The organism is Bradyrhizobium cedriense, from assembly GCF_054602315.1.
On the sequence record NZ_JBTSWB010000001.1, the window covers coordinates 1 to 54,393 of the forward strand.

The 54,393-nt window shown below is 65.7% G+C and carries 56 protein-coding genes and 1 tRNA gene (1 of these 57 only partly in view); 33 read left to right on the forward strand and 24 right to left on the reverse strand.

All coding sequences use genetic code 11. The features are described 5' to 3' along the window. The 4 genes from ACYCVF_RS00005 to ACYCVF_RS00020 all read left to right on the forward strand — a co-directional run. Positions 1-266 (forward strand): chemotaxis protein CheW (locus tag ACYCVF_RS00005; protein ID WP_459604895.1); only part of this gene is annotated, 266 nt, incomplete at its 5' end. A 70-nt stretch (positions 267-336) separates the two neighbouring features. After that, positions 337-702 (forward strand): response regulator, encoded by a 366-nt coding sequence (locus ACYCVF_RS00010; RefSeq protein ID WP_007600538.1) that lies wholly within the window; start codon positions 337-339, stop codon positions 700-702. Between the two features lie 75 nt (positions 703-777). Beyond that, entirely contained in the window at positions 778-1,974 is a 1,197-nt protein-coding gene (locus ACYCVF_RS00015) for a protein-glutamate methylesterase/protein-glutamine glutaminase (protein WP_459604896.1), read from the forward strand. Then, positions 1,971-2,843 (forward strand): CheR family methyltransferase, encoded by an 873-nt coding sequence (locus ACYCVF_RS00020; protein ID WP_459604897.1) that lies wholly within the window; start codon positions 1,971-1,973, stop codon positions 2,841-2,843. Before ACYCVF_RS00015 ends, ACYCVF_RS00020 begins: the two co-directional genes overlap by 4 nt. Positions 2,844-2,884: 41 nt before the next feature. Here ACYCVF_RS00020 and ACYCVF_RS00025 read toward each other — a convergent pair whose 3' ends face one another. The 4 genes from ACYCVF_RS00025 to ctrA form a co-directional block, all read right to left on the reverse strand. Then, positions 2,885-4,045, reverse strand: coding sequence for a glutathionylspermidine synthase family protein (locus ACYCVF_RS00025; RefSeq protein WP_459604898.1), 1,161 nt, complete (start codon positions 4,043-4,045; stop codon positions 2,885-2,887). 3 nt (positions 4,046-4,048) lie between these two features. Further along, positions 4,049-4,441: a hypothetical protein gene (locus ACYCVF_RS00030; RefSeq protein WP_459604899.1), complete on the reverse strand. Its 393-nt coding sequence runs from the start codon at positions 4,439-4,441 to the stop codon at positions 4,049-4,051. Position 4,442: 1 nt separating this feature from the next. Then, on the reverse strand, positions 4,443-4,847 hold the full coding sequence (locus tag ACYCVF_RS00035; protein ID WP_459604900.1) for a DUF350 domain-containing protein: 405 nt from the start codon (positions 4,845-4,847) through the stop codon (positions 4,443-4,445). Positions 4,848-5,011: 164 nt separating this feature from the next. After that, entirely contained in the window at positions 5,012-5,713 is a 702-nt protein-coding gene (gene ctrA / locus ACYCVF_RS00040) for a response regulator transcription factor CtrA (RefSeq protein ID WP_008138878.1), read from the reverse strand. Positions 5,714-6,147: 434 nt separating this feature from the next. Here ctrA and fliI point away from each other — a divergent pair, with 434 nt between their 5' ends. The 6 genes from fliI (at position 6,148) to ACYCVF_RS00070 (ending at position 12,488) form a co-directional block, all read left to right on the forward strand. After that, positions 6,148-7,473: a flagellar protein export ATPase FliI gene (gene fliI, locus ACYCVF_RS00045; protein ID WP_459604901.1), complete on the forward strand. Its 1,326-nt coding sequence runs from the start codon at positions 6,148-6,150 to the stop codon at positions 7,471-7,473. Positions 7,474-7,594: 121 nt separating this feature from the next. Beyond that, the gene (fliJ, locus tag ACYCVF_RS00050; RefSeq protein ID WP_011084990.1) at positions 7,595-8,014 is read left to right on the forward strand and encodes a flagellar export protein FliJ; all 420 of its coding nucleotides are present in this window, start codon (positions 7,595-7,597) and stop codon (positions 8,012-8,014) included. Positions 8,015-8,328: 314 nt separating this feature from the next. Next, a complete protein-coding gene (locus tag ACYCVF_RS00055) occupies positions 8,329-8,874 on the forward strand; it encodes a sigma-70 family RNA polymerase sigma factor (RefSeq protein WP_459604902.1) in 546 nt (181 codons plus the stop codon). A 37-nt stretch (positions 8,875-8,911) separates the two neighbouring features. Then, a complete protein-coding gene (locus ACYCVF_RS00060) occupies positions 8,912-9,970 on the forward strand; it encodes an anti-sigma factor (RefSeq protein ID WP_459606495.1) in 1,059 nt (352 codons plus the stop codon). A gap of 200 nt (positions 9,971-10,170) precedes the next feature. Then, complete coding sequence (locus tag ACYCVF_RS00065) at positions 10,171-11,130, forward strand: helix-turn-helix transcriptional regulator (protein ID WP_459604904.1); 960 nt, start codon at positions 10,171-10,173, stop codon at positions 11,128-11,130. Between the two features lie 140 nt (positions 11,131-11,270). Further along, positions 11,271-12,488 (forward strand): NAD(P)/FAD-dependent oxidoreductase, encoded by a 1,218-nt coding sequence (locus ACYCVF_RS00070; RefSeq protein ID WP_459604905.1) that lies wholly within the window; start codon positions 11,271-11,273, stop codon positions 12,486-12,488. Positions 12,489-12,676: 188 nt separating this feature from the next. On the opposite strand, the gene ACYCVF_RS00075 is transcribed toward ACYCVF_RS00070, so the two are convergent. The 8 genes from ACYCVF_RS00075 to ACYCVF_RS00110 form a co-directional block, all read right to left on the reverse strand. Continuing rightward, positions 12,677-12,877 (reverse strand): hypothetical protein, encoded by a 201-nt coding sequence (locus ACYCVF_RS00075; RefSeq protein WP_459604906.1) that lies wholly within the window; start codon positions 12,875-12,877, stop codon positions 12,677-12,679. A gap of 295 nt (positions 12,878-13,172) precedes the next feature. Further along, complete coding sequence (flhA, locus tag ACYCVF_RS00080) at positions 13,173-15,314, reverse strand: flagellar biosynthesis protein FlhA (RefSeq protein WP_459604907.1); 2,142 nt, start codon at positions 15,312-15,314, stop codon at positions 13,173-13,175. A gap of 331 nt (positions 15,315-15,645) precedes the next feature. Further along, complete coding sequence (locus tag ACYCVF_RS00085) at positions 15,646-15,948, reverse strand: copper-binding protein (protein ID WP_459604909.1); 303 nt, start codon at positions 15,946-15,948, stop codon at positions 15,646-15,648. 15 nt (positions 15,949-15,963) lie between these two features. Continuing rightward, positions 15,964-16,419 carry a cupredoxin domain-containing protein gene (locus ACYCVF_RS00090; protein WP_459604927.1) on the reverse strand — a complete coding sequence of 152 codons (456 nt, stop codon included), beginning with the start codon at positions 16,417-16,419 and terminating at the stop codon, positions 15,964-15,966. A 32-nt stretch (positions 16,420-16,451) separates the two neighbouring features. Beyond that, the gene (locus ACYCVF_RS00095; protein ID WP_459604910.1) at positions 16,452-17,786 is read right to left on the reverse strand and encodes a copper oxidase; all 1,335 of its coding nucleotides are present in this window, start codon (positions 17,784-17,786) and stop codon (positions 16,452-16,454) included. A 13-nt stretch (positions 17,787-17,799) separates the two neighbouring features. Beyond that, a complete protein-coding gene (locus ACYCVF_RS00100; protein WP_459604912.1) occupies positions 17,800-19,224 on the reverse strand; it encodes a TolC family protein in 1,425 nt (474 codons plus the stop codon). A 9-nt stretch (positions 19,225-19,233) separates the two neighbouring features. Beyond that, positions 19,234-19,518, reverse strand: coding sequence for a hypothetical protein (locus ACYCVF_RS00105; protein ID WP_459604913.1), 285 nt, complete (start codon positions 19,516-19,518; stop codon positions 19,234-19,236). A 79-nt stretch (positions 19,519-19,597) separates the two neighbouring features. Next, positions 19,598-20,008 carry a hypothetical protein gene (locus ACYCVF_RS00110; protein WP_459604914.1) on the reverse strand — a complete coding sequence of 137 codons (411 nt, stop codon included), beginning with the start codon at positions 20,006-20,008 and terminating at the stop codon, positions 19,598-19,600. Between the two features lie 156 nt (positions 20,009-20,164). Here ACYCVF_RS00110 and ACYCVF_RS00115 point away from each other — a divergent pair, with 156 nt between their 5' ends. Continuing rightward, entirely contained in the window at positions 20,165-21,457 is a 1,293-nt protein-coding gene (locus ACYCVF_RS00115) for an MFS transporter (protein WP_459604928.1), read from the forward strand. Here ACYCVF_RS00115 and ACYCVF_RS00120 read toward each other — a convergent pair. From ACYCVF_RS00120 to ACYCVF_RS00130, 3 genes are all read right to left on the reverse strand, one after another. Then, positions 21,454-21,861 carry a DUF4864 domain-containing protein gene (locus ACYCVF_RS00120; RefSeq protein ID WP_459604916.1) on the reverse strand — a complete coding sequence of 136 codons (408 nt, stop codon included), beginning with the start codon at positions 21,859-21,861 and terminating at the stop codon, positions 21,454-21,456. The genes ACYCVF_RS00115 and ACYCVF_RS00120 overlap by 4 nt on opposite strands. Positions 21,862-22,059: 198 nt before the next feature. Continuing rightward, complete coding sequence (locus tag ACYCVF_RS00125) at positions 22,060-22,368, reverse strand: hypothetical protein (protein ID WP_459604918.1); 309 nt, start codon at positions 22,366-22,368, stop codon at positions 22,060-22,062. A gap of 175 nt (positions 22,369-22,543) precedes the next feature. Then, positions 22,544-23,182, reverse strand: coding sequence for a TetR/AcrR family transcriptional regulator (locus ACYCVF_RS00130; protein ID WP_459604929.1), 639 nt, complete (start codon positions 23,180-23,182; stop codon positions 22,544-22,546). Between the two features lie 250 nt (positions 23,183-23,432). Here ACYCVF_RS00130 and ACYCVF_RS00135 point away from each other — a divergent pair, with 250 nt between their 5' ends. The 3 genes from ACYCVF_RS00135 to ACYCVF_RS00145 are packed head-to-tail and all read left to right on the forward strand — an operon-like array spanning position 23,433 to position 27,236. Further along, positions 23,433-23,930 (forward strand): (2Fe-2S)-binding protein, encoded by a 498-nt coding sequence (locus ACYCVF_RS00135; RefSeq protein WP_459604919.1) that lies wholly within the window; start codon positions 23,433-23,435, stop codon positions 23,928-23,930. Then, complete coding sequence (locus ACYCVF_RS00140) at positions 23,927-24,982, forward strand: FAD binding domain-containing protein (RefSeq protein ID WP_459604920.1); 1,056 nt, start codon at positions 23,927-23,929, stop codon at positions 24,980-24,982. Before ACYCVF_RS00135 ends, ACYCVF_RS00140 begins: the two co-directional genes overlap by 4 nt. Further along, the gene (locus tag ACYCVF_RS00145) at positions 24,975-27,236 is read left to right on the forward strand and encodes a xanthine dehydrogenase family protein molybdopterin-binding subunit (RefSeq protein WP_459604921.1); all 2,262 of its coding nucleotides are present in this window, start codon (positions 24,975-24,977) and stop codon (positions 27,234-27,236) included. Before ACYCVF_RS00140 ends, ACYCVF_RS00145 begins: the two co-directional genes overlap by 8 nt. Positions 27,237-27,278: 42 nt before the next feature. Here the strand turns inward: ACYCVF_RS00145 and ACYCVF_RS00150 are convergent, their stop codons facing one another. Further along, positions 27,279-27,431 carry a hypothetical protein gene (locus tag ACYCVF_RS00150; RefSeq protein ID WP_459604922.1) on the reverse strand — a complete coding sequence of 51 codons (153 nt, stop codon included), beginning with the start codon at positions 27,429-27,431 and terminating at the stop codon, positions 27,279-27,281. 228 nt (positions 27,432-27,659) lie between these two features. Then, positions 27,660-28,208, reverse strand: a complete 549-nt coding sequence (locus ACYCVF_RS00155) for a cupin domain-containing protein (protein ID WP_459604923.1) — start codon at positions 28,206-28,208, stop codon at positions 27,660-27,662. Between the two features lie 149 nt (positions 28,209-28,357). On the opposite strand from ACYCVF_RS00155, the gene aptA reads away from it, so the two are divergent. After that, the gene (gene aptA, locus ACYCVF_RS00160) at positions 28,358-29,686 is read left to right on the forward strand and encodes an omega-aminotransferase AptA (protein WP_459604924.1); all 1,329 of its coding nucleotides are present in this window, start codon (positions 28,358-28,360) and stop codon (positions 29,684-29,686) included. A gap of 70 nt (positions 29,687-29,756) precedes the next feature. Continuing rightward, the gene (locus tag ACYCVF_RS00165; protein WP_459604926.1) at positions 29,757-31,022 is read left to right on the forward strand and encodes a D-amino acid dehydrogenase; all 1,266 of its coding nucleotides are present in this window, start codon (positions 29,757-29,759) and stop codon (positions 31,020-31,022) included. 151 nt (positions 31,023-31,173) lie between these two features. Here the strand turns inward: ACYCVF_RS00165 and ACYCVF_RS00170 are convergent, their stop codons facing one another. After that, on the reverse strand, positions 31,174-31,830 hold the full coding sequence (locus tag ACYCVF_RS00170) for a helix-turn-helix domain-containing protein (protein WP_459596500.1): 657 nt from the start codon (positions 31,828-31,830) through the stop codon (positions 31,174-31,176). Positions 31,831-32,005: 175 nt separating this feature from the next. Here ACYCVF_RS00170 and ACYCVF_RS00175 point away from each other — a divergent pair, with 175 nt between their 5' ends. Genes ACYCVF_RS00175 through ACYCVF_RS00190 form a run of 4 tightly spaced genes read left to right on the forward strand, consistent with a single transcriptional unit; the run spans position 32,006 to position 35,466 of the window. After that, positions 32,006-32,764, forward strand: coding sequence for an ABC transporter substrate-binding protein (locus ACYCVF_RS00175; RefSeq protein WP_459596501.1), 759 nt, complete (start codon positions 32,006-32,008; stop codon positions 32,762-32,764). Positions 32,765-32,788: 24 nt separating this feature from the next. Continuing rightward, positions 32,789-33,442: an amino acid ABC transporter permease gene (locus ACYCVF_RS00180; RefSeq protein WP_128923829.1), complete on the forward strand. Its 654-nt coding sequence runs from the start codon at positions 32,789-32,791 to the stop codon at positions 33,440-33,442. After that, complete coding sequence (locus tag ACYCVF_RS00185; RefSeq protein WP_459596502.1) at positions 33,439-34,170, forward strand: amino acid ABC transporter ATP-binding protein; 732 nt, start codon at positions 33,439-33,441, stop codon at positions 34,168-34,170. Before ACYCVF_RS00180 ends, ACYCVF_RS00185 begins: the two co-directional genes overlap by 4 nt. A gap of 12 nt (positions 34,171-34,182) precedes the next feature. Further along, positions 34,183-35,466 (forward strand): NAD(P)/FAD-dependent oxidoreductase, encoded by a 1,284-nt coding sequence (locus ACYCVF_RS00190; protein WP_459596503.1) that lies wholly within the window; start codon positions 34,183-34,185, stop codon positions 35,464-35,466. Between the two features lie 52 nt (positions 35,467-35,518). On the opposite strand, the gene ACYCVF_RS00195 is transcribed toward ACYCVF_RS00190, so the two are convergent. Beyond that, a complete protein-coding gene (locus tag ACYCVF_RS00195) occupies positions 35,519-35,746 on the reverse strand; it encodes a hypothetical protein (protein ID WP_459596504.1) in 228 nt (75 codons plus the stop codon). Positions 35,747-35,896: 150 nt separating this feature from the next. Then, positions 35,897-37,486: a gamma-glutamyltransferase family protein gene (locus ACYCVF_RS00200; protein ID WP_459596505.1), complete on the reverse strand. Its 1,590-nt coding sequence runs from the start codon at positions 37,484-37,486 to the stop codon at positions 35,897-35,899. A gap of 104 nt (positions 37,487-37,590) precedes the next feature. Between ACYCVF_RS00200 and ACYCVF_RS00205 the strand changes: the two genes are divergently transcribed. Further along, the gene (locus tag ACYCVF_RS00205; protein ID WP_459596506.1) at positions 37,591-38,364 is read left to right on the forward strand and encodes an enoyl-CoA hydratase-related protein; all 774 of its coding nucleotides are present in this window, start codon (positions 37,591-37,593) and stop codon (positions 38,362-38,364) included. Between the two features lie 146 nt (positions 38,365-38,510). Here ACYCVF_RS00205 and ACYCVF_RS00210 read toward each other — a convergent pair whose 3' ends face one another. Together ACYCVF_RS00210 and ACYCVF_RS00215 are read right to left on the reverse strand one after the other, a co-directional pair. Beyond that, complete coding sequence (locus tag ACYCVF_RS00210; RefSeq protein WP_459596507.1) at positions 38,511-38,687, reverse strand: hypothetical protein; 177 nt, start codon at positions 38,685-38,687, stop codon at positions 38,511-38,513. A gap of 9 nt (positions 38,688-38,696) precedes the next feature. Continuing rightward, entirely contained in the window at positions 38,697-38,930 is a 234-nt protein-coding gene (locus ACYCVF_RS00215; RefSeq protein ID WP_459596508.1) for a DUF6894 family protein, read from the reverse strand. Between the two features lie 246 nt (positions 38,931-39,176). Here ACYCVF_RS00215 and ACYCVF_RS00220 point away from each other — a divergent pair, with 246 nt between their 5' ends. From ACYCVF_RS00220 to ACYCVF_RS00235, 4 genes are all read left to right on the forward strand, one after another. Continuing rightward, the gene (locus tag ACYCVF_RS00220) at positions 39,177-41,207 is read left to right on the forward strand and encodes a PQQ-dependent sugar dehydrogenase (protein ID WP_459596509.1); all 2,031 of its coding nucleotides are present in this window, start codon (positions 39,177-39,179) and stop codon (positions 41,205-41,207) included. Further along, complete coding sequence (locus ACYCVF_RS00225; RefSeq protein ID WP_459596510.1) at positions 41,164-42,105, forward strand: SMP-30/gluconolactonase/LRE family protein; 942 nt, start codon at positions 41,164-41,166, stop codon at positions 42,103-42,105. Before ACYCVF_RS00220 ends, ACYCVF_RS00225 begins: the two co-directional genes overlap by 44 nt. Before the next feature lie 155 nt (positions 42,106-42,260). Continuing rightward, positions 42,261-42,617 carry a hypothetical protein gene (locus ACYCVF_RS00230; protein ID WP_459596511.1) on the forward strand — a complete coding sequence of 119 codons (357 nt, stop codon included), beginning with the start codon at positions 42,261-42,263 and terminating at the stop codon, positions 42,615-42,617. Positions 42,618-42,888: 271 nt separating this feature from the next. Continuing rightward, positions 42,889-42,965, forward strand: a tRNA-Met gene (locus ACYCVF_RS00235). 284 nt (positions 42,966-43,249) lie between these two features. Here the strand turns inward: ACYCVF_RS00235 and ACYCVF_RS00240 are convergent. Further along, on the reverse strand, positions 43,250-44,161 hold the full coding sequence (locus ACYCVF_RS00240) for a LysR family transcriptional regulator (protein ID WP_459596513.1): 912 nt from the start codon (positions 44,159-44,161) through the stop codon (positions 43,250-43,252). Positions 44,162-44,263: 102 nt separating this feature from the next. On the opposite strand from ACYCVF_RS00240, the gene ACYCVF_RS00245 reads away from it, so the two are divergent. Genes ACYCVF_RS00245 through ACYCVF_RS00260 form a run of 4 tightly spaced genes read left to right on the forward strand, consistent with a single transcriptional unit; the run spans position 44,264 to position 49,738 of the window. Next, complete coding sequence (locus tag ACYCVF_RS00245) at positions 44,264-45,502, forward strand: NAD(P)/FAD-dependent oxidoreductase (protein ID WP_459596514.1); 1,239 nt, start codon at positions 44,264-44,266, stop codon at positions 45,500-45,502. Next, positions 45,499-47,121 carry a hydantoinase/oxoprolinase family protein gene (locus ACYCVF_RS00250; protein WP_459596515.1) on the forward strand — a complete coding sequence of 541 codons (1,623 nt, stop codon included), beginning with the start codon at positions 45,499-45,501 and terminating at the stop codon, positions 47,119-47,121. Before ACYCVF_RS00245 ends, ACYCVF_RS00250 begins: the two co-directional genes overlap by 4 nt. After that, entirely contained in the window at positions 47,118-48,755 is a 1,638-nt protein-coding gene (locus ACYCVF_RS00255) for a hydantoinase B/oxoprolinase family protein (protein ID WP_459596516.1), read from the forward strand. The genes ACYCVF_RS00250 and ACYCVF_RS00255 overlap by 4 nt, the downstream gene beginning before the upstream one ends. Then, a complete protein-coding gene (locus tag ACYCVF_RS00260) occupies positions 48,752-49,738 on the forward strand; it encodes a Bug family tripartite tricarboxylate transporter substrate binding protein (protein ID WP_459596517.1) in 987 nt (328 codons plus the stop codon). Before ACYCVF_RS00255 ends, ACYCVF_RS00260 begins: the two co-directional genes overlap by 4 nt. Positions 49,739-50,223: 485 nt before the next feature. On the opposite strand, the gene ACYCVF_RS00265 is transcribed toward ACYCVF_RS00260, so the two are convergent. Continuing rightward, on the reverse strand, positions 50,224-50,499 hold the full coding sequence (locus tag ACYCVF_RS00265; RefSeq protein ID WP_459596518.1) for a hypothetical protein: 276 nt from the start codon (positions 50,497-50,499) through the stop codon (positions 50,224-50,226). 167 nt (positions 50,500-50,666) lie between these two features. Between ACYCVF_RS00265 and ACYCVF_RS00270 the strand changes: the two genes are divergently transcribed. From ACYCVF_RS00270 to ACYCVF_RS00285, 4 genes are all read left to right on the forward strand, one after another. Next, a complete protein-coding gene (locus ACYCVF_RS00270; protein ID WP_459596519.1) occupies positions 50,667-51,959 on the forward strand; it encodes a DUF2254 domain-containing protein in 1,293 nt (430 codons plus the stop codon). Further along, positions 51,956-52,621, forward strand: coding sequence for a hypothetical protein (locus ACYCVF_RS00275; RefSeq protein WP_459596520.1), 666 nt, complete (start codon positions 51,956-51,958; stop codon positions 52,619-52,621). Before ACYCVF_RS00270 ends, ACYCVF_RS00275 begins: the two co-directional genes overlap by 4 nt. Then, on the forward strand, positions 52,618-53,703 hold the full coding sequence (locus ACYCVF_RS00280) for an AI-2E family transporter (protein ID WP_459596521.1): 1,086 nt from the start codon (positions 52,618-52,620) through the stop codon (positions 53,701-53,703). Before ACYCVF_RS00275 ends, ACYCVF_RS00280 begins: the two co-directional genes overlap by 4 nt. 64 nt (positions 53,704-53,767) lie before the next feature. Then, positions 53,768-54,393, forward strand: partial view of a DUF3141 domain-containing protein gene (locus ACYCVF_RS00285; protein ID WP_459596522.1) — the beginning only. 1,594 nt of this gene lie beyond the right edge of the window; only the first 626 of its 2,220 coding nucleotides appear in the window; it begins with the start codon at positions 53,768-53,770; the stop codon falls past the right edge of the window.

Consider the following 54,393-nt stretch of genomic DNA (forward strand, 5'->3'; position numbering starts at 1 on the left):
CGCGCCTCGGCCTGCCCAGGGACGATGACGGCAAGACCCCGATGGCGGTCGGCGTCGACCTGCGCGGCGAATCCTACGGCCTGCTGATCGACCAGATCGGCGAGGTGCTGCGCCTGCCCGAGGCAGGCATGGAAGAGAACCCCGTCAACCTCGACCCCCGCATGGCCAAGCTCGCCGGCGGCGTCCACCGCCTCGACGGACAGCTCATGGTCGTCCTCGACGTCGATCGCGTCCTCGAGCTCGCGCCCGAAATGATGGCGGCCTGATACGGCGGCACTGCCGCCGACGGACTTGCAATTGGAAGTGGCCCCGCCAGGGGAGGAAGCAGAGGTTCACATGCGCACTTGTCTCGTCGTTGACGATTCCAGCGTCATCCGCAAGGTTGCGCGCCGGATCCTGGAGGGCCTCGATTTCCAGATCCTCGAAGCCGAAGACGGTGAAAAGGCGTTGGAGGCCTGCAAGCGCGGCCTGCCCGACGCCGTGCTGCTCGACTGGAACATGCCTGTCATGGACGGCTATGAATTCCTCGGTCATCTCCGGCGCATGCCCGGCGGCGACCAGCCCAAGGTCGTGTTCTGCACCACCGAGAACGACGTCGCGCATATCGCGCGCGCGCTGCACGCCGGGGCCAACGAGTACATCATGAAGCCCTTCGACAAGGACATCGTGACGGCGAAATTCCAGGAAGTCGGCCTGATCTGAGCGATCGCCCGAAGGCTGAACGGATCCTTCGGCGCTTGTTTTCAACTGAACCGTTTCAGCCTGAATTGGTGAGTAATGAGTGTTGCGTTCGCAGGTAATTCGACTACGAACCCGTCGCGCGACGCCGGACCGCTGCGGGTGATGATCGTCGATGACTCCGTCGTCATCCGCGGTCTGATCTCGCGCTGGGTAGGCGCCGAGCACGACATGGAGGTCGCGGCCTCGCTGCGCACCGGGCTCGAGGCTGTCAACCAGCTCGAGCGCATCAACCCCGACGTTGCCGTGCTCGACATCGAAATGCCCGAGCTCGATGGCCTCTCGGCGCTGCCGCAGCTGCTGGCGAAGAAGCGCGATCTCGTCATCATCATGGCCTCGACGCTGACACGCCGCAACGCGGAGATCAGCTTCAAGGCGCTGTCGCTCGGCGCCGCCGACTACATCCCCAAGCCGGAGTCGACGCGCGAGGCGTCGGCCGCGGACATTTTTCATCACGACCTGATCCAGAAGATCCGCCATCTCGGCGCGCGGCTGCGTCGCAGGCCCGCGGTTGCGAGCCCGCCGCTGGCGCCCGCGAGCCCGGGTCCGGCCGCCCGCAGTCCCGTAGCGCGGCCTGCCGCGCCTGCGCCCGCTTCGGCCGCACCTGCCCCGTCGTCAGGATCGGTGTCGACGCGTCCGTTCTCGACCCAGGCACCGAGGGTGCTGCTGATCGGCTCCTCGACCGGCGGTCCGCAGGCGCTGATGTCGCTCGTCGCCGAGCTCGGCCCGGTGATCGACCGTTTCCCGGTGCTGATCACCCAGCACATGCCGCCGACCTTCACCACCATCCTTGCCGAGCATCTGGCGCGTTCGAGCCGCCGGCCGGCGAGCGAGGCGGTCGACGGGGAGCCGGTGAAGCCGGGACGGATTTACCTCGCGCCCGGCGGCAAGCACATGCGCGTCGTGCGCAGCGGCGCGGACGTCGCGATCTCGCTCGATGACGGCCCCGCCGTCAATTTCTGCAAGCCCGCGGTCGATCCGCTCTTCACCTCGGCCATCGACATCTGGCATGGCAACATCCTCTCCGTCATCCTGACGGGCATGGGCTCGGACGGCATGCGCGGCGGCAAGGACATCGTTGCGGCCGGTGGCAGCGTGATCGCCCAGGACGAAGCCTCCAGCGTGGTCTGGGGCATGCCGGGTGCTGCCGCCAATGCCGGCATTTGCGCGGCGATCCTGCCGCTCAACCAGATCGGCGCCAAGGTCAATCGCCTGTTCGCGGGAGACCGCTCGTGACGCCTGTCGACTACGACTATCTGCGCAAGTTCCTGAAGGAACGTTCCGGCCTCGATCTCTCCCCAGACAAGCAGTATCTGGTCGAGAGCCGGCTGCTCCCGCTCGCCCGCAAGGCAAGCCTTCCCGGCATCCCCGATCTCGTGCTGAAGATCAGGAACGGCGACGGCCGGCTTGCGACCGACGTTATCGAAGCGATGACCACCAACGAGACCTTCTTCTACCGCGACAAGATCCCGTTCGACCATTTGCGAGATACCATCCTGCCAAGCCTGATCCAGGCGCGGGCGGCGCGCAAGAGCTTGCGCATCTGGTCGGCGGCGTCCTCGACGGGGCAGGAGCCTTATTCGATCGCGATGTGCGTGAAGGAGATGGCGGCAGCTCTGGCCGGCTGGCGTATCGAGATCGTCGCCACCGACCTGTCGCAGGAGGTGCTGGAGAAATCCAAGGCCGGCATCTACAGCCAGTTCGAGGTGCAGCGCGGCCTGCCGATCCAGCATTTGATGAAGTACTTCACGCAAGTCGGCGAGCTCTGGCAGCTCAATGCCGACATTCGCGCGATGGTGCAGTTCCGCCAGCTCAATCTGTTGCAGGACTTTTCCCATCTCGGCACGTTCGACGTGATCTTCTGCCGCAACGTGCTGATCTATTTCGATCAGGACACCAAGGCGGCGATCTTCGAGCGCATGGCGAAGGCGATGGAGGCCGACTGCACGCTGCTGCTTGGGGCCGCCGAATCCGTGGTCGGCATCACCGATGCGTTTCGTCCCGTCGCCGAGCGCCGCGGCCTTTATCAGCTCAATCCCGCGCGATCCGGCCGTCCCATGGGGGGATTGATGCCGCAGCCGATGAAGGTTGCTGCTGCGAGGTGATCTCCGTTCCTCGCCCCGCTTGCGGGGAGAGGGAGAAGATTTCACAGAATCGCATGCGGCAGAAACCGCGAGCGGTTGCCGGTGATCGGGCTTTCGTCCTCGCGGATCGACAGGCCGCAGGGTTCATGATTCACCAGCCAGCTGCCCACCACCGGATAGAATCCCGAAAAATTCGGCAGCGGTGACAACGCCTGCCGCACGAAGCCCTCGGCGCCGTAGGGGCCCGTCTGCTCGTCGAGCGGCATCCCGCCGGAAACCAGCGTGACATTGGCGCCCTCGCGCGACAGCAGCGGCTTGCGCACATAGGACGTGCCGAGCTCGGCGGCGCGCGGATCATCCTCGAAGAACGCCGGCAGCAGATTGGGATGGTTCGGAAACATCTCCCACAGCAGCGGCAGGATGCCCTTGTTGGAGAGCACCGCCTTCCAAGGCGGCTCGATCCAGCGCGTCGGTGCATCCTTGAGCTTGGCGCCGAAGGCGTCGTGGAACATCCACTCCCAGGGGTAGAGCTTGAAGGCGAGCGCGATGTCGCGATCGTCGAGATCGACGAAGCCGCCGCCCTCGTCGCGCCAGCCGACCTGTTCGATGTCGAGAAGCCGGGTCGAGAGCCCGGCCTGGCGCGCGGTGTCTTCGAGATAAGCGAGCGTGCCGGCGTCTTCCTCATTGCCGGTGATGCCGGCGAGATGGACGTGGCGGCCGCCAGCGATCTCCTTCCATGCCGCGATCAGCCGCTCATGGATGGAGTTGAATTGATCGGCTCGTGACGGGATGACGCGGCGTTCGATCGCCTGTTCGAGCCAGGTCCATTGGAATGCCGCGGCCTCGAAGATCGAGGTCGGCGTGTCCGCGTTGTATTCGAGCAGCTTTGCCGGCGATTTGCCGTCGAACCTCAAATCGAGCCGGCCATAGAGGCTGCGGTCGTCCCGCTTCCAGCTTTCCGCGATGAGAGTCCAGAATGCTTCCGGGATCTTCAAGCGCCGCAAATGGCGCTCGTCGTCGATGACGCGGCCGGCAAGCTCAAGGCACATTGCGTCGATCTCGCCGGTCGGAGCCTCGATGCCGCGCTCGATCTCATCGAGCGTGAAGCCGTAATAGGCGCGCTCGTCCCAATAGCGTTCGCCATCGATGGTGTGGAAGACGAAGCCGCATTTCGCCGCGGTCTCTCGCCAGTCGTCGCGCTCGAGACAGGTGATGCGCCGCATGGATCAGCCGCCGCCCGAGAAGCCGTGGCCGAACGAGCCGAAGCCACCGCGGCTCACGCTGCTGTGCCCGGAATCGGACGACGTTCCCGACGAGGAATGGCTCGAGGAATCGCTGCTGAAGAAACTCGATCGCGACGACCAGCGCGAGCCGCCGCCACCGGACGAACCGCTTCGGCTGCTGCACCCGGTGCTCGTTTGCGCCGAGGCTTCCGGTCCGGGAGGAGGCTGCTCGCAATTCTGCCTCGGCATCAACGTGTAGGCGGTGGTGCCGACCGCGATCGTGCCCATCACCAGCAGCGCGACATGCCCGGAACGCTTCAGCGGTGGCCGTACAGGCGGTGGCTCGGTCACCGGCCGGCGCTTGCCGAACTCCTTCCTGGAGGATTTGTCGGCCATGTCAGTAGATCATGCTGGCGGCGTTGAGCAGCCCCGCGGCGAGCGAGGACAGCCCGAGCCAGATTGCGGGCGCAAGCTCGCCGGCTGAGATCCGCGCCGACAGATTGGGGACCGGAACCTTCACGAGAAAGAACACGATGACCTGCACGACCAATGCGATCGTCGCCCAGATCAGGCAATCCAGCACGTTGGCCGAATGTGCGATGGCGCTGACCAGCGGTGCGACGAAGCCGAGCAGGCTGAGGCCGAGCGCAATCGCCGCGGCCGGCTCGTTGTCGCGGATGAGCTGGAATTCGTTGTGCGCGGTGATGCGGGTGTAGACGAACAGATAGGCCACGATCGCGATCAGCCCGGTGCAGAAATAGACCAGGAAAGCGGGTAGGCCGGCGAGTGATTGCAGGATCATCTTTCCCCCATCGTGCAGCGACCATTCGTCGGCAGGGGAAGGTTAGTGGTTCAAACCTTAAGCTTCGGATGAAGCAATGCCCAAAAAACAAAAACCCCGCCATTTGCGGCGGGGGTCCAGGCTGGGAGGAGCGAGCCCCGGGGGCTCGCGACGTAAACCCAGGATCAGGCGGGAATGCGCTCTTCGTGCTCGTGCGGCTCGCGCAGCACGTAGCCGCGGCCCCACACGGTCTCGATGAAGTTGCGGCCCTCGGAGGCGTTGGCGAGCTTCTTGCGGAGCTTGCAGATGAAGACGTCGATGATCTTCAGCTCCGGCTCGTCCATGCCGCCATAGAGATGGTTGAGGAACATTTCCTTGGTGAGGGTCGTGCCCTTGCGGAGCGAGAGCAGCTCCAGCATCTGGTATTCCTTGCCGGTCAGATGCACGCGCTGGCCGCCGACTTCCACCGTCTTGGTGTCGAGGTTGACGACGAGGTCGCCGGTCTGGATGACCGACTGGGCGTGGCCCTTGGAGCGGCGCACGATGGCGTGGATGCGCGCCACCAGCTCGTCCTTGTGGAAGGGCTTGGTCATGTAGTCGTCGGCGCCGACGCCGAGACCCTTGACCTTGTCCTCGATGCCGGCGAGGCCGGAGAGGATCAGAATAGGTGTCTTGATCTTGGAGACCCGGAGCTGCTTGAGCACGTCGTAGCCGGACATGTCGGGCAGATTGAGGTCGAGGAGAATAATGTCGTAATCGTATAGTTTACCGAGGTCGACGCCTTCTTCCCCCAAATCGGTCGTGTAGACGTTGAAGCTTTCGGACTTCAACATCAGCTCGATCGACTGCGCGACGGCGCTGTCATCTTCAATCAGCAAAACGCGCATGCCAGTTCCCCATAGTCGCCGCTCCTGGGCGTCAGGTCGGCCGCATTCGCGGCACTCAACAAAACGCCTTTGAACAACTGATTCGGATCCTGACGACAGATGGTTAACAAACTCTGATTCTGGAACGCAAGTCCCCCTGGATGCAATTTTTGTCGAATCGCCCTAAGGTCTTGTGCGCGAAGCAGCTTTCGTCACCTTTACCGTTCAAGTTCCACTTTAAGAGACGGGCCTAACCGACTCCCGCGACTCAGCCTTCTTCTGAAGGGAAGTCACGCTCAGTCACAAAGACAGTGACGCAATGATTAATGATGCGGGTAAACACGAAGTTAAGCGCCGTTCAGAAATATGGCGAAACTTAAGGTTTTCACCGTGAAGTCCCGAGACCACGAAGGTGACCGCGTTAATGAAGGCCCTCCCATGAAGGCGCGCTCCTGATGAAGGCTCTTGCCGAACAGATCGGCGACATCGACGGCGTCAACATCTACGGCCGCGTGGTCGGCGTCCGCGGCCTGATGGTCGAGGTGGCCGGTCCCATCCACGCGATGTCGGTCGGCGCGCGGCTCGTGATCGAGACCGGCGCCAATCGCACCATTCCCTGCGAGGTGATCGGCTTCTCCGGCAACAATGCCATCGTGATGCCGTTCGCCGGCCTCGACGGCGTGCGCCGCGGCTGCAAGGCAGTGATCGCCAACGCCGCCAATCTGGTGCGGCCCTCTCCGGCCTGGCTCGGCCGCGTCGTCAACGCGCTGGGCGAGCCGATCGACGGCAAGGGACCATTGCCTCAGGGCGCTTCGCCAATGCCGTTCCGCAATGCGCCGCCGCCGGCACATTCGCGCAAGCGCGTAGGCGCTCCGCTCGATCTCGGCGTGCGCGCGATGAACACCTTCCTCACCTGCTGCCGCGGCCAGCGCATGGGCATCTTCGCAGGCTCGGGCGTCGGCAAATCGGTCCTGCTTTCGATGCTCGCGCGCAACGTCGATGCCGACGTCAGCGTCATCGGGCTGATCGGCGAGCGCGGCCGCGAGGTCCAGGAGTTCCTGCAGGACGACCTCGGCGAGGAGGGCCTCGCGCGTTCGGTCGTCATTGTCGCGACCTCGGACGAGCCGGCCTTGATGCGGCGCCAAGCGGCGTATCTGACGCTCGCGGTCGCCGAATATTTTCGCGACGAGGACAAGGACGTGCTCTGCCTGATGGACTCGGTGACGCGCTTCGCCATGGCTCAGCGCGAGATCGGGCTATCCGCCGGCGAGCCGCCGACCGCCAAGGGCTACACGCCGACCGTCTTCACCGAGTTGCCGAAGCTCTTGGAGCGCGCCGGGCCCGGCCTGGGGGAGGGCGCGATCACAGCGATCTTCACGGTGCTGGTCGACGGCGACGACCATAACGAGCCGATCGCGGATGCCGTCCGCGGCATCCTCGACGGTCACATCGTGATGCAGCGCTCGATCGCCGAGCGTGGCCGCTACCCCGCGATCAACATCCTCAAATCCGTCTCCCGCACCATGCCGAAATCGGCCGATCCGCAGTTCTGGCCCGTGATCCAGCGGGCACGGCAGGTGATGGCGACCTATGCCGATATGGAGGAATTGATCCGCCTCGGCGCCTACCGGGCCGGCTCCAGCCCGGAGGTCGACGAGGCGATCCGCCTGCACGAGCCGCTCGAAGCCTTCCTGCGCCAGCGCAAGGACGAAAATGCATCACTGGCGGACGGCTATCGCCAATTGGCCCAAATCCTCGGCAATTTGGAAACGGAACGCTAACTTTGTCAGGTCATCATCCGATCCCACAGAGTAGCAGAGCCGGTCTTGGTCCAAATCGGGCCTCTGGGGTGACCGGTGCCGTCCCACGTGCAGCGGGGGGACTTCTGGGGAGTACGAGTCGATGAAGTCACGAGATACCCTCATTCGCCTGAAGAAATTTCAGGTCGACGAGAAGCGCCGCCGGGTCACCCAGATCGAGACCATGATCGCCGACTTCCAGCGCATGTCGGTCGATCTCGAACGCGAGATCCAGACCGAGCAGGAGCGCGCCGGGATCAACGATCCCTCGCACTTCGCCTATCCGACCTACGCCAAAGCCGCGATCCAGCGCCGCGAAAACCTGACCCGCTCGGCCGACGAGCTCAAGGGCCAGCTCGACGAAGCCAAGGCCGCGCTGGCCGAGGCCTTCGAGGAGCTGAAGAAGGTCGAACTGCTCGACGAGCGCGACCAGGCCCGCGAGCGCGCCGAGGAGAACGCCCGCGAGCAGGCCGACCTCGACAGCATCGGCCTGATGCGCGCCCGCATCGGCGCCGTCGCCTGACGGCGCCAGCAGCCAACCGCCGAGAATTCCGCCAAGCCCGGACCCGCAAGGTCCGGGCTTTCGTCTTTGCTGTCCACAGTGTGGCGCCTCGCCCCTTGGTGGTCGGCTTTGCCGCGCGCTATGGTGCCAGGGATGAATGCTATGCCAGCGACGGCGGTGTCCGCCTCTCCCTTGGGAGAGGCCGGCGCGGAGCGCCGGGTGAGGGGTTTCGGTCTGCCGTTAGCCCTGCGCCCCCTCACCCGGTTTGCTGCGCAAATCGACCTCTCTCCGTCGGGGAGAGGTGAAGTGCGACGGGCCGCGTGTCGGGAGGCTGAATGCTGACGCCAGCAGAGCTGGTCGGGCTGATTGAGGCGACGGCGAAGGGCGATCAGGCCGCGTTCGAGCGTCTCTACGCTGCCACGCGCGCGAAACTCTATGGCGTCGTGCTCCGTATCTTGCGCCGACAGGATCTCGCGGAGGAGGTCATTCAGGAGACTTACGTCAAGGTCTGGAACAGCGCGGGGCAGTTCAATCCGGCCCTGTCGTCGCCGATCACGTGGATGGTCTCGATCGCGCGTAACCGTGCGATCGACATCGTGCGCAAGAAGTCGGAAGTCTCCATCGAGGAGGAGCCTCAGGCGATGGAGGTCGCGGCCGAGGGTCCCGATCCGCTGGCGCGCCGCGAGATGACCGAGGAGTTGAAGCGGCTCCTGGAGTGTATCGGCCGGCTCGAGCCGGACCGTCAGAAGCTCGTGCTTCTCGCGTATTACAACGGCTGGAGCCGCGAGCAGCTGGCGGAGAAATTCGCCGCGCCCGTGAACACGGTCAAGACGTGGCTCCGGCGCAGCATGCTGGACATCCGGGAATGCCTCGGACTGTGATGGCCTGCATGATGAGGATGGTTCTGGACCGCAATTGATGGCCTACACGGACGACCATATCGCGCTCGCCGCGGAATACGCGCTCGGTACGCTCGACGCCGAGGAGCGCGCGCAGGTCGAGACCATGGTGGCGGTGGATGCGGCGTTCGCCGAGATCGTGCAGGCATGGTCCTATCGGCTCGGCGCGCTCAACCAGATGGTCGGCTCGGTCGAGCCGCGTCCGATCGTGTGGGAGAACATCAGGTCCGAGATCGCGCGCACGGCCCCTGCGCAGGAGCCGCCCGCGCTCGCAGAGCCTCCGCCGCCGCCCATACCGGAATTGCCCTCCCGAGAGACCGCGCCGCCGGAATCCTCGATCGAGGATATGCAGCCCCCGGAGACGACGCATCCCGAAGCCGGGCCGCCGGAGACGCCGCGTCCCGAGCCCGACGCGATACCCGACATTGCGCCGCAGTTCATCCCGCAGGTCCACGCGCCGGACCTCGACGTGATCCGCGCGCCGCAAGCGGGCATCGTCGACGATGGCAATGTGATTCGTCTCGAAGCGCGCGTGAAGCGCTGGCGCACGGTCGCATCCTCCGTCGGCGCGCTTGCGGCTGCGCTGCTCGTGACGTTGTCGCTCCAGATCTTTTATCCCGACGCGCTGCCGGGCGGGTTGCGTCCCGCGCCGCGCATCCAGAGGGTCGAGGTGAAGACTCCGGCCGCGCCGCTCGCCGCCTCCGCGCAATACGTCGCGCTGCTGCAGGGTCAGGGCGGCGGCCCCGCCTTCATCCTCACCATCGACGGCGCGACGCGGAATTTCACGGTGCGGAAGATCGGCGCGACGCCGGAGCCCGGCAAGAGCTTCGAGCTCTGGCTGATCTCGGACAAGCTGCCGCGCCCGCGTTCGCTCGGCGTCATCGGCGCGAGCGATTTCACCGCGCGTCCGTTGCTCGCCTCTTACGATGCGGAGGTCGTCAACGGCGCGACCTACGCCGTCACCGTCGAGCAGACCGGCGGCTCGCCGAACGGCCAGCCGACCTCAGCTCCGGTGTTCTCCGGCAAGCTGATCGAGACCGTGCCGCCCACGCAGCCGCAGGTGCCCGCCAAGAACTAGCTGCCGTCGCGCGGACGAGCGAACGCGACGTTCGCGGGCGCGGAGTGGCACTTGTCGCCACGGTCCATCTCCTCGTCGCGTCCCGACAAGCCCTGCCAAATCCGCCCTCAATTTGAACCTCGCCGCCATTGGCGGCGTCAAATTCCCGGAATTTGCAGTGGGCGCCGCCGATCGCGATGCCGGAGAGGGCTAGAAATCACATGGATGCAGCGAGAACGCCGGGCATCTTCCTTCACCAATATGCGGGGTTGCCGCACGGCCCGGCGTTCGAGCATTGGCGCGAGCGGGCCTTTGGTCCCTGCGGCCTGGACATCGCGCCGAGCCGCGGCGACAGCATCGATTGCCGGCTCCAGATCAGCGTCGTCGACAACATCGCGCTCGCCATTCCAGAAGGCGCCTCCGCGCAATATTCGCGCACGCAGAGCCACCTTGCCGACGGCAGCGACGATCTCGTCCTGATCGCGGCACATGCGGGGCTCGTCCGCGTCGGGCAGAACGGCCACACTGTCGAGCTCACGCCCGCCCAGATGGTGCTCGTCGACATGAGCGTGACCGGGACCGTCGGCCACACCGACGAGGATCGCTTCACCAGCATTCGCATGCCGCGCCGCGCGCTGCTCGATATCAATCCACGCGCCGAGGACAAGCTTTCGCAGGTGCTCTGCGACGGTGCGGTCGCCGAGACCATCTTCCGCTACCACGCGCTCGCCGCCAACCAGGCACCGCATCTCGATGCGGTGGGCCAGCGCCTGACCGCGCAGCATATGGTCGATCTCGTCGGTCTCCTGCTCGGCACCGATGCGGAGCATGCAAGCCGCGCGCGCGGCCGGGGACAGGCGGCGGCTCGCCTCGATCTCATGCGCGCCGACGTGATGGCGTCACTCGGCCGCAACGATCTCTGCCTTGCCGAAATCGCCGCACGCTCGGGCCTCAGCCCGCGCCAGGCGCAGCGCCTGTTCGAGCAGGCCGGCACCACCTTCACCGAATTCGTGCTGGAGCAGCGCCTGCTCCACGCCCGCAAGCTGCTCGGCGATCCCCGCGCCAGGGCGCGCAAGATCAGCGACATCGCGCATTCCTCGGGCTTCGCCGATCTGTCCTATTTCAATCGCGCCTTCCGCAAGCGCTTCGGCGCGACGCCTTCGGAACTGCGCGAGGCGTGAGCCGGCCAGGGTGATTTTGCCCTGCACCTCGCTGCTGCCGCAGTTGGTCCGGCCGGCCGAATGAGCTATATCTGGCAGCGACGGATCGCTCGGTCGCATATCGATCGCGCGGATGGATCTGTTCGAAAGGCGTAGGCGAGATGGCGCGTATCGTCGTGCTCGGCGCCGGGTTTGCAGGCCTGTGGGCGGCCATCGGCGCCGCGCGCAAGCGCGAGGAAATCGGGGCGAGCCGCGACATCGAGATCCTCCTCGTCGATCGCAATCCCTATCACAACATCCGCGTGCGCAATTACGAGGCCGACCTCGGCGAGGTCGCGATCCCGCTTCCGCAACTGCTCGATCCGATCGGCGTCAGACATGGCATCGGCGAGGTCGAAGCCATCAATCCGGCACGGCGCGAAATCTCACTGGTCACGAGCGGGGGCGAGGAGACGATGGGCTATGACCGCCTCGTGCTGGCGCTCGGCAGCGAGGTGATGCGTCCCGACATTCCCGGCCTTGCCGCGCACGCCTTCGACGTCGACACCTATACCGCGGCGCTGCGTCTCGAGGATCATCTCGTCTCGCTTGGACGCAGCGCGCCCTCGCCGGGGCGTTCGACGGTGGTGGTGGTCGGCGCCGGCTTCACCGGCATCGAGGTTGCGGCGGAGATGCCGGCCAAGCTGGCGCGTGCGGGCATCAGCGGCAGCCGGCGTATCGTCCTGGTCGATTCCAATCCGGTTGTTGGCACCACTATCGGCGCACACGCGCGTCCCGTCATCGTGACGGCGCTCGCCTCGCTTGAGGTCGAGACGCGGCTCGGGATGCGCGTCGCATCCGTCGAAGCAGCCGGCCTGCACCTGAACTCGGGTGAGTTCATTCCGACGCAGACGGTGATCTGGTGCGCCGGGATGCGTGCGAGCCCCCTGGCGGCGAGCTTTCCGGACGTGCGCGATCGCCTCGGGCGCATTCTCGTCGATCCCTTCATGCGGGTTGCGGATGTCGGCGGTGTGTTCGCGGCCGGCGACGTTGCCTCGAGCGTCATCGACGGGCTGCATCCGACCGTGATGTCCTGTCAGTTCGCGCGTCCGATGGGTCGCTTCGCCGGCCATAACGTGGTGGCCGATCTCGCCGGCCTGCCGATGCTGCCGCTGCGGATCGACTGGTACGTAACCGTGCTCGATCTCGGCGGCTGGGGGGCGCTTTATACCGAAGGCTGGGACCGCGAGGTCCGCGCCACCGGCACGGCCGCAAAGGCGACCAAGGAGACCATCAATCGCAGGCGCATCTATCCGCCGCTCACCGGCAGCAAGGACGACCTGCTCGCCGCCGCCGCGCCGACCGTGCAGGCGCCGCCGCCGACCTATGGGGTGCCGTGAAATCTGTTTGATACTGGTCGGAAGACGATGGCTGAAAGTCTCGCGAAGTACCCAGACGTGAGAAAGCGCCCGTGGGGGGCGGGCGCTTTCCGTAGTCGACTTGGGGTTGGGGTCGTCTACATATCCACGTGGCGACTTTGGGGGGCTGGTAAAGAGCCGCGTGAATTCACAAAACTCGTCAAATCTCCTTAGCGAACGAGGGACGCGTTCGCGCTGGTTACAACAACCGGCTTGCCGGCCTTGATGACGCGGGCCGTCTGGGTCAGACCTTCATCCGAACCGATGCGTGCCGAGATGCCGAGGCCTGCCACCGCGATCCCTGCGACGAGGGCGACGACCACGATCTTCAGATGGGTCGAGCGGTCTGCGCTGTAGATCGAGTGGTTCATGGAAGCCTCCTGCCGCCATCTACCCGGAGTAGTCGCCAGCCAGTTCAGGCAGGTTCATGCTTCCGATGCCCAACAACCTAATATCGGGGGGATTCGTTCCCAAGGGGTCATCACAAGGGCGTGAAAGGACGTGATAGGTCGCGATCAGAATCGGGCCTTTGATCGTTCGATTATATAATTATTTCAAAGATGTAATGTGCCTGCAGGCGCACTTTTCGGCTTCTTCTCGACAAGGCGCCAGGAACTCAAAAACCATTTGCCTGTGGCTGAAAAACACACGGCTTCTTAAGGCAAATCAGATGCTTCCGACCGTTTTCAGCCTCGCCCTGGGGTGGATCTCGGCCTGCGACAGGACGGTGGTCTGGGCCCTGAATCGCTCCACCAGGGAACGCACGAAGGGACGAATTGCCGCGGAGGTGACCAGCACCGGGGCCTCGCCTTCGCGGGCGGCCCGCTCGAAGGCCTCGCGCACGGCGGTCATGAACTCCGACAGTTTCGAGGGCTGCATCGCGAGGCTGCGCTCCTCGCCCTGGCCGATGATGGATTCGGCAAAGGCCTGCTCCCATCGCGCCGACAGGGCGATCAGCGGCAGATAGCCGTTGTAGGAGGTGTTTTGCGCGCAGATCTGCCGCGCGAGGCGGGCGCGGACGTGCTCGACCATGGTCGCCGGATTGCGCGAGAAGGCGAGCGAATCGGCAATGCCTTCGAGGATCGTGGAGAGGTCGCGGATCGAGATGCGCTCGGCGAGCAGGAGCTGCAGTACGCGCTGGATGCCGGAGACCGTGACCTGTCCGGGGACGATGTCCTTGACCAGCTCGCTCTGCTCCTTCGGCAGCTCCTTGAGCAGCTTCTGCACTTCGCCATAGGAGAGCAGGTCGGACATGTTGGCCTTGAGCAGCTCGGTGAGGTGGGTCGAGAGCACGGTCGCGGCGTCGACCACGGTGTAGCCCTTCAGAGAGGCTTCTTCCTTGAGGCTGGCATCGACCCAGGTCGCGGGAAGGCCAAAGGTCGGCTCGGTGGTGTGGATGCCGGGCACCTGCACCTGGCTGCCGCCGGGATCCATGACCATGAACTGGTTCGGCCAGATCTTGCCCGTGCCGGCGTCGACCTCCTTGATCTTGATGATGTAGGTGTTGGCCTCGAGCTGGACGTTGTCGAGGATGCGGACCGCCGGCATCACGAACCCCATCTCGATCGCGAGCGAACGGCGCAGCGCCTTGATCTGCTCGGTTAGGCGGTCGGTGCCGTCGGGACCGTTGACCAGCGGCAGCAGGGCATAGCCGAGCTCGATCTTGAGGTCGTCGATCTTGAGTGCGGCCGAGATCGGTTCTTCGGTCGCAGCGGCCCCCGGTACGCCGGGCTGACCTGCCACGGGTGCGGCCTTGGCGGCTTCCTCGGCCCTCGCGGTGACGCGGTTGCGGTTGCGAGCGTTCCAGGCCAGCGCGCCGGCGCCGGCGCCGAGCGCCAGGAAGGGGAGGGTCGGAATGCCCGGCAGGGCTGCCAGCACCAGCATCACCGCCGAGGACATCGCGAGCGCCTGCGGATAGCCCGAGAACTGCTTCATCAGCGCCTTGTCGGCGGCGCCGGACACGCCCGACTTGGAGACGAGCAGGCCCGCCGCGGTCGAGACGATCAGCGCCGGCACCTGGGTGACGAGGCCGTCACCAACGGTCAGGAGCGTGTAGGTGCGGCCCGCATCGGCGAAGGACATGCCCTGCTGCGCCACGCCGATGATGATGCCGCCGACGACGTTGATGAAGACGACCAAAAGGCCGGCGATGGCGTCGCCCCGGACGAATTTGGAGGCACCGTCCATGGCGCCGAAGAAGCCGCTCTCGTCCTCCAGCTCCTTGCGCCGCTCCTTGGCGACCTTTTCGTCGATCAGTCCGGCGGAGAGGTCGGCGTCGATCGCCATCTGCTTGCCGGGCATGGCGTCGAGGTGGAAGCGCGCGGCGACTTCGGCGATACGGCCCGAACCCTTGGTAATGACGACGAAGTTGACGATGATCAGGATGGCGAAGACGATGATGCCAATGACGAAATTGCCGCCCATCACGAAGTTGCCGAAGGCCTCGATGACGTGACCTGCGGCAGCCGTGCCCTCGTGCCCGTGCGACAGGATCAGGCGTGTCGAGGCCATGTTGAGCGACAGCCGCAGCATGGTGGAGATCAGCAGGACGGTCGGGAAAGCCGAGAATTCGAGCGGGGCCTGGATGAACAGCGACGTCATCAGGATCAGGATCGAGAGCGTGATCGAGATCGCCAGGAACAGGTCCAGCACGATCGCGGGCAGGGGCAGGATCAGCACCACCAGGATGGTGAGGACGCCGAGCGCCAGCGCGATGTCGCCGCGCTTGAGGATGGTGACGATCTCTTTGAACGAAGGGACGCCGGGCTTCGCGCTGCCTACGCCTTGACCCGCGGTGACGTCGACCATGGAAACTGCCTCCCCGCGCGACTGCCGTCCGCGCGCCCCAAACGCCTGCGCGGCGGCCGATGGGCCGCCGTTTCGAAAGTGAGGCACCGCACTGGCGTCCACGGGAGCTCCCGTTCTACGCGGCTGACGACACTCGACTTCACCCGGCAATTTTTGCCCGGTGTATGGTTAGCAAAGGGTTAACGGAGGGGCGGGAAGGGGTGTTTCGGGGGCATCCGGTCGTCATTCCGGGGCGCCCGAAGGGCGAACCCGGAATCCATCGGGCGGTGGTGTTGGTAGATGAATGGATTCCGGGCTCGCGCTCTGCGCGCCCCGGAAAGACAGGCCGCGCCTATTTCGCCTTCTGCATCTTGGTCACCGTGTACCCCGAGGCCGCCTCTTCGGCCTCGAAGGTCACCTTGTCGCCGACCTTCACCTGCTTAAGCATCGCTGCGTCCTTGACGCGATAGACCATGGTCATGGGCTCCTCCATGCCGAGGCTCTTCGCCGGTCCATGCTTGAGCGTGATCTTGCCGGCGCTTTCGTCGATCTTCTTCACCTCGCCGCTGATCGCGGTGCCCTCGGCTGCGAGGGCTCCGGTGGCAACGTTCAACGCCAGCGCCAGCGCAGCAGCGATACGAATGATGCGGTTCATGGAGATCTCCCTTCGTTACTTGACGGTGACGTGGCCGACCATGCCGTAGTCGCGGTGGTCGGGGATCAGACAGGAAAATTCGAACGTGCCTGCCTTGCTGAACTTCCAGAGGATTTCGGCCCTCTTGTTCGGCGCGAGCCGCACTCCATTGGGATCGTCGTGCTCCATGTGCGGATGCTTCTTCATCTCCACCGCATGCGCGAGATTCTCCTTGGGTGTGGCGAGCAGGAATTCGTGGTCCTCCTTGCCGACATTGCGCAGCACGAAGCGGATCTGTTCGCCGCGTTTGACCTCGATGCGGGCGGGCGTGTAGTCCATCTCGTTCATCAGGATCTCGATGGTGCGGGCGGGCTTCTTGGGATCGCCGGGCTCACCCGCCGAAAAGGTCCCGTGGCCGTGCTTGTCGTGCGCAAAGGCCGGCGCGAGCGAAAGCGCGGCCAGCGCGAGCCCGAGCTTGATCGTGGTATTCATCGTGGTCTCCAGTTGGCGGTTCATCGAAACGCTCACATCTTGTGCTTCATCGGCGCGGTGCCTGGTTTTTGCCGCGCCGGCTCTGCGGCCGGCGCCGAGACCTCGTAGGCGACGGTGCCTTGCGGGAATTTGTACGGACCTGGATCGCGGTAATCGTCGCGGGCGAGGTCCTCGCGGATCTTCATCACCGTGAACATGCCGCCCATCTCGATCGGCCCGAACTGGCCGGTGCCGGTCATCATCGGCAGCGTGTTGTCGGGCGCAGGCATCTCCATGTTGCCCATCGCCATGCCGGTGGAGCCCATCGCCATGCCGTCAGGCGCGAGCTTGCCGACGGCCTTGGCGAGATCCTTGCGCGACACGCCGATCAGATTGCGGACATCGTGTCCCATCGCGTTCATGGTGTGATGCGACTTGTGGCAGTGGAACGCCCAGTCGCCGGGATTGTCGGCGAGCACGTCGAACACCCTGATGGCGCCGACTGGAACGTCGGTGGTCGTCTCCGGGATCTGTGCGCTCTCCGGGATCCAGCCGCCGTCGGTGCAGCTGACCGCAAAGCTGTGGCCATGCAGATGGATCGGATGGTTGGTCATGCTGAGATTGCCGATGCGCACGCGCACCTTGTCGCCGAGCCTGACCGGGAGAGGATCGATGCCGGGAAATACCCGCGCATTCCAGGTCCACATGTTGAAGTCGGTCATCTCGTTGACGTGCGGCAGATAGGTGCCGGGGTCGACGCGATAGGTGCTCATGACGAAGACGAAGTCGCGGTCGACGGGCCGGAAGCCCTGGTCGCGCGGGTGCACCACGACCATGCCCATCATGCCCATCGCCATCTGCACCATCTCGTCGGAATGCGGGTGGTACATGAAGGTCCCGCTCTTCCTCATCTCGAACTCGTAGACGAAGGACTTGCCCGGCTGGATGTGTGGCTGGGTCAGCCCGCCGACCCCGTCCATGCCGCTCGGGATGATCATGCCGTGCCAATGCACGGTGGTGTATTCGGGCAATCTGTTGGTGACGAAGACGCGGACCTTGTCGCCTTCGACGACCTCGATGGTCGGGCCCGGCGACTGGCCGTTATAGCCCCACAAATTCACCTTCATGCCCTCGGCAAATTCCCGCACCACGGGTTCTGCGACGAGATGGAATTCCTTCCAGTCGCCGTTCATCCGGAAAGGCAGGGACCAGCCGTTCAGTGTCACCACGGGGCGATAGTCCGGGCCGCTGGTCGGATGCAGCGGCGGCTGCATCACCGCCTTGTCCATGCTGGGTGCTTCCGGAATTGACGCGGCCTGGACGCGGCCGGTGACGGCCGACGCGCCGGCGAGCGCGGCGCTGCCCAAAAATCCTCGGCGGGAAAACATCATGGACTCCATGTCAGTGGCCGCCACCGGCAGGCGCTGCCGCGGCGATGGTGGATGGAATGTCGCCGGCGGCCGGCGGCGCGCCGCCGCCATTGACGGCGGTCTGCAAATCGGCCTGGGCGAGGAAGAACCTTTGCCGGGCGTCGATGGCGCCGCGCAGCGACGCGAGGCGCTGGCGCGCCTCGGTGAGCAGCGCGAAGATGTCGACCTGCATGCTGGAGAAACGCAGCTGCATCTCCTCGGTGATGATTTTCCGCAGCGGAATGATCTCACGCTGGTAATGGCTCGCGATGTCGTAGGTGGAGCGATAGACCCGGTAGGCATCGCGCGCCTCGGAGCGGACGTTCACGGCGCGCTCGGTCAGGCGATTGAAGGCGAAATTGTAGGTCTCCGCCGCCTGACGCACGCGCACCTCGCCGCCGTCGAAGATCGGAATCTGGAACTGCACGTCGAAACCGCGCTCGCGGAACGGACCGCCTTCCGGATCCTGGGTGCGGCGGGAGATGCCGGCGAGATCGAGCAGCGTGACGAAGCGCGTCGCCTCGGTGAGGTTCAGGGCCTTCGCCAGCGCCGCCAGCTCTAGCCGTGCGATCTGCAGGTCGATGCGATGCGCCACCGCGTCGGCCTCGATCCCGGGCAAGGCCAGCGGCCGGCGCGGCAGCGGCGGCAACGCGTTCGGCAGGCGGAAATCGAGGCCGTCGTCCCACAGGCCCATCAGGCGCGCCAGCCTTTCGCGCGCGCTGGTCGCGATCTGGCGCGCCGTTGCGAGATCGGCGGTGGTTTCGGCATAAAACACCTGCTCGCGGGCCTGGTCGAGCTTGTTGAGCGAGCCGGTTTCGCCGAGCTTGACCGCAAGCTGTGCGGTGGATTCCGCCGTGGCCTTCGCGTCCGTCAGCAGCGCCACCATCTCGTTGCCGCCGACGGCGCGGACATAGGCGCGGCGGACGTCGGCGGCGAGCCGCAGCGTCGCCAGCGCAGCGCGCAGCTGCGCTCCGCGGAAGCGGTCACGGGCGATCTCGGAGCGGAACGGCAGGGTGGCGAGCGCGAGGATGTCGCCGACCACCTGGCGCTCGATCTCGCTGGCGCCATTGCCTGTGATACGCGAGACCGCGAACACGGGATTGGGCGGCAGGCTCTGCTCGACCAGATCGGTCTCGGCCAGCGCCAGCTCGTTATAGGCGGCTTGGAGTCCCCTGTTGTTCAGCAACGCGATCTGCACGGCGGAATCTGCGTTCAGCGTCCGCGACGACAGCTGGCGCACGCGCGCATCGACCGTCGCGGCTCCCTCGGCCGTCCGCACGAAGGCGACGTCCTTGTTGATGGCCTGGCTGGTCAGCTCGGAGACGGCAGTCATGCCGCCGTCGGGCGTGAACGCGGCGCAGCCGGACAAGCCGAGCGAAGCGAGAACGAGCAGGCTTCGCGCAAGATGGTGTGCCATGACGCGCTCCTACCGCTGTTGCTTCGGCTGCGGCGTGACATTCTCATTGCGCTCGCGCCATGGTGCCGGCGTCGCAGGCCGCAGGCTGGTGTATGGCGCGATCGTCGACCGATAACCGACGGGTGCGACCCTGGCCGCGGGATCGGCAGGATCCGCGGCGGCGATATGTGTCGTTGCCGGCATGCAGCCGGCCAACGCCAGCGCAATCACCGCCAGCAGCGGCCAGCTAAATGGAAAGTGTCCTGCGCGCGCCGCGGATGCGGCGGCGGACTTCGCCCCGGAAAGCGTGAGCATGATTCATTCCTGATCTGACTGGAGACCACAGCTTCGCGCGCGCAGACGCGCGCTCGGCCGACGTCGTGGCGTCGTCAGATCAGGCGATGGGAGGGCGGTAGTGCAGGGGCCGGGCCGCGCTGTGCAGGCTGGCCGCGATCTCGGGCGCGCAGGCGGAGACGGGCAGGAGCGGCTTGGCGACGGTGGGCAGATCGGCCGGCAGCGCGCTGACACACATCATGGCGCAGCACGGTCCGGCCGTCCCCTTGTCGCCATGATGCTGCAGCGCGGGCGCATCCTGCGCGGCGGTGTGGTGATGCGCATGGGACGCCGCGTGGTCATGCGAGGCGTCGCCATGCAGGTGGCCGGCGTGCGTCTGATGGTGGGCCGGTACGGCATCGGAGAGCCGGGCCTCGTCCGCAAGACACGGTGCCGGACCGCTGCCCCAGGCGAGGGCTGCCGCCGGCGCGATCACGCAGAACAGATAGGCGAGGGCAACGAGTCGCCCCACCCTGATCCGCATTGATCGTGTCAATCGCCGCAACATCGGCCGCCATGCTCTCCGCGCGGCAATGTTGCACACGCAGATTGCAAACTAATGGCAAAGCGCGGTTCCGCCAAGCTCTTCCTACCGCAGCGCACCGCGCATGCCCAATATCGCAGCGCGATGCTTGACCGGGAGGCAGGCAGCGAACATGGTCCGCCCGTGCTTGCGCCCAGTGATTCAGGACAGAGACCGGCCTCCTTCACCCCTGATTCCCGTCAGGCCTGGGTGAGGCTCGGCATTGCGCTCGTGATCGGCTCGATCGGCGCGGTCGGCATGTGGGCCGTCGTGGTCGTGATTCCCGTGGTGCAGGCGGAATTCGGTGTCACGCGCGGCGCGGTGTCGCTGGCCTTCACGCTGATGATGTTCGGCTTCGGCCTCGGCGGCGTCATCGCCGGCAAGATCACCGATCGATTCGGCATCGTGCCGGCGATGGCGATTAGCATCGCCTTCCTTGGCGTCGCCAATGTGCTCGCGGGACTATCGACCGCGCTTTGGCAGTTCGTGGCGGCCTATTTCCTGATCGGGCTCGGCACCTCGGCGACCTTCGCGCCGCTGATGGCGGAGGCCTCGCACTGGTTCGAGCGCTATCGCGGGTTGGCGGTGACTATCGTCGCCAGCGGCAACTACGTCGCCGGCGCGATGTGGCCGCCGATCGTGAGCTGGGGCACGCAGGAGATCGGCTGGCGTTATACGCATATCGGCATCGGATTCGTCTGTGCGAGCACGATGGCGGTTCTGGTCCTCGTCCTGCGCGCGCAGATGGGCGACGACAAGGTCCGCAACCATGCCAATGCGGCGCCGCCGGCCGTCGACCTCAAGCTCTCGACCAACACGCTGACGGTGCTGCTCTCGATCGCGGCCATCGCCTGCTGCGTCGCCATGGCGATGCCGCAGGTGCATATCGTCGCCTATTGCGGCGATCTCGGCTATGGCGTGGCGCGCGGCGCCGAGATGCTGTCGCTGATGATGGCATGCGGCATCATCAGCCGGATCGGCTCGGGCTACCTCGCCGACAAGATCGGCGGCATCCGCACGCTCCTGGTCGGCTCGCTGGCGCAGGGTTTTGCGCTGGTCTTCTATCTGTTCTTCGACAGTCTGACCTCGCTGTATCTGATCTCGGCGATGTTCGGCCTGTTCCAGGGCGGCATCGTCCCGAGCTACGCCATCATCGTGCGCGAGGCGATGCCGGCGAGCGAAGCCGCAACGCGCGTCGGCATCGTGATCTTTGCCTCCGTGTTCGGCATGTCCTTCGGCGGCTGGGTGTCGGGCGTCATCTTCGACGCTACCGGCTCCTACGCAGCGGCGTTCGCGAACGGCGTGGCGTGGAATGCGCTGAACATCAGCATCGTCGTGCTGCTGCTGTTTCGTTCTCGGATGGGTTCGGTCAAGACCGGGCCGGGTTTTGCGACTTAAGCGGACTGTCCCGCCTTCAGCAGCGAGCAGCCGGTGATCTTGTAGCTGCCGTCGCGTTGCTGTTCGAGCGTGTAGAGCGCCTCCCAGGCTTCGCCATTCGCGTCGATGATATGGACGCGCTGGGCGATCCAGCCGCCATCGGTCTTGCTCTCGCCAAACTCAAAACTCTTGTGACGATAGACCGGCGCGTAGCCGTTTCGCACCATGGACATGAAGATGTCGGGTGCGGGAAAGATCTCCTTGATCGCCGGTGCCGCATGGGAATAGGCCGCCGCCGCATCGTCGCGAACGAAGGCCTGCTCCTGGGCGCGGATGACGCTCTGGGCGGCCGCGACATCGCCGGCGTGGGCCGCGGTGGAGCTGAACACAAGGCTGATAGCAACGAGCAAGGCGGCGATGCGCATGACGTGCTCCCGTTGAGATCCCGGCGGCGGCGATCGTAGCACATCTGCTGCGGCCGGGCGTGACTCAGAAATCACGTGTTTGGCTTGGTGCGCCAGATGCCCGCTCACCACCAACGGCGCCACAAACAGCGGAGATGGTTATTGAAGGTTGCTGATGGCCAGAAGGCCACATCGCAAACTTGGGAGATATCACGAGAGCTACCTGAACTTCGGCCCCACAGGTGCCTCAGCGAACGCCTTTCGAAAGGCGGGCAGCCTGTCTGCTAGCCCCATGTTTTCGGCGGCTCGCTCCAAATCACGCCAAAACCCGCCGCGGGCAGAGGTGAGATGACCTAGCTCTTCGAGAATATTGAGGGCCAGCTCAAGTTCGTTGTGCTCCATAAACTCGTGGTATCGGGTCAAAAGTGCTGCGTACTCCGGCTCGTGCCGTACGGGCAGGGCGTGTCGCGCACGCTCAAGCAGCGTTCCGGTAATCTTCCAACTTTTGACTAGCTTCGCGTCCGACATTTCATCTCGCTAACAGGCATTGCGTGTCACCTCGTCCGCTCGCGGTCCAGCTTGCATGCAGTCCTTGATGACTGCAATGGGTCAGAAAGAGCCTTGACTGTCAGCGGAAGCGGGGTGGTGGACAATTCCGCTCGACCCTCATCAGGAGCCGACATTCCTTTATGCGTACACGCCGCTAGCGCTTTCGCTTCGTCGCCGGCTTCGTCGTCTTCGACGAGCGCGCCTTGGCCTTGCCAGGCGGCTGCACCCGCAAGCCGTCGACGAACACGTCGAGCAGGCGCAGCGCCGTCGCCTGCCAGCCGGGCTGGTCGTGCACGTAGCACATGCCGAAGAAGGCGCGCAGCAGATCCTCCGGGTTGATGTCGGCGCGCATCTCGCCGGCAGCGACCGCCCGGTCCAGCAGCGAGCCGATCGCCTCGGTCAGCCGATCGAACGAGAAGGTGTAGAGCTCCGACCCGCTCTGCACCGCGAGCGCCAGCGCTGCCATCATCCCCTTCTTGGTGGCAACAAACTCCACCCCCGAGCGCAGCCAGCGCCGCAGCGCCTCGACCGGATCCTTGGCATTCTTCAATTGCTCGGCCAACTCGCTGAGTTGCTCGACCTCGCGGCGGTACACCGCCTCGAATAATGCCTCGCGCGTTGGGAAATGCCGATACAGCGTGCCGATGCCGACACCGGCCCGCTTCGCCACGGCTTCCAGGCTCGCCTCCGGGCCTCCCGCGCTGAACACCACCTTGGCCGCTTCGAGCACGCGCTCGCGATTGCGCACGGCATCGGCGCGCGGCTTTCGGGTGTGGTCGGCGTGGTCGTCCATACCGGCAATGTAGATCACGAATTGGTTAGATTGAACCCTCGATGAACCCATAGCCGGCTGCATCGCGTTGGTAGCGCAAGGGCTTTTGACCAATTCCAGATATTGTCGGGCGGCTCTTGTTAAGCGGAGGGTGCCTCCGTATCTTCGCTGATGTCGGTTGGCCAAACTGCCAGGTCGACGCGGATCGACGGTGGCCACGGCGGTGGCGCGCTGCGCGATCACCCATGTCCACATCTGATCGGAGCCTTGTATGAACCACTCCATCAGCCTCACCGTGAACGGTGCGCGGCGCGAATTCGTCCTCGACGATCCGCGCGTAACGCTGCTCGATCTCCTGCGTGAGCGCCTCCATCTGACCGGAACCAAGAAAGGATGCGACCGCGGCCAGTGCGGCGCCTGCACCATTCTCGTCGACGGCAAGCGCATCAATTCCTGTCTCGCGCTCGCCATCAGCCACGACGGGGCCGACATCCTCACCATCGAAGGCGTCGCCCGCGGCGACCAGCTTCATCCCGTGCAGGCCGCCTTCATCGCCCATGACGGCTTTCAGTGCGGCTTCTGCACGCCCGGCCAGATCATGAGCGCCATCGGCATGATGAGCGAGGCGCAAGCCGGCAACGATCCCGAGCGCATCCGCGAATGCATGAGCGGCAATCTGTGCCGCTGCGGCGCCTATGCCGGCATCGTCGAGGCCGTGCTGGAAGCGCAGGCCGGGATGGACGAAACCAATCAGAGGCGCTCCGCATGAAACCGTTCGACTATGTCAGGCCGGCCACGGTTACCGAGGCCGTTGCTGCTGCCGCGCAACCGGGCGCCGTCTATCTCGCCGCCGGCACCAACCTGCTCGACCTCATGAAAGGCGGCGTCAGCCGTCCGGACCGGCTGGTCGACGTCACGCATCTCGACGGGCTCGACCAAATCGAGACTCTCGCCGACGGGTCGTTGCGCATCGGTGCGCTGGTGAGCAACGCCGATCTCGCGCATGACCCTGACTTTGCGAGATACTATCCCGCCGTCGCCGAAGCCTTGCTCTCCGGCGCGTCGGCCCAGTTGCGCAATGCCGCGACCGTCGGCGGCAACCTCCTGCAACGGACGCGCTGTGCGTATTTCTACGACACCGCCAGCCGCTGCAACAAGCGCGAGGCCGGTAGCGGCTGCGACGCCCGCGAGGGCGAGAACCGTGGCCATGCCGTGCTCGGCTGGAGCGAGAGCTGCATCGCCACGCATCCGTCGGATTTCTGCGTGCCGCTGGTCGCGCTCGACGCCGTCGTCGAGATCGAGGGCAGGAACGGCCGTCGAGAGATCGCGCTCGACGAGCTGCACCGCGTGCCCGGCACCACGCCGGAGCGTGAGTCCGTGCTTGAGCCCGGCGACCTCATCGTCGCAGTGCGCCTGCCCCCTGCGGCGCGCGGCTTTGCTGCGCATGCGCGCTATCTCAAGGTCCGCGAGCGCACCTCCTACGCTTTCGCCGTCGTATCGGCTACGGCCGCATTGCGGATCGAGAACGGCAGGATCACGGAAGCGCGGCTCGCGCTCGGCGGCGTTGCCGCAAAACCATGGCGTCCCCGCGCCGCGGAGGATGTGCTCAAAAACGTCACGGCGACGGCCGATGCCTTCCAGGAAGCCGCCTGGCGCGCGCTCGCCGATGCCAAGCCGTCCGGCGACAACGCCTTCAAGATCGAGCTTGCGCGCCGCATCGTCGTACGCGCGCTGACCCTCGCCGCCGCCGGTACGCCTGCGCGTATCCCCGCGCTGCCGGCGTCTCCCTTTGCCTCGACTTCCGGAGCCAACCATGCCTGAGCTCAACCTCACCAGTGCGCCCGTCCATCTGCGGCACGGTTCGAACATCGGCCAGCCGCTGACCCGCCGCGACGGTATCCTCAAGGTCACGGGGCGAGCGACCTATGCCGCCGACAACCATCCGCCCGGCATGCTGTTCGCGGTGATGGCCGTCTCCAGCATCGCGCGCGGCCGCGTGGTCTCGCTCGATATCGCGGCCGCCAAGCACCATCCCGGTGTGGTCGACGTCATGACGCCGGATCACAAGCCGCCGCTCGCGATCGATCCCGAGACCAAGACCAATCCGTTCGTCTTCCGGATGGAAGTGTTGCAGAGCGACGAGGTCCGCTACGCCAACCAGCCCATCGCCGTGGTGATCGCGCAGACGCTGGAGGCCGCGACGGAAGGTGCGGCGCTGCTGGCGCCGCGTTACGATGAGCTGCCTGCGCTCGTCGGCCTCGATGCCGGCGACAGCTTCGTGCCGCCGGTCGTCGGCGTCGGCAATCCCACGGAAAGCCACCGCGGCGATGTCGAGGCAGGCCTCGCCTCGGCCGAGAAGCAGATCGATGCGAGTTACGAAACGCCGCCGCAATATCACAACGCGATGGAGCCGCATGCGATCGTGGCGCACTGGGACGGCGACAGGCTGTCGGTGGACATGCCGACCCAGGGCCTGATGCTGTCGCTGGCGCGCATCGCCGAGCTGTTCGGCATCGCGCACGACAAGATCCACATCCGCAGTCCGTTCCTCGGCGGTGGTTTCGGCTCCAAGGGATTCCTGGCCGGCCCGCAGACCCTCGGCATCATGGCCGCCAAGCTGGTCGGCAAGCCGGTCAAGCTCGTGCTGCGCCGTGAGCAGATGTACGGTCCCGTCGGCCACCGCGCGCCGACGCGCCAGCGCCTGCGCCTCGGTGCCGACGGCGGGGGACGCCTGACGGCGCTCGATCATCACGCCCGGACCGTGTCGAGCACCTTCGACGATTTCTACGAGCCCGCAGCGGATGCCTCGCACACGCTCTATGCGGCGTCCGCGATCCGCACCTCGCACGATGCCGTGCGCGTCAACACCGGCACGCCGCTGTTCATGCGGGCGCCGGGCGAGGCGACCGGCTCGATCGCGCTCGAGAGCGCAATGGACGAGATGGCCTGGGCCTGCGGCATGGATCCGCTCGCTTTTCGCCTCAAGAACTACGCCGAGGTCGAGCCGATCACCGGCAAGCCGTTCTCCTCGAAGGCGCTGCGCGCCTGCTACGAGCAGGGCGCGGCACGGTTCGGCTGGGCGAAGCGTCCGCTCCAGCCGCGGCAGATGCGCGACGATGCCGGCCTGCTGGTCGGCTGGGGCATGGGCACCGCCACCTTTCCGGCGTTGATGTTCCAGGCCGAGGCGCGAGCCGTGGTCCGCCGTGACGGCTCAGGCGCCATGGAGATCGGCGCGCATGACATGGGGCAGGGCGCCTGGACGGCGCTGGCCCAGATCGCGGCCGACGAACTCGGGCTCAACATTGATCGCGTCGAGTTCAAGGCCGGCACATCCGATCTGCCCGATGCCGGGATCGCCGGCGGTTCGGCGCACACCGCGACGGCCGGGGCGGCGATCCACAGCGCCGGTGCGGCCGTGATTGCCAAGCTCGCCGATCTCGCGACGGGCGACGAGCGTTCGCCGCTGTTCGGCGCCGGCAATGCCGGGGTGATCGCGCGCGACGGCCGGTTGCTGCGCCGTGACGACCAAAGCCGCGGCGAGAGCTACACCGAGATTCTCGCCCGCGCCGGCATCGCCGAGGTCGAGGCGCGCGGCACCGGCGCGCCGAACCCTGCGGCGATGGAGGAATATGCGATGCACGCCCACGGTGCGGTGTTCGCCGAAGTGAAAGTCGATCCTGAGCTTGGCCAGGTCCGCGCCACCCGCATGGTCGGCGCGTTCGCTGCGGGACGCATCGTCAATCCGCGCATGGTGCAGAGCCAGCTGTTCGGCGGCATGATCTGGGGCCTGTCGTTCGCGCTGCACGAGGAGGCGATCACAGACCGCCGTACGGGGCGGATCATGAACGCCAATCTCGGCGAGTACCACGTCCCCGTGAATGCCGACGTGCCGCCGCTCGACGTGATCACGGTCGAGGAGCACGATCCGCACGTCAATGCGCTCGGCATCAAGGGCGTCGGCGAGATCGGTATTACCGGCAGCGCCGGTGCGGTTGCGAATGCCATCTGGCACGCGACCGGCGTGCGTGTCCGCCGCTTTCCGGTCCGGATCGAGCAATTGCTGATGCAGCGCTGAGGCCGCGGGCGAGGCGGGACATGCTCGCTCCGCGCTCGCGCGTCAGTTCAGTTTCCTGCGGAGGGCCTTGAGCGCCTCCCTCTGCGCTTCGATGTATTGCTCGATGGTCTTGCGCAGCTCCTGCGAGTGGAGCTTGTCAGTGTCGCGCTGCACCTCGTCCAGTGCGGCTTCGGCATTTGCGAGCGTGGTCTTCATGGCGTACCCCGTTGCGAAGCGGCCCCGGAGTGCCTAGGAGCCCGGGGCCATAACCTCAGCACCTTTGCGAGGCTGCTCGGCTACGGACTCGAGAATAGGAGAGATGCCGCGATCGGAAATTGAGGTGGCTCAAGGATGTCCGAATTTCATGCCGCCGGCGCCCCGTATTAGTCCGGATTCGACATTCCAGGCCGAGGCATTGATGCGGAGACCGGTCGCGCAGGCTCCTCAGAAAGTCGGCGGCGTGCAGGCCGAGATGACTTCGCAGGGCTTGCCGCCGACACAGCGGAAGCGATGCGGCCGGCGGCTCTCGAAATAGTAGGCATCGCCGGGATTGAGGATGCGGCGCTCGTCCTCGACCGTGACCTCGAGCTTGCCAGAGATCACGATGCCGCCTTCCTCGCCGTCGTGGACGAGGTGGACGCGTCCGGTGTCGCTCCCCGGCTCGTAACACTCCTTCAGAATCTGGAGGCTGCGGCCGAACAGATTGTCGCCGACTTGCCGATATGAGATCGGCTTCTTGCCGACCTCGGTCAGCTCTTCCGCGCGGTAGAAGATCTTGCGCCGCGTCTCCGGCTCCAGCGCGAAGAACTCGGCGAGCCCCATCGGGATGCCGTCGAGGATGCGCTTGAGCGCGCCTACCGAGGGGTTCATCTGGTTCGATTCGATCAGCGAGATCGTCGAATTGGTGACGCCGGCGCGCTTGGCAAGCTCGCGCTGCGACAGCTTCTGGCGCGCCCGGATGAATCGCAGCCGTCCACCAATGTCGACGCTCATCCACGGAATCCCTGTTGCAAGTGTTGCGGATCGGGCAAATATGGCCCAGTCGCCCTAGCTAAATCAATGGGTTGCGGCAGAGCAGAAAAGGACTTGTTGACTGGCCTGAGGCGTGCCTCTGCTAGCAGGTCAGCAAAGGAGCGTGGCCCGTGACCCTTCATCAGATTCCGAACACTATCAAGACCGACTCGTTCTGGATGCCGTTCACGGCCAACCGTCAGTTCAAGAAGGCGCCGCGCCTGTTCTCCTCGGCCGAGGGCATGCACTACACCACGGTCGACGGCCGCAAGGTAATCGACGGCTCCGCCGGCCTCTGGTGCGTCAATGCCGGCCACGGCCGCAAGCAGATCGCCGCTGCGGTGGAGCGGCAGCTCATGACGCTGGACTTCGCGCCGTCGTTCCAGATGGGCCACCCGCTGGCGTTCGACTTCGCCGAGCGTCTTGCCGAGATCGCGCCGAAGGGCCTCGACCGCATCTTCTTCACCAATTCCGGCTCCGAGTCGGTCGACACCGCGCTGAAGATTGCGCTGGCCTATCACCGCGCCAACGGCCAGGCGAGCCGTACCCGCCTGATCGGCCGCGAGCGCGGCTATCATGGCGTCGGCTTCGGCGGCACCTCGGTCGGCGGCATGGTTGCCAACCGCCGCGCCTTCGCGACGCTTCTTCCGGGCGTCGACCACATCCGCCATACGCATGACCTGACCCGCAACGCCTTCGCCAAGGATCAGCCCGAGCATGGCGCCGAACTCGCCGACGATCTCGAGCGTCTGGTCGCCCTGCACGGCGCCGAGACGATCGCCGCTGTCATCGTCGAGCCGGTGCCGGGCTCGACCGCAGTGCTGCCGCCGCCGAAGGGCTATCTGCAGCGCTTGCGTGAGATCTGCGACAAGCACGGCATCCTGCTGATCTTCGACGAGGTCATCACCGGCTTCGGCCGTCTCGGCACGCCGTTTGCCGCCAACTTCTTCGGCGTCACGCCTGATATGATGACCACGGCCAAGGGCATCACCAACGGCACCATTCCGTGCGGCGCGGTATTCGCGCATCGCAAGGTGCATGACGCCATGATGATCGGCCCCGAGAACGCGATGGAACTCTTCCACGGCTACACCTATTCGGCGCACCCGACCGCCTGCGCGGCCGGCATCGCGACGCTCGACATCTACAAGGACGAGGGCCTGCTCACGCGCGGTGCGTCGATCGCCGAGTACTGGCGCGATGCGCTGCACTCGCTCAAGGGCCTGCCCAACGTCATCGACATCCGCAATTGCGGCCTGATGGGTGCGGTCGAATTGTCGCCACGCGAGGGTGTGGTGGGCGCGCGCGGTTACGACGTTATGGTCGATTGCTTCAATCGCGGTCTGTACTTCCGCATGAGCGGCGATTCCTTCGCGCTGTCGCCGCCCCTCATCGTCGAGAAGAGCCATATCGACGATATCGTCTCGATCCTGGGCGATGCCATCAAGCGGGTGGCCTGATAATTGCTCTCGCCGTTGCGAGTTGTTTCCTTGCAGCGGCGAGCGTGATGCCGCGGGAGTTTGACGAAGCGTGAAAGTTCTGATCCTCGGCAGCGGTGTCATCGGTGTCACCTCTGCCTACTACCTCGCACGTGCCGGTCATGAGGTGACGGTCGTCGACCGTCAGCCGGAGCCGGCACTGGAGACCTCTTTCGCCAACGCCGGCGAGGTCTCGCCCGGCTATTCCTCGCCCTGGGCCGGTCCCGGCGTGCCGGTGAAGGCGGTCAAGTGGCTCTTGATGAAGCACGGCCCGCTGGTGATCCGGCCGAAGCTCGATCCCGTGATGTGGGTCTGGCTGCTCAAGATGCTGCGCAACTGCACCAGCGAGCGCTACGCCGTCAACAAGAGCCGGATGATTCCGATCGCGGAATACAGCCGCGATTGCCTGCGCGATCTGCGCCGCGACATCGGCATCCAGTATGACGATCGCGCGCAGGGCACGCTGCAGCTGTTCCGCTACCAGGCACAGCTCGACGGCACTGGCGAAGACATCGCGGTGCTCAAGCAATACGGCGTTCCCTTCGAGGTGCTGAGCCGCGAAGGCTGCATCGCGGTCGAGCCGGCGCTATCAGGCGTGAAGGAGAAGTTCGTCGGCGGCCTTCGCCTGCCGCAGGACGAGACGGGCGACTGCCACATGTTCACGCAAGCGCTCGCCAGGCACGCCCAGGCGCTCGGCGTGCGCTTCATGTTCAACACCGGCATCGACCGCATCGTCACCGACGGCGCCCGTGTCAGCGGTGTCGCGACCAGCGACGGACTGTTACAGGCGGACGCTTACGTGCTCGCGCTCGGCAGCTGGTCGTCGCAGCTGGTGGCGCCGCTCGGCATCTCGCTGCCGGTCTATCCGGTCAAGGGTTACTCGATCACGGTGCCGATCAAGGATGCCTCCGGCGCGCCGGAATCCACCGTCATGGACGAGAGCTACAAGGTCGCGATCACCCGCCTCGGCGATCGCATCCGCGTCGGCGGCACGGCGGAAATCTCGGGCTATTCGGACAAACTCTATGACGCGCGCCGCGCCACGCTCGACCATTCGTTGACCGACCTGTTTCCGCGCGGCGGCGATCTCGCCAAGGCGACGTTCTGGAGCGGCCTGCGTCCGATGACGCCGGACGGACCGCCCGTGATCGGCCCGACGCAATACGCCAATCTCCACCTCAACACCGGCCACGGCACGCTGGGCTGGACCATGTCCTGCGGCTCCGGCCGGGTGCTCGCCGACTTGCTGTCGGGGAAGAAGCCGGAGATCGACGTCAGCGCGCTGACGGTGGACAGGTATAATCACCGCTTTGGGTGAGACTCTCTACCCGCGCCATTGCGAGGAGCTCTTGCGACGAAGCAATCCAGTCTGTCTCCACGACAAGATTCTGGATTGCTTCGCTGCGCTTGCAATGACGGCGTGGAGACGTCGCAGATGTCTTCTGCGACGCCGCGTATACTGAGAGCCGTCAGTCCGCTCCCGTCACGCAATTCACCCACAGCACCACGGACTTCGCATCGTTCGCCGGATTGGAAAACCGGTGCGGCCTTCGGCTCGCGAAACGAAAACTGTCGCCGCTCTTCAGCGACCATGTCTCGCTGTCCACCGTCAGCATCATCTCGCCTTCGAGCACGAGGCCGGCTTCCTCGCCGTCATGGGTGTAGAGCTCGTCGCCAGTGGAGCCGCCGGGCTCCAGATGCACCAGGAAAAGGTTGAGCTTGTTGTCGGAGCTGGCCGGGCTCAGCAATTGCTTGGACACGCCGGTGCGCCAGAGTTTCAGCTCGGGCCGCTGAAGCCCGCGCGTCACCACCTGGTCGGATGCGCCGTCGGCGCTGGGGCTGGCGCCGAACAGGGCGGCGATGCCGACGCCGAGCACGTCGGCGAGCGTTGCCAGCACGCGCAGCGACGGTGACGACAGCCCGCGCTCGATCTGACTGAGAAAGCCGATCGACAGGTCCGTGCGCGCGGCGACCGTCTCCAGCGAGAATTGCCTGACCCGCCGCAGATCCCTGATGCGGCGGCCGACCGCGACGTCCATCGCCGGCTCCGCCGGCGTGGTGACAGCCTTGGTCCGGGCTTTGGTCTTCACCTTGTTCGCCGGCTTTGCGGCGGCCGGTTTGCGCATTCTTTTGCCACCGCTCACGTCAGACCGCTTCCTTCATGTGCATGAAAACCGCTTGCATCGCCCGCGAAAGTGTGACCAAATTTTCATATTGGTGAAAATAGGCCGAAACGGCGCGGCCCGCAACGTCTGATCACGACATGCGCGCCGCCGCCGGCCGGACCCAAAGGGGGATGCGATGAAGCGTTTAGTCAAGGCCGCGGTCGCGGCACTCGCAATGGCAACCGCAATGCCGGCTTCGGCCCAACAGGCGCTGAAGGTCGGCTCGACGCCGACGGGCATCCCCTTCACCTTCCTGGACACCAAGACCAACACCATCCAGGGCATCATGGTCGATCTCATCACCGAGGTTGGCAAGGATGCCGGGTTCAACGTCCAGATCGAGCCGATGCAGTTCTCGGCCCTGATCCCGTCGCTGACCTCGAGCAAGATCGACATCATCGCGGCTGCGATGTTCATCACGCCGCCGCGCAAGGAGGTCGTCGACTTCTCCGACCCGATCTACAGCTACGGCGAGGGTCTTGTGGTGCCGAAGACCGACACCAAGGCTTATGCCACGCAGGACGACCTCAAGGGCGGGACAGTCGGCGCCCAGGTCGGCACCGCCTTCGTCGACGCGCTGAAGAAATCCGGCCTGTTCGCCGACGTGAAGGCCTACGACACCATTCCCGACATCCTGCGCGACGTGAACACTGGCCGCCTCAAGGCCGGCTACGCCGATTATCCGATCCTGGCCTACAATCTGAAGCAGGGCGGCTTCCCCGAGGTGCGCCTGGTCGATGGCTACAAGCCGGTCACCGTCGGCTCGGTCGGCATCGGCGTGCGCAAGGGAGAAACTGCGCTGCTCGGCAAGATCAACGCCTCGCTCGCGAAGCTGAAGGCCAACGGCACCATCGACAAGATCCTGGATAAATGGGGCCTGAAGGCCCAGGGCTGATAGCGGCTCACCGAAGGCTGCCCGATGAAAGGCTTCTGGCGCGACGCTGTCGAGTTCTTCCCGATCCTGATGAACGGCGTCGCGCTGACGATCGTCGTCACCATCGGCTCGCTGCTGCTCTCGACGGTGCTCGGCCTCATCTGGGCGATGATGCGCGTCTCCGGCATCAAGGCGCTGTCCATGCTCAGCGCCAGCCTGATCAACGTGATCCGCGGCATCCCGATCATCGTGCTGCTGTTCTACCTCTATTTCGTGATGCCAGATCTCGGCGTCACGCTGTCCGCCCTGCAGGCCGCCATCCTCGGGCTCGGCATCGCCTATTCGGCCTACCAGGCGGAGAACTTTCGCGCAGGCATCGAGGCGATCGACAAGGGGCAGATCGAGGCGGCGCAATCGATCGGCATGGGCTGGTGGCTCACCATGCGACGCGTGGTGCTGCCGCAAGCCGTGCGCATCGTGCTGCCGCCCTACGGCAACGTCATGATCATGATGCTGAAGGATTCTTCGCAGGCCTCCACCATCACGGTCGCCGAACTCGCGCTGCAAGGCAAGCTGATCGCCTCGTCGACCTTCAAGAACACCAGCGTGTTCACGCTCGTTGCGCTGATGTATCTCACCATGAGCATCCCGCTGATCCTGCTGGTCCGTCACTTTGAGAAGCGGGCCGGCAAGCGATGATCGAGCTGAGCGACGTCCACAAGAGCTTCGGCAGGGTCGAGGTGCTCAAGGGCATCACGGCGAAGGTCGAGAAGGGCGAGGTGGTCTGCATCATCGGCCCCTCCGGCTCCGGCAAGTCCACCATCCTGCGCTGCATCAACGGCCTCGAAAGCTACGATCGCGGCAAGATCAGCGTCGAAGGCCTCAAGGTCGATCGCGATGCGCCGTCGATCGTGGACATTCGCACCCAGGTCTCGATGGTGTTCCAGCGCTTCAATCTGTTCCCGCACCGCACGGCGCTGGAGAACGTGATCGAGGGGCCGCTGTTCGTGAAGAAGGAGTCACGTGCCCAGGCGTTCGAGCGTGGCCGCGCGCTGCTCGCCCAGGTCGGACTCGCCGAGAAGGCCGATGCGCACCCGCCGCAGCTCTCCGGCGGCCAGCAGCAGCGTGTCGCGATCGCACGCGCACTTGCGATGCAGCCCAAGGCCATCCTGTTCGACGAGCCGACCTCGGCGCTCGATCCTGAACTGGTGGGCGACGTGCTCGGGGTGATGCGCAAGCTCGCCGACGACGGCATGACCATGGTCGTCGTCACCCACGAGATGGGCTTTGCCCGCGACGTCGCCGACCGCGTGCTGTTCATCGATGGCGGCGTCATCGTCGAGCAGGGACCGGCCAAGGCGCTGCTCAATCAACCACAGCATCCGCGTACGCAGGACTTCCTGCGCCGCGTGCTGCATCCGCTCTGACCGGACTTCGCCATGACGCGCCTGCCTCTGCCGCCCTCGATCTACGCCGACACCGCCGTCGCGCCGGTCGCGACACCGCCGCTCGACGTGGACAGGAATGTCTCCGTCGCGATCATCGGCGGAGGCTACACCGGCCTCTCCACCGCGTTGCATCTGGCAGAGCAGGGCGTCGAGGCGCTGGTGCTGGAGGCGCAGGAGCCGGGCTGGGGTGCATCCGGCAACAATGGTGGGCACACCAATCCCGGGCTGAAGCACGATCCCGATCAGATCGAAGCGGATTTCGGCGTGGACCTCGGCCGCCGCATGATCGACTTCTCCTACGGCACCACGAATTTCACCCACGACCTGATCCGCCGCTACCAGATCCCGTGCGAGGCGCGGCAGAACGGCACGCTGCGTGCGGCCTATAACGAGGCCAGCGCTGCCGCGATCGAGAAGACCGCGCAGCAATGCATCCGCCGCGGCATGCCGGTGACATATCTGAACCGCGATCAGTTGCGCGAGATGACCGGCACCGACCGCTACATCGGCGCGATGCTGGACACGCGCGGCGGCGATCTGCATCCCCTCAGCTACGCCCGCGGCCTCGCGCGCGCCGCCATCTCGGCCGGCGCGAAGGTGCATGGCGAGACACCGGCGCTATCGCTCCGGCGCGACGGCAGCCGCTGGCGCATCGAGACGCCGCGCGCGGTCGTGCATGCCGACAAGGTGCTGCTCGCCACCAACGGTTTCACCGACGATCTCTGGCCCGCACTCCGCCGCACCATCGTGCCCGTGTTCTCCTCGATCGCCGCCACCGCGCCGCTTTCCGACGAGGTCGCCCGCTCGATCATGCCGACGCGTCCCGTCCTCTACGAAAGCGGCCACATCACCGTCTACTATCGCATCGATCAGCAGAACCGTCTCTTGATGGGGGGCCGCGGCCCGATGCGCTGGATCAAGTCGCCCAACGACGTTGCCTATCTCATGCGCTATGCCGAGCGTTTATGGCCGCAGCTCAAGGGCGCTTCCTGGACCCATGGGTGGAACAGCCGGCTCGCCATCACCGGGGATCATTACCCGCACGTGCACGAGCCCGCGGAGAACATCCTGATCTCACTCGGCTGCAACGGCCGCGGCGTTGCGCTCTCGACCGCAATGGGCGCGCAGCTCGCGCGACGGCTGATCGGTGGGCCGAAGGCGGAGATCGACATGCCCATCACCGGCATCAAGCCGATCCCGATGCACGCGTTCTGGCCGGTCGGGGTGACGACCGCAGTGATTGCGGGCCGCGTGCGCGACCGGCTCGGCATATGAAAAGGCGCCGGCCGGTTTCAGGCGACGCCTTGAATCATCGGCAGATAGAGGGTCAGCAGCGGCCCTGCTTCCAGAGGCCGGGCGGGCAGCCGTGACCGCGCCAGCCGAGCTTGCGCCCATGGTGCCATCCGAGCGGAGTGCCGTGGTCATGATGGCCCACCTTATGGCCATGACCATGTCCATGACCGCCGCCGTGGCCGCCCTTGGCCAGTGCAGGGCTCGTCAAAGCGAAGCCGGCCGCAATGATCAGCGACGCGGCGAGCGCGAGTTTCTTCATCATGTCCTCCACTGGGGCGAGCGCACTTGTCCGTTCGATGAACGAACTGTCGGCAGCCTAATTTCCTTGCGAATGTGGAGGAGTCGTGACGCTCGCGCGGATACGTAATCGCGTGAAGCCTCAACGCGCGCTGGCATCATCTCGCATGTGAGCTCAGCCTTCGGCGACCGCGTCGGCCCAGGGTTGAAAGATCTCGACCGCTCCAAAATTCGTGTCGCCCTCGCGCATCACCACGCTCGGGCAGGCGAACTTCTGCGGCAAGGCCTGCACCTGCGTCTCCTCATAATCGAAGCGCGCGGCGAGTGCCTTGCGGGCTTCCGCTGGCAGGCGCGCGTCGCCGATCACGATCGCGCCTTCGCTGGCGTCGATGCGCGGCTGATGGATGGCGGCGTCGAGGTCCATGCCGAAATCCATCGCAAAAGACACGAGCTGCAATACGGAGGGCAGAATGCGGCGTCCGCCGGATGCGCCGACGGCGAGGCGCTTGCCGCCCTTGGTCTCGGCGATGACGGGCGTGTAGTTGCAAAGGCAGCGCTTGCCGGGGGCCAGCGAGTTGGTGGTGCCCGGGGTCGGGTCGAACCACATGATGCCGTTGTTCATGGTGATGCCGGTGTGCGGTGTCACATATCTCGAGCCGAAGGACGAGAGCAGCGTCTGCGTCACCGCCGCGATGTTGCCGTGACGATCGACCGCCGAGAAATGCGTGGTGCAGGCGGGTGCCAGATATTCGGCGCCGAGCGAGCGCTTGCCGTCGGCATCGCCCATGTCCTTGAGCCGCTCGCGGAAAGCGGCCTGCAAGGCGAGTGCGTATTCGACATAGGCGTTCGCATCCGGCGCGTCTGCGGGCGTCAAGCTCTGCTGCAACAGGCGCAGCGCATGTGCCATCGTCGGCCCCGCCGTGAGCTCCGGCGTCGCAAACACCTTGCCCTCGCGATAGGGGATCGCCAGCGGTGCGCCGGGATGGGCGCGGAATGCGGCAAGATCCTCGACCGACAACGAGCCGCCGTCGGCCTTGATGTCGGAGGCAATGCTCCTGGCGAGATCGCCCTGGTAGAAATCGCGGGGACCGGCCTCGGCAAGATGTGACAGCGTTGCCTTCAGGCCGTCCTGCGGCAGCCGTGTCTCGGACTTGATTCCCCATGGCGCGGTCGGCGGCAGGCCGTTCTTCAAATATGCCGCCGCGCTCGCGGGATAGCGTCTGAGATCGGCGGCAGAACCCGAGATCGTCACCGTCGTCCACCAATCGACCAGCAGGCCTTCGCCGGCGAGCACGGCAGCCGGCGCGACCAGATCCTTCCACGGCATTTTGGCGTAGCGGCGATGCGCCTCTTCCATTCCAGCGATGACACCGGGCACGGCGATCGAACCGGGGCCGTGGATGTTGCGATCATCCTTTACCCGCGGCCAGGGAAACAGGTCGGAGGCGGCGCCTTCGCCACTGAGTGGATAATCGGTGATGCGAAGGCTCTGCGGCGCGCTCATGCCGTAGTCGATCACCTCGTAGCGATTTTCCTTCGCACGGTAGAGCACCATCGCACCGCCGCCGCCGATGCCGCTATTCCAGGGCTCCAGCACGTTGAGTGCGAAGGTGGTGGCGACGACTGCGTCGACGCAGTCACCCCCCGCCGCCAGCACCCCGGCCCCGACCTCGGCCGCCCGCCGCGATTGCGCGGCGACGATGCCGCCCCTGGATTTGACGGCAGGCTTGCGGATGGTTTGGGCGCGGCTGAACTGCTGAGGCATGATGTCGTCTTATGTGCTGCATTGAGGTCGAAGCTCCGCGATTGGCGGAGCGCGCGGACAATGGCACATTGGAGCCAACGAGAACATCAAAAGGGAGAGGCGACATGGCTGGTGTGAAACAGGCGCGGGATGGCGCGGTCGGGATCTTGAGCCTCGACGAGCCGGCCAGCCTGAACGCGATGACCCCGGATCTGCTCGGCGCGCTCGCCGCCGCCGTTGCGGAGATGACGAAGGACGAGGACGTTCGCGCCCTCATCCTGACCGGAGAGGGGCGCGGCTTCTGCTCGGGCCAGAACCTGAAGGCCTCGGAGGCGCTCGGCGAGGACATCGCCGCCGGCGTGATGCGCTTCTACTGGCCGGCCTTCAAGGCCTTGCGCGAGTGCCGCGTGCCCGTCGTCGTCGCTGTCAATGGCGTCGCGGCCGGCGGCGGCTTCAGCCTCGCGATGGCCGGTGACATGATCGTGGCGGCGAAGTCTGCAAGCTTCATTCAGGTGTTCAGCCGCATTGCGCTGGTGCCCGATCTCGGCTCGACCTGGCTGCTGCCGCGGCTGATCGGCCGGCAGCGCGCGCTCGAACTGATGCTCCTGAACGAGCCGCTCACGGCCGAACGCGCCCAGGAGATCGGCCTGGTGCGGCAGGTCGTCGAGGACGCGAAGCTGATGGAGGAGGCGCTCGCCCTGGCCCGCCGCCTCGCCGAGGGACCGACGCGCGCTTTGGTCGCAACGCGCGCGCTCGTCGAGGAGAGCGAGCATGCGACGTACGAGGCGCAGTTCCGCCGCGAGATCGAGCTTCAGGCCACGATCCGCAGGAGCGCCGACGCGATCGAAGGCCGCAACGCCTTTGTCGAGAAGCGCAAGGCGAGGTTTACGGGGAAGTGAGGTCGGGAAGCGCTTCCCCGGGCCTCGTCATGGCAGGGCTCGTCCTTGCCATCCACGTTCGCTCGTGATGGCCAAGACCTGGATGCCCGGGACAAGCCCGGGCATGACGATTGGGGAGAGCGGTCTGCGAGGAGAGTGGACCGCGTTCAGAGCGAGCGGTCCAGTCGGCTGGCCTGATACTTGGCGCGCCATTTCGGACCAGGTCCGCGCATGTAGTGCAGCTCGGGGCGGTAAGGGTTGCCTGCGACGCGGATCAAGGTCTGCCATTTGGTGGCGACGAAGCTCAGCGGTTGGCGGAGCAGGCTCAAGGAAGCGAGCAACATGGCATCACCTCAATGCGGCTTGCCGAGCATGGCGGTGAAGGGGAGATCGAAGATCTCCTCGCCATCGTCGTCGCTGACATGAATCACCCAGTCGCGCCAATCTTCGCTGCTCGGCGTCAGGATCATCGACCGCATGATCTGGGCGGCGTGGTCGCGGGCCTCGGTGAGATTGGACACGGCGGCGCCGGAGCGGTCGATCAGCGTGCCCTCGGTATTGGAGCAGTGAAAATAGACCTGGACCATGTGCGCCTCCTGTGAGAGCGATCGGGATGGCAAACTGATACCACCCGAGGCATTCGCGAGACATTCGGGTCGAACCCGGTAAGGGAATTTACGGAGATTGGTCGCCGCTGAAGCGGCAACAGGTTTCATCACAGGCGGGTGATGATCGACTGGACGGCGTTCCGGCGACATGGAACAAGTTTCTCCCGGAAAGTCGGGGGCACCGTGGGCCGGTTCACATTCCTGAGCGAACGCCGAAGCTTGTGCGTGTTTGCGGCGGCCATCGCCGGAGCGCTGTTCGGCCTCGCCCCGGCTTCCTCCGAGCCGATCAGGAAGAGCGGCTACGCGATCGGCACGGAACTCTGCGGCAGCGACGATCTCGCCTTTCCCAGAATCCAGATCGACATGAGAGCGGGATACTGCGCCGGCCTCGTCGCCAGCGAAGAGGACCGCCTGAAATTCCCGCGCTCGATCATCCAGGTGCCCGGCCGTGACCTGTTCGTGGTCGCCGACATGGGCGGGTGGGGCCACACCGACGGGCGGCTGCTGCTGCTCGATCCGCACGCGCCCCAGGAGCGACGCTTCAAGGAGCTGCTGACGGGACTCGAATACCCGTTCGGCCTCGTGATCGCCCCGGACAGGAAGCTCTATGCCTCGACCGCCGAGACGATCTTCCGATTCGATCCGCTCGCCGACAACCCACGCAGCACGGTCGAGACCATCATCCGCCACATGCCCGGCCGCCGAATCACGCTGCCCGACGGCACGAGGCTCGACGAGAGCGCGCACCCGCTCAAGCAGTTCGTCTTCGACAGGAATGGGCGGCTGTTCGTCAATGTCGGCTCGCACAGCGACGGCTGCATCACGCATGCGCCGATCACGAAGCCCTGTGCCGCAGCCCAAGGTGCCTCGGCGATGGCCTCGATCTGGCTGTTCACGCCGCCTCCGGGCGGCGTCTTTCCGGCATTGAAGCCGAACGATCCCGACCCGCCGCACACCGTCTATGCGCGCGGCCTGCGCAACTCGATGGCGCTGGCGCTACACCCGAATTTTCCCGATCCCGGCTTCGCGTTCCTCCAGGGCGAGAACGGCCGCGACCTGCCTGACACCTTCAAGCCGAACGAGGAGATCAACGCGATCGAGCAGGGCAGGCATTATGGCTGGCCCTATTGCTACGATGTGTCGACGCCGAGTCCTGAGTTCAGGAGCGTGCTGCAATCGGGCCAGTACAAATCGCTCTGCACGGCCAATGCGCTCTACAAGCCGCCACTCTCGCTGATACCGCCGCACGGTGCGCCGCTTGCGATGCTCTATTATCGCGGCGCCCGCTTTCCGGAGCTGGAAGGCAAGCTCCTGGTCGGCCTGCACGGCTATCGCCCGACCGGCAGCCGCGTCCTGATCTATGATGTCGATGATCACGGCTTCCCCAAGCCTGCTGCTGCGCCGGTGCACTATCACGTCAGTTGCGCCGCCGACCCGACCCGCAGCTTTCAGACCGAGCTCGGCGAGGTCGCTGCCGCGCCGTTCGAGGAGCTGATCGCGGGCTGGCACCGCGTCAACGGCGCGCGGCCGCAAGGCGCGCCCGTCGGCATGACGGTTGCGCAGGACGGCGCGATCTGGCTGGTCGAGGACAAGAACAAGACCGTGATTCGGATCGATCGCGCCACGGGCGATGCGCCGCAGCCATTACCCTGCGACATGCGGAGCCAGGCCATGATCGACCAGCTCGCGGCCTTCGTCGCCAGGGACGCGCAGAACGGCGCCCGGCTCACCACGCTACGCAAGGGCCTCGTCGAGAGGCATTGCGTCGGCTGCCACTCGGATTTCGGCCTGAAGCCCGGTCAATCGGAGACGGAGAAGGACGGGGCCGTGCTTCGCTTCATGCTGTCGCAGGACGGCTGGATCTATCCGGGCGATCCCGACGCCGGAAAGCTGCGCACGCGGCTCCGCGGTCTCGGCGCGGAGAAGCTGATGCCGCCGGGTGGCGAGAGCCTGCCGAAGATCGAGCCCGGCTACAAACGTCTGCTGGACGCTGCGGATCTGCTCGTCGCGAAGATGGTCCCGGGCACGCGGATGCGGATCAAGCCCGGTCCGCCCCTGCGCAAGGTCTACGGCAAGACGAACAAGGAATGCGGCGAAATACCGGCCGCCAAGGTCGTCGTCGTGACACAAAGGAACGCTGTAGACAAACCCGGCTTCAGCCGATTCTTCCGGCCGGCCGATCCCTATCTGAATGGCGAATGCACCGACGACAATGGCTATTACATCCGGCAGGAATTTCTGGTGCCTGTGGAGTAGCATCCTTTTCGTCACCGCCACTGCGCCCGCTCAGGCCGAGACCAAGCCGTTCGAAAGCGCACAGGTGACTCCCGCCGGCGAATACACGTTCGGCATCGAAGGACCCGCCGCCGACCTCGACGGCAACCTCTACGTGGTCAATCTCGGCAAGCCCGGCACCATCGGCAGGCTGCCGGCCGGCGGCGCGGCGTCGGAGCCGTTCACGGTGCTGCCCGAGGGCAGCGTCGGCAATGCCATCCGTTTCGATCGGAACGGCACCATGTTCATTGCCGACTACAAGAAGCACAACATCTTCACCATCCCGAAGGGCGCGACGGAGCCGGCCGTCTGGTTTCACTCCGGCGAAATGAACCAGCCGAACGACATCACCATCGCGCGCGACGGCACGATCTATGCGAGCGATCCGAACTGGAAGGGCCGCCAAGGGCACATTTGGCGCATCGCGAAGAGTGCCGACGGAACCGTGCAGGGGCAGATCATGGCTGCGCCGCGCGCGATGGGCACCACCAACGGCATCGATCTCAGCCCGGACGGAAAGACGCTCTATGTGGGCGAGTCCAGCAGCGGCCAGATCTGGTCCTATGCGATCAACGGCAACGAGCTCACCGGCGCCAAGCTCGTCAAGTCGTTTCAGCCCGACACCGTCGACGGTCTGCGCACCGACGTTGCCGGCCGTCTCTATGTCGCGCGCATCCTCAAAGGCACGATCGCGCTGCTGAAGCCTAGTGGCGCCGTCGAGCGGGAGATCGCGCTCAAGGGCAAGGAGCCGACCAACCTCGCCTTCGGCGGCAGTGACGGCAAGACCGTCTTCGTCACCCAGCGCCAGGGTGGCTTCATCGAGTCCTTCCGCACCGACCAGCAGGGGCGCGAGCACTGCCTCCAGCGCGGGCGCTGCTAGAGCACGATGAAGATCATGTTGGTTGCTACGACAGGGGGCCACTCCCTCTCCTGCGTGCTTGCGGGAGAGGTGCACCGAGCTCGCGGCGGCCGTAAACCTCGATCACATCGCGCTTTGGCCGGGAACATCGCCCCCGACCCGCGCGTTTCCCTCCCATGCGCACCACATCGAATATCATCCTCGCCGGCCTCCTGATCGCCGCTTCAGGCAGCGCGATCGCGCAGGCCCCGCCCGCCCCGGCGACGCCGCCGCAGCAGACCGCGCCGCCGTCCCCGCAACATGCGGTCAATTGCACGCCGCAGGACCGCCCCGGCCGTCAGGCGGACGGCACCACCACCGGCCAGTCCCGGGAACCGCTCGGCGACAAGCTGGCCAAATCCGACGGCGTGCTCTGCCCGCCCTCCGGCGTCGACCCCGAAATGCACGCCCCGGCCCCCGACACTGGCAGCAACACCCCCGTGATCCCGCCGCCCGGCAGCCCCGGCGGCGATCCCACGGTCAGGCCGAAATAAGTCCGTTCCGCATCCCCAATCTCGTCGTCATGCCCGGGCTTGTCCCGGGCATCCACGTTCTCAGGGCGGCGAATGAGGGCGTGGATGGCCGGAACAAGCCCGGCCATGACGAACTCATTGAAAAAGAGGCCGTATTCACAAGACGGCTTGTCCCGACGCAGCCTCGGTGACGGCGGAAAAAGGCGGCCCACTTTGCTTGACTTCCCGCCGCCCCCTTCTTTATATGCCGCGCGTTCGCGAGATCGGCCTTGTTCGCCGCCGCGATCGCTGTGGCGGGGTAGCTCAGCTGGTTAGAGCACGGGAATCATAATCCTGGGGTCGGGGGTTCGAGTCCCTCCCCCGCTACCAAGCGTACGATTTTTGCACGCTAGACTACGATTTCCCACGATCTCGTTCGCAGGGTGATAGCGCGCAAGCGCTTTGCGACAGCACTGGCTCTCCTGCGGTCTCATTTGGCGCGAGCAAATGATGAATTGCGACTGAAGATCAACTACGCCGGTCACGCAGCGCGCAGTCGGATCGTCGGGAAAAAGGTGGCCGGCGCCGCGGGCCGATCATGCGCTCGTCAGAGAGATTGTTAGGCGTAGGACTTCCATGGCCACACTTGGGATCGTGCGCTCGTGTGCACGAATTCATCCATCGCTGCGTGCCGCGCTGCGCAGCAGCTTGACGAACGCCTCCGCGGGCGGTGAGAGCACGAGTCCCCGCCGTTGATATATGTAGTAGCGGCGGCGGATTTCCGGAGCGCGCAGCTTGATGAAACGCACGTCGAAATTCGGCGCGAACAGCCGTCCGTAGTCGGGAACGGCCGCCAGGCCGGTACCTACGCCCACCAACGCCAAAGCGGTGGTCAGATATTTGACCTCGACGGCAGTCTGCATGGAAAGCGAGCTGTCGTGCGCATGCAGCAGGCTCTCGAGGTGACGGTTGAACTCACTGGAATAAATGACCCAGCGCTCGTCGCGCAGCTTTTTCCACGAGACGGCGCGTTGCTGCGCCAGCGGGTGCCGCGCCGAGCAGACCACTCGGATCGGTACATCCATCAGGAATGTGCTGGTGACATCCTCGCCGGTGGCGCGCTCTGGGCCAACGCCCAGTTCTGCCTCGCCCCGGCGCACCGTGCTCACCACCTCGTCCGCCATCGCGTCGGTCACACGCAGGCCGACATCCGGATGGGCTTGCTCGAACTCGCCCAGCACTGCCGCCACCCACGTGCATGCCAGCATCTGCGGCGCTACGACGCGCAACAGACCGGTGCGAAGGGAGCGAAGGTCCGAAGCGCCCTCTGCGATCTGTTGCACGTCATCCAGAATGCGGCGCGCCAGGGGAAGCAATTGCTGGCCGGCCGCCGTCAACAACACGACCGCGCCGCGGTCGAACAGTTTCAGCCCGAGGGTCTCCTCGAGTTGCTGAACCAGCATGCTGACGGCCGACTGCGTCAGGTTGATCTGTCGCGCCGCCGCCGTGAAGCTGCCCGCGCGAGCGACAGCGGCAAAGGCGCGCATCTGGCGCAGGCTGAGATTGGAGAGAACTTCCGTCCGCATCACATATCCTCGCTCGACTGGATCAACTATCAAAAAACCTGATGACAGCATTAGAAGAATTCGCTTGTGTGATGGAGGAATTATTTTTCAGAATTCCCTTCCATGCACATTGTCGTGATAGGAACCGGAATCGTCGGCGCTTGCACAGCAGCCTGGCTGCAGCGCGACGGCCATGCGGTGACGTTCGTTGATCCGCTGGACGCGGGCGAAGCCTGCTCCTTTGGCAATGCCGGCTCGCTTTCGCCCAGCGCCTGCCTGCCGGTCGGCATGCCCGGCATGTGGAAGAAGGTCCCGCGCTGGCTGCTCGACCCATTGGGACCGCTGACGGTGCGCTGGGCCTATGCGCCGCTGGTGGCGCCGTGGCTGCTGCGCATGCTGCGTCATTCATCGCGTGAAGAGGTGACACGTATCGCCACCGCGCTGCGTTCGCTGCTGGCGCCGATCTTCGACTGCTACGATCCGCTGCTCGCCCATGCCGATGCCCGCGAGTTGGTGCGGCGTAGCGGCTGCCTTTATGTCTTCTCCTCTCGCGAGACTGCGGCCCAGTGGGCCTGGGGCATGAACCTGCGGCGATCGCTGGGCGTGCGGATGCAGGACGTCGAACAGGATGAACTGGAAAGCCTCGAGCCGGACCTGAAGGGGCATTTTCGCTTCGGCATTCTGGCGCCCGACAACGGCTCCACGTCCGACCCGTCCGCCCTCGTCAAGGCGATCTACAATCGCTGCATCGCCGACGGCGCGCGCCACGTCCGGGACCGCGTCCGCGGTTTCGAGCGTCAGGGCCGGCGCGTCACGGCGGTGCTGCTGGAGCGCGACGAGCCGTTGGCGGCAGACGGCGTGGTGGTGGCGGCGGGTGCCTGGTCCGGCCCATTGGCAGCAATGCTCGATAGCCCGGTGATGCTGGAGACCCAGCGCGGTTACCACGTCACCGTGCAGAGCTCGAACCTGACACTGCGCCACACTGTGATGGCGGTGGAGCACAATCTGATGGTCAATCCGATGGCCATGGGCCTTCGGCTCGCCGGCACGGTGGAGTTCGCGGGCTTGCAGGCGCCGCCCAACATGGCGCGCGCCGACGCACTGCTGCGTCAGGGACAGCAGCTATTTCCACACCTGGACACATCGTCGGTCACACGCTGGATGGGCCATCGTCCCTGTCATCCGGACAGTCTTCCTGTGGTAGGTCCGGTCCGTGCGGCGGACAACGCCTGGCTCGCCTTTGGCCACGGCCATATGGGCATGTGCATGGGTGCGGCGACCGGCCGCGAGATCGCGCATCTGGTGGCCGGACGCCCGACGCAGGTGGACCTGACTCCGTTTTCGCCGGAGCGCTTCCGTTGAACACGTCCTGGTCCCTCGCCGTGGACATGGGTGGCACGTTCATCGATGCGGTGGCCTTGCGGAGCGACGGGCACGTTGCATCGCTCAAATATCCGCGCGCCGGACGCCTTCTGGCGGAGCCGGTCGTCGAGGCACTCGATCGGCTGTGCGCGCAGGCGGGCATCGGGACAGATGACGTCGGCTGCGTCGTGCACGGCTCCACCGTGATCACCAATCTGCTGCTGGAGCTGAATGAGCCGCCGGTGGCGCTTGTCCTGACGCGCGGGTTGCGCGACGTGCCGGTTCTGGCGCGCCAGGACCGCAAGGAGCTGTATGAGCCGGTGATCGCGCCGGCCGTGCCGGAGGCAAAGCTGTTTCCGGAGCCGCTGCGTTTCGAGATCGGCGGGCGCATCGATGCCGAGGGGCGTGAGGTCGAGCCGCTTGATCTATCAGCCGTAGCCGCCATTGCGGATGCGGTGAGCGCGGCCGGCGCGCGCGCGCTGGCGGTCGGCCTGTTGTTCTCGTACCGCAATCCGGCGCATGAACACGCGCTGCGGGCTGCGCTGCAGGCGCGCCTGCCGGACCTGTACGTCTCGCTGTCCAGCGACGTTGATCCGCAACCGCGCGAGTTCGAGCGGTGGCTGACCACGGCGCTGGACGCCTATGCCAAGCCGCTGGCGGCGGATTATTTGCACGCGCTGGCCGAGGCACTGACGCTGCGCGGTCTGCCGGCGTTACGCCTGATGCGATCGGCCGGCGGCACTGCGCCGTGGCACGATCTCGCCGAGCAGCCGATCGGCCTCGCGATGTCCGGTCCCTGCGCGGCGCTGCAGGGCGTGGCCGCCGGCCTCGCAGCCTCCGGTCCCGCGATCGTTCTGGATATCGGAGGCACCAGCGCCGACATCAGCATTCTGCTCGACGGCAGGCCGACCTTTACCGACGCGCTGGAATGCGGCGGCTTGCCGATCCGTCAGCGCTGCGCAGATATCGCCTCAGTCGGCATCGGGGGTGGCAGCGTGGTGTCGGTGCTGCCGGGTGGCGCGCTGCGCCTTGGGCCGCGTTCGCAAGGAGCCTGGCCAGGACCGGCGGCCTTTGGTCTCGGCGGTGACTTGCCGACGTTGAGCGATGCGCTGTGCGTCCTGGGCCGACTGCCGCCTCGGCTGGCCGGCGGGATGGTGCTGGACTGCGCCGCCGCGGAGGCCGCGCTTGGCGATGTGGCCGGCGCGCTCGGTCTGTCGGTGCTTCGGACCGCTGAAGCCGTCGTGAGCGCGGCCGCCGCCGGGATGGCGGAGGCGCTCAAGACCCACGCCTTTCAGCGCAACCTGGATCCGGCGGATGCGGTGCTCGTCGCCATCGGCGGCGGCGGCGCGCAGCATGCGGCCGAGATCGCCGAACTGGCCGGTATGCGCCGTGTGCTGGTGATGGCGCACGCCGGCGTGATGGCGGCGCTGGGCATGCTCTGCAATCCCGACGAGGGCGATGTCCGCCTGACGGCGGGCGATGGCATGTGGGATTCGCTGCCTTCGCAAGGCGAGGGGCCGCATTCCCTGTTTGCGCCGATGACCACCGTCTTTGTGCCGGCGGGCTGGTCCTGGCGGCTGATGCCGGATCGGACGTTGGCACTGGAGCCGAAGGCATGATGCCGCGCGCGGGCGACGTCGCAGCTGATCCGGTCATCGCCCTGCGCATGGAGCCGCTGCGTCTGGCGCTGCAAGGCACCGCCGACCGCATGCAGCATGGCATGATGCGCGCAGCCGTATCGTCCATCGCCCGCGAGAGCGGCGACTGTGCCGCCGCGCTGTTCCTGCCGGACGGGCGCTTGCTGGCCCAGGCCCGCTCGCTGCCGTTGTTGCTGGGATCGCTGATTCCCGCCGTTGCCGGTGTGCTCGCACGCTTTCCGCTCGCAACGATGTCCGAGGGAGACGCCTATCTGCTCAACGACCCCTGGTCCGGCGGCACGCATCTGCCGGACTTGGCTCTGGTCCACCCGGTCTTCCACGATGGCGAGGTGATCGCCTTCGCCGCTGCCAATTTGCACCATCAGGATGTCGGGGGCATGGCCGCCGGCTCCATTCCGCCCGACGCAACCGAAGTGTACCAGGAGGGCCTGCGCCTGCCGCCGGTGCGCTGGCGCAGCGCCGAAGGCGTGCGGCCCGATATCGACGCCATCCTGGCCGCCAATTCGCGCACGCCTGACAATCTGCGTGGCGACCTGGAAGCGCAGTGGACCGCGCTGACGCAAGGCGCGCGCGAGCTGAAGCAGATCGCGCGCCACACCGGCCCTCGTTTCCCCGAGGTTTGCGATGCCTTGATTGCGCAGACCGAACGCATGACCCGCGCGGCCCTTAGCGCCGCGCCCGACGGCGAATGGAGCTGGCACGATCAACTCGACGGCGACGGCGTCGACGCCGCGCCGGTGGCCATCGTCGTGAGCTTGCGCAAGCAAGGTGATGCGCTGGTGATCGATTTCGAGGGAAGCGCGAAGCAGGTGCGGGGACCGCTCAATGCCTCGCCGGCGGCGATGCTGTCGGCAGCTCTGTTCTTCATGCGCACGCTGGCGCCGCACGCACCCAACAATGCCGGCTGCCTGGCGCCACTGACGCTGAAGCTTCCACCCGGCAGCCTGGTCAATCCGAAGCTGCCGGCGGCGGTCAATGCGCGCACGGCGACCGTGAAGCTGGCCTGCAACGCGATCCTCGGTGCCTGGTCGCAGTCGGGAAGCGGGACGGGCGTGGCGCCGCATGCCGGCGTGGCCACCGTCCTCGCGCTCAGCGGCACGCGGACGGACGGGCAGCGCTGGATGTTCACCGAGATCATTGCCAGCGGTGCCGGCGCTAGTGTTCACGCGCCCGGCCGCGCCGGCGTTTCCACCGACGTCGGCAACGCGCGCAATACCCCGGTGGAGGTGATCGAGACCGAAGCGCCGCTGCGTGTCGAATGCTACGAGATCCGCCGCGGCAGCGGCGGCGCCGGCCTGCAATGCGGCGGCGATGGCGTGCGGCGCGCCTATCGCCTGCTCGAAGGCCAGGGCTGGATCGCCTATCGCGGCGAGCGCCACGTCGGCCGTGCGCGCGGCGCGCAAGGCGGCGAGGCCGGCGTAAATTCGGTGGCCCGGGTCTTGCGTGTGGACGGAGCGGTCGAGCACTTGCCCGCGCGCGCCCGCATCGCGTGGTCCACCGGCGACCTGCTGATCATCGAAACCGCCGGCGGCGGCGGCTGGGGGCGTCCCGCTCCGGCCGAATCCGCCAACCCACCTGCAAGGAGTTGCCCATGAACCGCTTCCCGATTTCGCGCCGCGCGACACTGGCATTGGCCGGCCTCGCGATGCTCCTGCCGACGGCGGGTCACTCGCAGGCCATTTACCCGAGCAAGGCCATCCATATCGTCGTGCCGTTCGCACCCGGCGGCAGCACCGACGTGCTGGCGCGGCGTCTGGGCGACAAGCTCGCCGCGGCCTGGGGCCAGCCGGTCGTGGTCGACAATCGCCCCGGCGCCGGCGGCACCGTGGGCGCGGACTCCGTGGCCAAATCCGCACCCGACGGCTACACCCTGCTGGCTGGCGTCACCGGCAGCAACGCCATCGCGCAGGCGCTCTACGCCAAATTGCCCTACGACGTGATCAAGGACTTCGCGCCGCTGTCGATGATGGTGAGCGCGCCGCTGGTGCTCGCCGTCAACCCCGACGTGAAGGCGAACACCGCGGCCGAGTTTCTCGCTCTGGCAAAGTCGAAACCGGACGCGCTGAGTTTCGGCTCGGCCGGCAACGGCACGTCGATGCATCTCACCGGCGAGATGTACAAGCAGGCGGCCGGTGTTTCGATGGTGCACGTTCCCTACCGCGGCAGCGCCGCGATGCTCACCGACCTCATGAGCGGCCAGATCCAGGTCACGTTCGGCGACGTCCTGGTGCTGATGCCGCAGATCCAGGCCGGAAAGGTTCGCGCGCTGGCGGTGACCTCGAAAACGAGGCACCCCCTGCTGCCTGACGTGCCGACGCTGGACGAAGCAGGCTTGAAGGGTTTCGAGGCGCTGTCATGGCAAGGCCTGTTCGCGCCGGCCGGCACGCCGCCCGAGGTGGTCGAAAAGCTGAGCGCGGAAGTGAACAAGGCCCTGCAGTCTGCCGACATCAAGGACTACTTCGCCGCACAAGGCTTCATCGTCCAGGGCTCGACCCCCGCAGCCTTCAAGGCCTTTATCGCGAGCGAAGTGCAGAAGTGGACGCCGATCGTGAAGAACTCGGGTGCGCAGGTGAATTGAGCCGGGGCGCCTGAAGTTACAGATCTGACTATTTATGTCTTTTAGAGCAGCGTCACCGCAATCCTGGCTAATTGGAGATATCACACAGAGCGACCGCTAGCTGTCTCGTTTTTCGATCGCTTGGAGCCGGCTCCGCAAATTTGAACAGGTCGCTAAGTGGAGTTTCTGCCTGAAGGCGGCGATAATCGCCGAACAGGAGAGACGATGAGCAGACGACCACGCCGGAACCACACACCGGCCTTCAAGGCGAAGGTGGCACTGTCAGCACCCGGCCTTCCCTGCGCCCTCCTGGCTCAAGAGGGTGGAGCGATCAAGCAAAGCTCGGGCGGATTGCGCCGCGAGAGCGCGAAGCCGTGGCCGCTGTCTGACGATCGAGGCCAGCCGCAGGTTCGCCGGCCGGAACGGATTCCGCCCGATGGATGCGATCGTAAGGCCAGCCAAAGTCACAGATCGGCGGCTTGCGTTGCTGCCACCAGCCCGAGTCGTCAGCGGCAGACATAGGCTCCATTGACCAGCACGCGAACGCATGCCGTGCCGGCAGCGGCTGCGCCGACCGCCGCTCCGCCCACGACCGCGCGCCTGGTGGTGCGACGTGCCACGCCAGCGGCAGACACCGGCGTCAATGGGCGCCCGACCCGTGCTTCCGCCTTGCCGAAGGACAGGGAAATCCCCTCGTCTGACGACAAGCCAAACGAGCCGCACGTTGCAAAGCCGACAACCGCTGCCGCCAAGGCAAGTTTTCCAGATACGCCGAGCTTCATGATGATCTCCGTCCCATGAGGTAGGGAAGCATCGATCCACTGCCCCGCATGCCGACCATTGATCAAGATCAACGAACTGGAGGTATCCGCGCCGATGCTGGGCGAGGCCGACAGAGGCGATGAGCCTTCAGCCCGACGCTGAGTTTGAGTTATGGAGACGAAGCGGTATGCAGCTCTGGCTGATACCCACATTCTACGCGGCTACCAGCATCGCGGCAGGCTTGCTGGTGCCGCGTCTGGAGGCGAGGTTCCTGGCGTCCGGTCTCGATCTGTCGACGTCCTCTGCCCAGGCGTACCTCTCGGCCGTTGCTTCCGGCATGATGGCGTTGACCGGCATCGTCTTCTCGATCGCCTTCGTGCTCGTCCAGTTCAATGCCGTCGTTTATTCGCCCCGGCTCGTGGTCTGGTTCGCGCGCGACCGGCTGCTGTTTCACTCGTTGGGCATGTTCGTCGCGACCTTCATGTACAGCCTCGCGACGCTGGCCTGGGTGGATCGCCAAGGCACGCAAGGCGTCCCTTTGTTCTCCGCGGTGATCGTCGGGACCATGCTGATGTCGAGCGTGCTGATGCTTGCACAGCTGGTCCAGCGCCTGAGCAATCTTCAGATCACACGCGTGCTGCAGTCGCTGGGCGATACGGGACGAGAGGTCGTCGCAAGCACGTATCGGAAGGATCGGTGGTCGACCGCCGGAAGCGCAGTCTCGCTGCAACAGCATTCGGAAGGTCTTGCGCTGACGATCAGACACGTCGGAAACCCGCAATCGGTGGCCTCCATCGAAATCGCAAAGCTGATCGACCATGCCCGCCGGATGGACGGTCTCATCGTGATGGCGTGCGCCGTCGGCGATACCCTGCTTGAAGGCACCGTGATCCTGCGCGCCCGCGGGGCGACCAGCGCCGGCTTCGAGAACGAACTGCGCGCATCCATCCATCTCGGCGACCAGCGGACCTTCGAGCAGGATCCGAAATATGCCCTGCGCCTGCTGGTCGATATCGCCATCAAGGCCCTGTCTCCGGCCATCAACGACCCGACCACCGCCGTTCAGGCCATCGACCAGATCGAGGATCTCCTGCGACGGCTGGCCAAATGCGACCTGGAAGCCTGTCGCGGCTTCGACCAGGACGGCGTTCTGAGGGTGATCTACCGAATGCCGACGTGGGCGGACTACCTCGCCCTCGCATTCGATGAGATCCGGCAGTTCGGATCGACCTCCATCCAGGTGATGCGTCGCCTTCGATCCGCCCTGGTCGAGCTTGGTGCGAGCGTCGACAGCGAGCGCGCACGAACGGTTCACGCTTATCTCGGCCATCTGGATTCCGGAATCGAACGATCCGGCTTCGATCCGGAGGATCGCGCCGCGGCCCGCATCGAGGATCGGCAGGGGCTCGGCTTCTCGCACCGCCAGGATGAGAACGACCCGATCAGATTGGGGGGACATTCGGGGCGGGTGGCGTCATGAGCGCTGGCTCCGCCCGATTGACGCGAGCGGGGTTGCGGGCGCCGCGGGTCGCTGCGGCGGCCGGTATCCTGTTCTCGTTCTTGCTGCTTTCAGTGTTCTGGCTGATGCGCCGCTCCGTGCCGCCCGATCCGCTGGAACCAGGGGCCTGGCTCCAGAGCGGAACGGGTACCGTTGCTCTCGCACTCAATCTGGTGCCGTTTGCTGGCGTCGCCTTTCTTTGGTTCGTCGGGTTTCTTCGCGACCGCCTCGGTGCGCGAGAGGATCAGTTCTTTGCGACGATCTTCCTGGGCAGTGCCGTACTGCTGCTCGCCATGCTGTTCGCCGCTGCGGCCGTGATCGGGGCCGTCATCATCGCCTTCCATGCCGCGCCGGGGGTGTTGATCAATTCGGCCACTTTCCATTTCGGTCGCGGATTGGCTTACGGAATGGTCAACATCTATCTCGTCAAGACCGCTTCGGTGTTCATGATCACGACGTCGACCATCGCGCTCTACACCGGCCTCACTCCAAGCTGGCTCGCTTATGGCGGATATGCCGTCGCCGCGGTTCTTCTTCTTGGCAGCTACTACATCGACTGGAGCATCGTCGTCTTTCCGTTCTGGGTTCTCCTGGTGAGCATCAGCATCTGGCTCAAACGAGACAACGGAGAGGAGCGACCATGAGGACACTTCTTCAACGTCTCACCGGCGAAGACGCGATCCAACTGTCGATCCGCCTTGGATTGCTCGGTCTGTTGATCTTCTGGACATTCTACCTGGTGCGCCCTTTCGGAACCATTCTGGTATGGGCCCTCGTGCTCGCGGTCGCTCTCAATCCCGCCTTCGTCCTGCTCGCCAGGCTTCTCGGTGGCCGCCCGAAGCTCGCGGCGGCCCTCCTCACCGCAATCAACCTCGCCATCTTCATTGGACCCGCGGCATGGCTCGGCGTGGGTGCGGTGGATGGCGTCAAGGACTTTGCCGCCGAGCTGGTAGCGGGTGAACTGACACTTCCAACGCCACCGCAGGCCCTCAAGACGTGGCCGCTGATCGGAGCGCAGCTCTACGAGCTGTGGGAGCAGGCCTCAACCAACCTTCGCTCGGCTCTGCAACAGATCGCGCCCCATTTGAAGCCTTTCGCCGGCACGCTCCTCGGCCTTGCGGGAGATGCGGGCGTGGGGGCGATCAAATTCCTGCTGTCGATTGCCATCGCCGGCGTCATCCTTCCCTATGGCCCGCAGCTCGTGGCGGCGGGCCGAGCCTTGCTCGCGCGGATCGTGCCCGAGCAGAGCGAGCATTTCCTGGATTTGGCAGGAGCGACCATCCGAGCGGTATCCCAGGGCGTGATCGGCATCGCGGTGATCCAGGCGCTGCTGGCCGGACTCGGATTCAAGCTGGCGGGCATCCCGATCGCCGGCCTGCTGGCACTCCTGGTCCTGCTGCTCTCCATCGTGCAGATCGGCGCCGCGCTCGTCGTGATTCCCGTAATCGTCTGGATCTGGACCGACAAGGACGTCACCACCGCGTTGCTGCTGACGTTGTTCCTCGGAATCGTCAGCATTCTCGACAACGTCCTGAAGCCGCTGGTGATGGGGCGTGGCTTGACCACGCCGACGCTCGTCATCCTGATCGGAGTGATCGGCGGGACGCTCGGGCACGGAATCGTCGGTCTCTTCATCGGCCCCATCATCCTGTCGGTGGCCTGGGAGCTCGCGGTCGCCTGGATCAAGACAGACGCCGCCCCACTGCCGGCCGTCGTCGAACGTTGACTTAAATCAACGGTGGCGCGTCGCGGAGGCGCCTTCTGAATGCATACGACCGCGAGATCAGGATATGACGATGGAAAACTTGAACCTGCCGGGTGGTCCGCTGTCTGGGATGGTTGCCTCAGCCGTCGAATACATGGTCGATGCAGGACAGCGGAGCGTCCTGTTTCTCGACATCATGCGCCAGCGCGGCGACCAGTATCGCGAGCACGTCGCGCAGACGGCGCCGCATGTCCTGCAATATGCCGCTGAACTGATCACCGACGGGCGCAAGCTCGATGAGCCCGTCAACTACGCGCTGGTCCGCATCATTCCACCCAAGGGGGTCGAGATCGATCTCGAACGGCGGCCGTTCATCGTGGTCGATCCACGCGCGGGACACGGTCCGGGAATCGGCGGCTTCAAGGCGGACAGCGAGATCGGCGTTGCCATGAAGGCAGGACATCCCTGCTACTTCATCGGCTTCCTGCCCGAGCCGATGCCGGGGCAGACCATCGAGCGCATCGCGCGCGCCGAGGCGCTCTTCATCGAGAAGGTCATCAGCCTCCATCCGAAGGCCGACGGCAAGCCCTGTGTGATCGGCAATTGCCAGGCCGGCTGGGCCGTCATGATCCTGGCGTCGCTGCGGCCTGAATTATTCGGGCCATTGATCATCGCCGGGGCACCGCTTGCTTACTGGGCCGGTGTGCACGG

What these genes read in the sequence shown, in the direction of transcription:
- ACYCVF_RS00055 (WP_459604902.1), top strand. Translation starts at nt 8,329, where the DNA reads ATGCTGACGCCAGCAGAGCTGGTCGGGCTGATTGAGGCGACGGCGAAG.
- ACYCVF_RS00280 (WP_459596521.1), top strand. Translation starts at nt 52,618, where the DNA reads ATGAGGACACTTCTTCAACGTCTCACCGGCGAAGACGCGATCCAACTG.
- ACYCVF_RS00075 (WP_459604906.1), bottom strand. Translation starts at nt 12,877, where the DNA reads ATGAACCACTCGATCTACAGCGCAGACCGCTCGACCCATCTGAAGATC.
- ACYCVF_RS00105 (WP_459604913.1), bottom strand. Translation starts at nt 19,518, where the DNA reads ATGCTCACGCTTTCCGGGGCGAAGTCCGCCGCCGCATCCGCGGCGCGC.
- ACYCVF_RS00140 (WP_459604920.1), top strand. Translation starts at nt 23,927, where the DNA reads ATGAAACCGTTCGACTATGTCAGGCCGGCCACGGTTACCGAGGCCGTT.
- ACYCVF_RS00065 (WP_459604904.1), top strand. Translation starts at nt 10,171, where the DNA reads ATGGATGCAGCGAGAACGCCGGGCATCTTCCTTCACCAATATGCGGGG.
- ACYCVF_RS00170 (WP_459596500.1), bottom strand. Translation starts at nt 31,830, where the DNA reads ATGCGCAAACCGGCCGCCGCAAAGCCGGCGAACAAGGTGAAGACCAAA.
- ACYCVF_RS00100 (WP_459604912.1), bottom strand. Translation starts at nt 19,224, where the DNA reads ATGGCACACCATCTTGCGCGAAGCCTGCTCGTTCTCGCTTCGCTCGGC.
- ACYCVF_RS00130 (WP_459604929.1), bottom strand. Translation starts at nt 23,182, where the DNA reads ATGGACGACCACGCCGACCACACCCGAAAGCCGCGCGCCGATGCCGTG.
- ACYCVF_RS00205 (WP_459596506.1), top strand. Translation starts at nt 37,591, where the DNA reads ATGGCTGGTGTGAAACAGGCGCGGGATGGCGCGGTCGGGATCTTGAGC.
- ACYCVF_RS00155 (WP_459604923.1), bottom strand. Translation starts at nt 28,208, where the DNA reads ATGAGCGTCGACATTGGTGGACGGCTGCGATTCATCCGGGCGCGCCAG.
- ACYCVF_RS00195 (WP_459596504.1), bottom strand. Translation starts at nt 35,746, where the DNA reads ATGATGAAGAAACTCGCGCTCGCCGCGTCGCTGATCATTGCGGCCGGC.
- ACYCVF_RS00015 (WP_459604896.1), top strand. Translation starts at nt 778, where the DNA reads ATGAGTGTTGCGTTCGCAGGTAATTCGACTACGAACCCGTCGCGCGAC.
- ACYCVF_RS00240 (WP_459596513.1), bottom strand. Translation starts at nt 44,161, where the DNA reads ATGCGGACGGAAGTTCTCTCCAATCTCAGCCTGCGCCAGATGCGCGCC.
- ACYCVF_RS00145 (WP_459604921.1), top strand. Translation starts at nt 24,975, where the DNA reads ATGCCTGAGCTCAACCTCACCAGTGCGCCCGTCCATCTGCGGCACGGT.
- ACYCVF_RS00185 (WP_459596502.1), top strand. Translation starts at nt 33,439, where the DNA reads ATGATCGAGCTGAGCGACGTCCACAAGAGCTTCGGCAGGGTCGAGGTG.
- ACYCVF_RS00175 (WP_459596501.1), top strand. Translation starts at nt 32,006, where the DNA reads ATGAAGCGTTTAGTCAAGGCCGCGGTCGCGGCACTCGCAATGGCAACC.
- ACYCVF_RS00265 (WP_459596518.1), bottom strand. Translation starts at nt 50,499, where the DNA reads ATGAAGCTCGGCGTATCTGGAAAACTTGCCTTGGCGGCAGCGGTTGTC.
- ACYCVF_RS00010 (WP_007600538.1), top strand. Translation starts at nt 337, where the DNA reads ATGCGCACTTGTCTCGTCGTTGACGATTCCAGCGTCATCCGCAAGGTT.
- ACYCVF_RS00135 (WP_459604919.1), top strand. Translation starts at nt 23,433, where the DNA reads ATGAACCACTCCATCAGCCTCACCGTGAACGGTGCGCGGCGCGAATTC.
- flhA (WP_459604907.1), bottom strand. Translation starts at nt 15,314, where the DNA reads ATGGTCGACGTCACCGCGGGTCAAGGCGTAGGCAGCGCGAAGCCCGGC.
- ACYCVF_RS00230 (WP_459596511.1), top strand. Translation starts at nt 42,261, where the DNA reads ATGCGCACCACATCGAATATCATCCTCGCCGGCCTCCTGATCGCCGCT.
- ACYCVF_RS00255 (WP_459596516.1), top strand. Translation starts at nt 47,118, where the DNA reads ATGATGCCGCGCGCGGGCGACGTCGCAGCTGATCCGGTCATCGCCCTG.
- ACYCVF_RS00150 (WP_459604922.1), bottom strand. Translation starts at nt 27,431, where the DNA reads ATGAAGACCACGCTCGCAAATGCCGAAGCCGCACTGGACGAGGTGCAG.
- ACYCVF_RS00085 (WP_459604909.1), bottom strand. Translation starts at nt 15,948, where the DNA reads ATGAACCGCATCATTCGTATCGCTGCTGCGCTGGCGCTGGCGTTGAAC.
- ACYCVF_RS00180 (WP_128923829.1), top strand. Translation starts at nt 32,789, where the DNA reads ATGAAAGGCTTCTGGCGCGACGCTGTCGAGTTCTTCCCGATCCTGATG.
- ACYCVF_RS00200 (WP_459596505.1), bottom strand. Translation starts at nt 37,486, where the DNA reads ATGCCTCAGCAGTTCAGCCGCGCCCAAACCATCCGCAAGCCTGCCGTC.
- ACYCVF_RS00260 (WP_459596517.1), top strand. Translation starts at nt 48,752, where the DNA reads ATGAACCGCTTCCCGATTTCGCGCCGCGCGACACTGGCATTGGCCGGC.
- ACYCVF_RS00190 (WP_459596503.1), top strand. Translation starts at nt 34,183, where the DNA reads ATGACGCGCCTGCCTCTGCCGCCCTCGATCTACGCCGACACCGCCGTC.
- ACYCVF_RS00210 (WP_459596507.1), bottom strand. Translation starts at nt 38,687, where the DNA reads ATGTTGCTCGCTTCCTTGAGCCTGCTCCGCCAACCGCTGAGCTTCGTC.
- ACYCVF_RS00060 (WP_459606495.1), top strand. Translation starts at nt 8,912, where the DNA reads ATGGCCTACACGGACGACCATATCGCGCTCGCCGCGGAATACGCGCTC.
- ACYCVF_RS00090 (WP_459604927.1), bottom strand. Translation starts at nt 16,419, where the DNA reads ATGAATACCACGATCAAGCTCGGGCTCGCGCTGGCCGCGCTTTCGCTC.
- ACYCVF_RS00245 (WP_459596514.1), top strand. Translation starts at nt 44,264, where the DNA reads ATGCACATTGTCGTGATAGGAACCGGAATCGTCGGCGCTTGCACAGCA.
- ACYCVF_RS00275 (WP_459596520.1), top strand. Translation starts at nt 51,956, where the DNA reads ATGAGCGCTGGCTCCGCCCGATTGACGCGAGCGGGGTTGCGGGCGCCG.
- ACYCVF_RS00025 (WP_459604898.1), bottom strand. Translation starts at nt 4,045, where the DNA reads ATGCGGCGCATCACCTGTCTCGAGCGCGACGACTGGCGAGAGACCGCG.
- ACYCVF_RS00030 (WP_459604899.1), bottom strand. Translation starts at nt 4,441, where the DNA reads ATGGCCGACAAATCCTCCAGGAAGGAGTTCGGCAAGCGCCGGCCGGTG.
- fliI (WP_459604901.1), top strand. Translation starts at nt 6,148, where the DNA reads ATGAAGGCTCTTGCCGAACAGATCGGCGACATCGACGGCGTCAACATC.
- ACYCVF_RS00125 (WP_459604918.1), bottom strand. Translation starts at nt 22,368, where the DNA reads ATGTCGGACGCGAAGCTAGTCAAAAGTTGGAAGATTACCGGAACGCTG.
- ACYCVF_RS00035 (WP_459604900.1), bottom strand. Translation starts at nt 4,847, where the DNA reads ATGATCCTGCAATCACTCGCCGGCCTACCCGCTTTCCTGGTCTATTTC.
- ACYCVF_RS00215 (WP_459596508.1), bottom strand. Translation starts at nt 38,930, where the DNA reads ATGGTCCAGGTCTATTTTCACTGCTCCAATACCGAGGGCACGCTGATC.
- ACYCVF_RS00115 (WP_459604928.1), top strand. Translation starts at nt 20,165, where the DNA reads ATGCTTGACCGGGAGGCAGGCAGCGAACATGGTCCGCCCGTGCTTGCG.
- fliJ (WP_011084990.1), top strand. Translation starts at nt 7,595, where the DNA reads ATGAAGTCACGAGATACCCTCATTCGCCTGAAGAAATTTCAGGTCGAC.
- ACYCVF_RS00095 (WP_459604910.1), bottom strand. Translation starts at nt 17,786, where the DNA reads ATGTTTTCCCGCCGAGGATTTTTGGGCAGCGCCGCGCTCGCCGGCGCG.
- ACYCVF_RS00225 (WP_459596510.1), top strand. Translation starts at nt 41,164, where the DNA reads ATGGCTATTACATCCGGCAGGAATTTCTGGTGCCTGTGGAGTAGCATC.
- ACYCVF_RS00270 (WP_459596519.1), top strand. Translation starts at nt 50,667, where the DNA reads ATGCAGCTCTGGCTGATACCCACATTCTACGCGGCTACCAGCATCGCG.
- ACYCVF_RS00120 (WP_459604916.1), bottom strand. Translation starts at nt 21,861, where the DNA reads ATGCGCATCGCCGCCTTGCTCGTTGCTATCAGCCTTGTGTTCAGCTCC.
- ctrA (WP_008138878.1), bottom strand. Translation starts at nt 5,713, where the DNA reads ATGCGCGTTTTGCTGATTGAAGATGACAGCGCCGTCGCGCAGTCGATC.
- ACYCVF_RS00070 (WP_459604905.1), top strand. Translation starts at nt 11,271, where the DNA reads ATGGCGCGTATCGTCGTGCTCGGCGCCGGGTTTGCAGGCCTGTGGGCG.